The sequence below is a fragment of the Acidovorax sp. LjRoot118 genome, assembly GCF_964253575.1.
Lineage (GTDB): Bacteria > Pseudomonadota > Gammaproteobacteria > Burkholderiales > Burkholderiaceae_C > Acidovorax.
This window is the reverse complement of record NZ_CAXURB020000001.1, coordinates 2,206,808-2,260,818: the sequence shown is the minus strand read 5'-3', so window position 1 is coordinate 2,260,818 and position 54,011 is coordinate 2,206,808. Positions and strand designations below refer to the sequence as shown.

At 66.2% G+C, this 54,011-nt stretch carries 58 protein-coding genes and 1 pseudogene (2 of these 59 running past the window's edge); 28 read left to right on the top strand and 31 right to left on the bottom strand.

The features are described 5' to 3' along the window. Both ACSQ9E_RS10540 and ACSQ9E_RS10535 read right to left on the bottom strand, forming a co-directional pair. Positions 1-288 carry the 5' portion of a DNA polymerase III subunit chi gene (locus ACSQ9E_RS10540; protein ID WP_057267758.1) on the bottom strand. It extends 147 nt beyond the left edge of the window, so the window shows 288 of its 435 coding nt (coding positions 1-288); it begins with the start codon at positions 286-288; its stop codon lies beyond the left edge, outside the window. A 5-nt stretch (positions 289-293) separates the two neighbouring features. Then, complete coding sequence (locus ACSQ9E_RS10535; protein WP_428000549.1) at positions 294-1,799, bottom strand: leucyl aminopeptidase; 1,506 nt, start codon at positions 1,797-1,799, stop codon at positions 294-296. Between the two features lie 23 nt (positions 1,800-1,822). Here ACSQ9E_RS10535 and lptF point away from each other — a divergent pair, with 23 nt between their 5' ends. The 6 genes from lptF (at position 1,823) to ACSQ9E_RS10505 (ending at position 7,557) form a co-directional block, all read left to right on the top strand. Continuing rightward, complete coding sequence (gene lptF, locus ACSQ9E_RS10530) at positions 1,823-2,917, top strand: LPS export ABC transporter permease LptF (protein WP_057203166.1); 1,095 nt, start codon at positions 1,823-1,825, stop codon at positions 2,915-2,917. Further along, the gene (lptG, locus tag ACSQ9E_RS10525; protein WP_436217705.1) at positions 2,914-4,020 is read left to right on the top strand and encodes an LPS export ABC transporter permease LptG; all 1,107 of its coding nucleotides are present in this window, start codon (positions 2,914-2,916) and stop codon (positions 4,018-4,020) included. Before lptF ends, lptG begins: the two co-directional genes overlap by 4 nt. A gap of 8 nt (positions 4,021-4,028) precedes the next feature. Beyond that, positions 4,029-4,403 carry a sirohydrochlorin chelatase gene (locus tag ACSQ9E_RS10520; RefSeq protein ID WP_436178590.1) on the top strand — a complete coding sequence of 125 codons (375 nt, stop codon included), beginning with the start codon at positions 4,029-4,031 and terminating at the stop codon, positions 4,401-4,403. Between the two features lie 74 nt (positions 4,404-4,477). Further along, positions 4,478-5,419, top strand: coding sequence for a CysB family HTH-type transcriptional regulator (locus tag ACSQ9E_RS10515; protein ID WP_436217704.1), 942 nt, complete (start codon positions 4,478-4,480; stop codon positions 5,417-5,419). A 10-nt stretch (positions 5,420-5,429) separates the two neighbouring features. After that, positions 5,430-6,317, top strand: a complete 888-nt coding sequence (locus tag ACSQ9E_RS10510; RefSeq protein ID WP_436217703.1) for a methyltransferase domain-containing protein — start codon at positions 5,430-5,432, stop codon at positions 6,315-6,317. 67 nt (positions 6,318-6,384) lie between these two features. Beyond that, the gene (locus ACSQ9E_RS10505; protein ID WP_436217702.1) at positions 6,385-7,557 is read left to right on the top strand and encodes a pyridoxal phosphate-dependent aminotransferase; all 1,173 of its coding nucleotides are present in this window, start codon (positions 6,385-6,387) and stop codon (positions 7,555-7,557) included. A 13-nt stretch (positions 7,558-7,570) separates the two neighbouring features. On the opposite strand, the gene ACSQ9E_RS10500 is transcribed toward ACSQ9E_RS10505, so the two are convergent. The 10 genes from ACSQ9E_RS10500 to ACSQ9E_RS10455 form a co-directional block, all read right to left on the bottom strand. Further along, positions 7,571-8,491 carry an SDR family oxidoreductase gene (locus ACSQ9E_RS10500; RefSeq protein WP_436217701.1) on the bottom strand — a complete coding sequence of 307 codons (921 nt, stop codon included), beginning with the start codon at positions 8,489-8,491 and terminating at the stop codon, positions 7,571-7,573. 53 nt (positions 8,492-8,544) lie between these two features. Beyond that, a complete protein-coding gene (locus tag ACSQ9E_RS10495; protein WP_436217700.1) occupies positions 8,545-9,417 on the bottom strand; it encodes a helix-turn-helix domain-containing protein in 873 nt (290 codons plus the stop codon). A gap of 63 nt (positions 9,418-9,480) precedes the next feature. Next, positions 9,481-10,968, bottom strand: coding sequence for a ribonuclease G (gene rng, locus ACSQ9E_RS10490; RefSeq protein ID WP_305746039.1), 1,488 nt, complete (start codon positions 10,966-10,968; stop codon positions 9,481-9,483). 22 nt (positions 10,969-10,990) lie between these two features. Beyond that, entirely contained in the window at positions 10,991-11,605 is a 615-nt protein-coding gene (locus tag ACSQ9E_RS10485; RefSeq protein ID WP_057203174.1) for a Maf family protein, read from the bottom strand. Positions 11,606-11,696: 91 nt separating this feature from the next. Continuing rightward, entirely contained in the window at positions 11,697-12,164 is a 468-nt protein-coding gene (gene rlmH / locus ACSQ9E_RS10480) for a 23S rRNA (pseudouridine(1915)-N(3))-methyltransferase RlmH (RefSeq protein WP_057203175.1), read from the bottom strand. Between the two features lie 56 nt (positions 12,165-12,220). Continuing rightward, positions 12,221-13,066 (bottom strand): ribosome silencing factor, encoded by an 846-nt coding sequence (rsfS, locus tag ACSQ9E_RS10475; RefSeq protein ID WP_436217699.1) that lies wholly within the window; start codon positions 13,064-13,066, stop codon positions 12,221-12,223. A gap of 182 nt (positions 13,067-13,248) precedes the next feature. Continuing rightward, the gene (hemF, locus tag ACSQ9E_RS10470; protein WP_436217698.1) at positions 13,249-14,205 is read right to left on the bottom strand and encodes an oxygen-dependent coproporphyrinogen oxidase; all 957 of its coding nucleotides are present in this window, start codon (positions 14,203-14,205) and stop codon (positions 13,249-13,251) included. Beyond that, a complete protein-coding gene (gene purD / locus ACSQ9E_RS10465) occupies positions 14,205-15,485 on the bottom strand; it encodes a phosphoribosylamine--glycine ligase (protein WP_057267776.1) in 1,281 nt (426 codons plus the stop codon). Before purD ends, hemF begins: the two co-directional genes overlap by 1 nt. Before the next feature lie 80 nt (positions 15,486-15,565). Then, complete coding sequence (locus ACSQ9E_RS10460; protein WP_057203179.1) at positions 15,566-16,285, bottom strand: YebC/PmpR family DNA-binding transcriptional regulator; 720 nt, start codon at positions 16,283-16,285, stop codon at positions 15,566-15,568. 41 nt (positions 16,286-16,326) lie between these two features. Next, on the bottom strand, positions 16,327-19,104 hold the full coding sequence (locus ACSQ9E_RS10455) for a PDZ domain-containing protein (protein WP_436217697.1): 2,778 nt from the start codon (positions 19,102-19,104) through the stop codon (positions 16,327-16,329). A 68-nt stretch (positions 19,105-19,172) separates the two neighbouring features. Between ACSQ9E_RS10455 and ACSQ9E_RS10450 the strand changes: the two genes are divergently transcribed. From ACSQ9E_RS10450 to ACSQ9E_RS10435, 4 genes are all read left to right on the top strand, one after another. Then, positions 19,173-20,690: a helicase HerA-like C-terminal domain-containing protein gene (locus ACSQ9E_RS10450; RefSeq protein WP_428000538.1), complete on the top strand. Its 1,518-nt coding sequence runs from the start codon at positions 19,173-19,175 to the stop codon at positions 20,688-20,690. Between the two features lie 83 nt (positions 20,691-20,773). Then, positions 20,774-21,604: a glycine-rich domain-containing protein gene (locus tag ACSQ9E_RS10445; RefSeq protein ID WP_436217696.1), complete on the top strand. Its 831-nt coding sequence runs from the start codon at positions 20,774-20,776 to the stop codon at positions 21,602-21,604. A gap of 122 nt (positions 21,605-21,726) precedes the next feature. Then, complete coding sequence (locus tag ACSQ9E_RS10440) at positions 21,727-23,049, top strand: hemolysin family protein (RefSeq protein ID WP_057203183.1); 1,323 nt, start codon at positions 21,727-21,729, stop codon at positions 23,047-23,049. 110 nt (positions 23,050-23,159) lie between these two features. Then, positions 23,160-24,014, top strand: a complete 855-nt coding sequence (locus ACSQ9E_RS10435) for an enoyl-CoA hydratase-related protein (RefSeq protein WP_057203184.1) — start codon at positions 23,160-23,162, stop codon at positions 24,012-24,014. Between the two features lie 9 nt (positions 24,015-24,023). Here the strand turns inward: ACSQ9E_RS10435 and ACSQ9E_RS10430 are convergent, their stop codons facing one another. Next, a complete protein-coding gene (locus ACSQ9E_RS10430; RefSeq protein ID WP_179680490.1) occupies positions 24,024-24,794 on the bottom strand; it encodes an amino acid ABC transporter permease in 771 nt (256 codons plus the stop codon). Positions 24,795-24,897: 103 nt separating this feature from the next. Continuing rightward, the gene (locus ACSQ9E_RS10425) at positions 24,898-25,665 is read right to left on the bottom strand and encodes a basic amino acid ABC transporter substrate-binding protein (protein WP_436217695.1); all 768 of its coding nucleotides are present in this window, start codon (positions 25,663-25,665) and stop codon (positions 24,898-24,900) included. A 180-nt stretch (positions 25,666-25,845) separates the two neighbouring features. On the opposite strand from ACSQ9E_RS10425, the gene ACSQ9E_RS10420 reads away from it, so the two are divergent. The 8 genes from ACSQ9E_RS10420 (at position 25,846) to ACSQ9E_RS10385 (ending at position 33,911) form a co-directional block, all read left to right on the top strand. Further along, the gene (locus tag ACSQ9E_RS10420) at positions 25,846-26,820 is read left to right on the top strand and encodes a threo-3-hydroxy-L-aspartate ammonia-lyase (protein ID WP_436217694.1); all 975 of its coding nucleotides are present in this window, start codon (positions 25,846-25,848) and stop codon (positions 26,818-26,820) included. A gap of 31 nt (positions 26,821-26,851) precedes the next feature. Then, positions 26,852-27,490, top strand: a complete 639-nt coding sequence (upp, locus tag ACSQ9E_RS10415) for a uracil phosphoribosyltransferase (protein ID WP_436217693.1) — start codon at positions 26,852-26,854, stop codon at positions 27,488-27,490. A 359-nt stretch (positions 27,491-27,849) separates the two neighbouring features. Further along, positions 27,850-28,860, top strand: coding sequence for a BMP family protein (locus ACSQ9E_RS10410; RefSeq protein ID WP_436217692.1), 1,011 nt, complete (start codon positions 27,850-27,852; stop codon positions 28,858-28,860). A gap of 94 nt (positions 28,861-28,954) precedes the next feature. Continuing rightward, positions 28,955-29,905 carry a 5'-methylthioadenosine/S-adenosylhomocysteine nucleosidase gene (locus ACSQ9E_RS10405; RefSeq protein WP_436217691.1) on the top strand — a complete coding sequence of 317 codons (951 nt, stop codon included), beginning with the start codon at positions 28,955-28,957 and terminating at the stop codon, positions 29,903-29,905. A 14-nt stretch (positions 29,906-29,919) separates the two neighbouring features. Next, complete coding sequence (locus tag ACSQ9E_RS10400; RefSeq protein ID WP_436220208.1) at positions 29,920-31,470, top strand: ABC transporter ATP-binding protein; 1,551 nt, start codon at positions 29,920-29,922, stop codon at positions 31,468-31,470. 16 nt (positions 31,471-31,486) lie between these two features. After that, positions 31,487-32,548, top strand: a complete 1,062-nt coding sequence (locus tag ACSQ9E_RS10395) for an ABC transporter permease (RefSeq protein ID WP_179680497.1) — start codon at positions 31,487-31,489, stop codon at positions 32,546-32,548. Then, positions 32,545-33,468 carry an ABC transporter permease gene (locus tag ACSQ9E_RS10390; protein WP_436217690.1) on the top strand — a complete coding sequence of 308 codons (924 nt, stop codon included), beginning with the start codon at positions 32,545-32,547 and terminating at the stop codon, positions 33,466-33,468. The genes ACSQ9E_RS10395 and ACSQ9E_RS10390 overlap by 4 nt, the downstream gene beginning before the upstream one ends. A 2-nt stretch (positions 33,469-33,470) precedes the next feature. Then, a complete protein-coding gene (locus ACSQ9E_RS10385; RefSeq protein ID WP_436217689.1) occupies positions 33,471-33,911 on the top strand; it encodes a hypothetical protein in 441 nt (146 codons plus the stop codon). A gap of 2 nt (positions 33,912-33,913) precedes the next feature. On the opposite strand, the gene ACSQ9E_RS10380 is transcribed toward ACSQ9E_RS10385, so the two are convergent. Beyond that, positions 33,914-34,306 carry a VOC family protein gene (locus ACSQ9E_RS10380; RefSeq protein WP_436217688.1) on the bottom strand — a complete coding sequence of 131 codons (393 nt, stop codon included), beginning with the start codon at positions 34,304-34,306 and terminating at the stop codon, positions 33,914-33,916. A 171-nt stretch (positions 34,307-34,477) separates the two neighbouring features. Here ACSQ9E_RS10380 and ACSQ9E_RS10375 point away from each other — a divergent pair, with 171 nt between their 5' ends. Then, complete coding sequence (locus ACSQ9E_RS10375) at positions 34,478-35,752, top strand: amidohydrolase family protein (protein WP_436217687.1); 1,275 nt, start codon at positions 34,478-34,480, stop codon at positions 35,750-35,752. Here ACSQ9E_RS10375 and ACSQ9E_RS10370 read toward each other — a convergent pair whose 3' ends face one another. Further along, complete coding sequence (locus ACSQ9E_RS10370; protein WP_436217686.1) at positions 35,753-36,091, bottom strand: DMT family transporter; 339 nt, start codon at positions 36,089-36,091, stop codon at positions 35,753-35,755. It lies immediately after the preceding gene. Between the two features lie 194 nt (positions 36,092-36,285). Beyond that, positions 36,286-37,491: a GGDEF domain-containing protein gene (locus tag ACSQ9E_RS10365; RefSeq protein ID WP_436217685.1), complete on the bottom strand. Its 1,206-nt coding sequence runs from the start codon at positions 37,489-37,491 to the stop codon at positions 36,286-36,288. A 215-nt stretch (positions 37,492-37,706) separates the two neighbouring features. On the opposite strand from ACSQ9E_RS10365, the gene ACSQ9E_RS10360 reads away from it, so the two are divergent. The 3 genes from ACSQ9E_RS10360 to ACSQ9E_RS10350 all read left to right on the top strand — a co-directional run bounded on the left by ACSQ9E_RS10360 (position 37,707) and on the right by ACSQ9E_RS10350 (position 39,230). Then, positions 37,707-38,462: an AAA family ATPase gene (locus tag ACSQ9E_RS10360; protein ID WP_436217684.1), complete on the top strand. Its 756-nt coding sequence runs from the start codon at positions 37,707-37,709 to the stop codon at positions 38,460-38,462. A 122-nt stretch (positions 38,463-38,584) separates the two neighbouring features. After that, a complete protein-coding gene (locus ACSQ9E_RS10355; RefSeq protein ID WP_436217683.1) occupies positions 38,585-38,728 on the top strand; it encodes a hypothetical protein in 144 nt (47 codons plus the stop codon). A gap of 28 nt (positions 38,729-38,756) precedes the next feature. Then, positions 38,757-39,230, top strand: coding sequence for a hypothetical protein (locus tag ACSQ9E_RS10350; protein ID WP_436217682.1), 474 nt, complete (start codon positions 38,757-38,759; stop codon positions 39,228-39,230). Positions 39,231-39,269: 39 nt separating this feature from the next. Here the strand turns inward: ACSQ9E_RS10350 and ACSQ9E_RS10345 are convergent, their stop codons facing one another. Genes ACSQ9E_RS10345 through ACSQ9E_RS10325 form a run of 5 tightly spaced genes read right to left on the bottom strand, consistent with a single transcriptional unit; the run spans position 39,270 to position 42,932 of the window. Further along, on the bottom strand, positions 39,270-40,544 hold the full coding sequence (locus ACSQ9E_RS10345; protein ID WP_436217681.1) for a hypothetical protein: 1,275 nt from the start codon (positions 40,542-40,544) through the stop codon (positions 39,270-39,272). 8 nt (positions 40,545-40,552) lie between these two features. Continuing rightward, positions 40,553-41,308 carry a hypothetical protein gene (locus ACSQ9E_RS10340; RefSeq protein ID WP_436217680.1) on the bottom strand — a complete coding sequence of 252 codons (756 nt, stop codon included), beginning with the start codon at positions 41,306-41,308 and terminating at the stop codon, positions 40,553-40,555. A gap of 2 nt (positions 41,309-41,310) precedes the next feature. Then, positions 41,311-41,886, bottom strand: coding sequence for a hypothetical protein (locus ACSQ9E_RS10335; protein WP_436217679.1), 576 nt, complete (start codon positions 41,884-41,886; stop codon positions 41,311-41,313). Next, positions 41,883-42,167 carry a DnaJ domain-containing protein gene (locus ACSQ9E_RS10330; RefSeq protein WP_057203201.1) on the bottom strand — a complete coding sequence of 95 codons (285 nt, stop codon included), beginning with the start codon at positions 42,165-42,167 and terminating at the stop codon, positions 41,883-41,885. Before ACSQ9E_RS10330 ends, ACSQ9E_RS10335 begins: the two co-directional genes overlap by 4 nt. Before the next feature lie 51 nt (positions 42,168-42,218). After that, positions 42,219-42,932 carry a YebC/PmpR family DNA-binding transcriptional regulator gene (locus ACSQ9E_RS10325; protein ID WP_057203202.1) on the bottom strand — a complete coding sequence of 238 codons (714 nt, stop codon included), beginning with the start codon at positions 42,930-42,932 and terminating at the stop codon, positions 42,219-42,221. A 220-nt stretch (positions 42,933-43,152) separates the two neighbouring features. Here ACSQ9E_RS10325 and ACSQ9E_RS10320 point away from each other — a divergent pair, with 220 nt between their 5' ends. Further along, complete coding sequence (locus tag ACSQ9E_RS10320; RefSeq protein WP_436217678.1) at positions 43,153-44,382, top strand: nucleoside recognition domain-containing protein; 1,230 nt, start codon at positions 43,153-43,155, stop codon at positions 44,380-44,382. Here ACSQ9E_RS10320 and ACSQ9E_RS10315 read toward each other — a convergent pair. Beyond that, the gene (locus ACSQ9E_RS10315) at positions 44,379-45,344 is read right to left on the bottom strand and encodes an AraC family transcriptional regulator (protein ID WP_436217677.1); all 966 of its coding nucleotides are present in this window, start codon (positions 45,342-45,344) and stop codon (positions 44,379-44,381) included. The two genes, ACSQ9E_RS10320 and ACSQ9E_RS10315, sit on opposite strands and share 4 nt — an antisense overlap. 54 nt (positions 45,345-45,398) lie before the next feature. Between ACSQ9E_RS10315 and ACSQ9E_RS10310 the strand changes: the two genes are divergently transcribed. Then, entirely contained in the window at positions 45,399-46,361 is a 963-nt protein-coding gene (locus tag ACSQ9E_RS10310; RefSeq protein WP_436217676.1) for an NmrA family NAD(P)-binding protein, read from the top strand. A 58-nt stretch (positions 46,362-46,419) separates the two neighbouring features. Here the strand turns inward: ACSQ9E_RS10310 and ACSQ9E_RS10305 are convergent, their stop codons facing one another. Genes ACSQ9E_RS10305 through ACSQ9E_RS10295 form a run of 3 tightly spaced genes read right to left on the bottom strand, consistent with a single transcriptional unit; the run spans position 46,420 to position 48,578 of the window. After that, positions 46,420-47,358 carry a ZIP family metal transporter gene (locus ACSQ9E_RS10305; RefSeq protein ID WP_436217675.1) on the bottom strand — a complete coding sequence of 313 codons (939 nt, stop codon included), beginning with the start codon at positions 47,356-47,358 and terminating at the stop codon, positions 46,420-46,422. Positions 47,359-47,415: 57 nt separating this feature from the next. Continuing rightward, positions 47,416-48,039 carry a superoxide dismutase gene (locus tag ACSQ9E_RS10300; protein ID WP_436217674.1) on the bottom strand — a complete coding sequence of 208 codons (624 nt, stop codon included), beginning with the start codon at positions 48,037-48,039 and terminating at the stop codon, positions 47,416-47,418. A 38-nt stretch (positions 48,040-48,077) separates the two neighbouring features. Then, positions 48,078-48,578, bottom strand: a complete 501-nt coding sequence (locus ACSQ9E_RS10295; protein WP_436217673.1) for a hypothetical protein — start codon at positions 48,576-48,578, stop codon at positions 48,078-48,080. 181 nt (positions 48,579-48,759) lie between these two features. Here ACSQ9E_RS10295 and ACSQ9E_RS10290 point away from each other — a divergent pair, with 181 nt between their 5' ends. Beyond that, positions 48,760-48,918: a hypothetical protein gene (locus ACSQ9E_RS10290; protein ID WP_436217672.1), complete on the top strand. Its 159-nt coding sequence runs from the start codon at positions 48,760-48,762 to the stop codon at positions 48,916-48,918. Positions 48,919-49,085: 167 nt separating this feature from the next. Further along, positions 49,086-49,709: a hypothetical protein gene (locus ACSQ9E_RS10285; RefSeq protein WP_436217671.1), complete on the top strand. Its 624-nt coding sequence runs from the start codon at positions 49,086-49,088 to the stop codon at positions 49,707-49,709. A gap of 72 nt (positions 49,710-49,781) precedes the next feature. On the opposite strand, the pseudogene ACSQ9E_RS10280 reads toward ACSQ9E_RS10285, so the two are convergent. The 4 genes and pseudogenes from ACSQ9E_RS10280 to ACSQ9E_RS10265 form a co-directional block, all read right to left on the bottom strand. Further along, positions 49,782-49,895, bottom strand: a pseudogene (locus tag ACSQ9E_RS10280) (DNA methyltransferase); the annotation flags it as partial. Positions 49,896-50,077: 182 nt separating this feature from the next. Further along, complete coding sequence (locus ACSQ9E_RS10275; RefSeq protein ID WP_436217670.1) at positions 50,078-50,542, bottom strand: hypothetical protein; 465 nt, start codon at positions 50,540-50,542, stop codon at positions 50,078-50,080. 33 nt (positions 50,543-50,575) lie between these two features. Continuing rightward, the gene (locus ACSQ9E_RS10270; protein ID WP_436217669.1) at positions 50,576-51,445 is read right to left on the bottom strand and encodes a hypothetical protein; all 870 of its coding nucleotides are present in this window, start codon (positions 51,443-51,445) and stop codon (positions 50,576-50,578) included. 162 nt (positions 51,446-51,607) lie between these two features. Next, on the bottom strand, positions 51,608-52,252 hold the full coding sequence (locus tag ACSQ9E_RS10265; protein ID WP_436217668.1) for a hypothetical protein: 645 nt from the start codon (positions 52,250-52,252) through the stop codon (positions 51,608-51,610). Between the two features lie 191 nt (positions 52,253-52,443). Here ACSQ9E_RS10265 and ACSQ9E_RS10260 point away from each other — a divergent pair, with 191 nt between their 5' ends. Then, entirely contained in the window at positions 52,444-53,046 is a 603-nt protein-coding gene (locus ACSQ9E_RS10260; protein ID WP_436217667.1) for a hypothetical protein, read from the top strand. A 30-nt stretch (positions 53,047-53,076) separates the two neighbouring features. On the opposite strand, the gene ACSQ9E_RS10255 is transcribed toward ACSQ9E_RS10260, so the two are convergent. Continuing rightward, positions 53,077-53,712, bottom strand: a complete 636-nt coding sequence (locus ACSQ9E_RS10255; protein WP_436217666.1) for a TetR/AcrR family transcriptional regulator — start codon at positions 53,710-53,712, stop codon at positions 53,077-53,079. 112 nt (positions 53,713-53,824) lie between these two features. On the opposite strand from ACSQ9E_RS10255, the gene ACSQ9E_RS10250 reads away from it, so the two are divergent. After that, a protein-coding gene (locus ACSQ9E_RS10250; protein ID WP_436217665.1) for a VOC family protein crosses the window boundary here: on the top strand, positions 53,825-54,011 show its beginning. It continues 260 nt past the right edge of the window; 187 of the gene's 447 nt are visible here — the first part of the coding sequence; it begins with the start codon at positions 53,825-53,827; the stop codon falls past the right edge of the window.

The window sequence follows — 54,011 nt, the reverse complement described above, 5'->3', positions numbered from 1 at the left end:
GGGCACCTCGGCGCCCAGGTTCAGCAGCACCTCGTGGTGCGGTGCACCCTGCACGTCCGAGGTCAGCAGCACCGGCGAGGCCAGGCGCAGGTCCTCGTCAGCCGCGTCGGTGCAATGTGCGACGAAATCCTGCGGTGCCATGCTCCACATCTGCCGGTCCAGCGCCGCCAGCACATGGGCCGGGCCGGCGATGACCAGGCGCGCATCGCTGCGCAGCACCTTGCGCGCAAACCGGCAGGCGTACGCCACCTTGTCCGGCGCGTTGAAATGGAAGGCGACTTCTGTCATCTGGCTCAGGCAGCCTTGGCGCGGGTGGTTCGGGTCGCGCGCTTGGCGGCCGGCTTGGGGGCCGACGAGGCATCTGCCTCGCGGTCCAGCAGGTACTGCACCAGCAGGCCCACGGGGCGACCCGTGGAGCCCTTGGCCGCCCCGCCCTTCCAGGCGGTGCCGGCGATGTCCAGGTGCGCCCAGGGCATGTCGCCCACGAACTTCTGCAGGAACTTGGCGGCCGTGATGGCACCACCCGCGCGGCCGGCCACGTTGCCCATGTCGGCAAAGTTGCTCTTGAGGCCATCGGCATAGTCATCGTCCAGCGGCATGCGCCAGCACGGGTCCTGGGCGGCATCGCCGGCCACCTGCAGGGCCTGGGCCAGGTCCTCGTTGTTGCTGAACAGGCCGCTGCGCACGCCGCCCAGGGCAATCACGCAAGCGCCGGTGAGGGTGGCGATGTCCACCACGGCCGCAGGCTTGAAGCGCGTGGCATAGGTCAGCGCATCGCACAGCACCAGGCGCCCTTCGGCGTCGGTGTTGAGCACCTCGATGGTCTGGCCGCTCATGCTGGTCACCACGTCGCCCGGCTTCACGGCCCGGCCATCGGGCATGTTCTCGCAGGCGGGGATCAGGCCCACCACGTTGATGGTGGGCTGCAGCTCGCCCAGGGCACGGAACACGCCCAGCACGCTGGCGGCGCCGCACATGTCGAATTTCATCTCGTCCATCTCGGCCGCCGGCTTGATGGAGATGCCGCCGGTGTCGAAGGTGATGCCCTTGCCCACCAGCACCACGGGCGCCTGGTCCTTGGCCGCACCGCTGTAGCGCAGTTCGATGAAGCGCAGCGGCTCTTCCGACCCCTTGGCCACCGCCATGAAGGAGCCCATGCCCAGGCGCTCGACTTCGGCCGGGCCGTGCACCTTGCACTGGATGCGCGGCTGCTTGGCCAGCGTCTTGGCGGCATTTGCCAGCAAGGTGGGCGTGGCATGGTTGGCGGGCCGATTGCCCCATTCGCGGGCAAACTCCACCCCTTCCACCAGGGCGATGCCCTGGTAGAAGGCCACCCGCACCTCGGAGGGGTCGGGCACACCCACAACCACGCGGTTCAGGCTGCGCGCCTCGGCCTTGGGCTTGGTGGTGGTGTAGACATAGCTCGCGTCGGCCACGGCCTGCACCGCCGCGCACACCGCATCGGCTTGGGCGCTGCCGGCAAAGCACAGCACCACGCGCTTGGTTTGGGGCGCCTTGAGCGCCGAGGCCACCGCGCCGAGCGCCTGGCGCACGGCACGGGCCGCGCCATCGCCCACACCCAGCAGCAGCACGCGGCGCGCCGCCACGGCGGGCACCTGGTACAGCGCCAGGCTCTTGCCGGGCTTGGCGGAAAAGTCGCCTTGCTTGAGCGCCAGGGCCGCCAGCGTGGACAGGGCGTCGCGCCCCGGTTTGAAGCCCTCCGGGACCAACACGACCAGCAGGTCGCATTTCTCGGAAGCAGCTGCCGGCAATTCAAGGGTCTTCAGATCAAAGTTCATAATCGGTGTTTTCCTTATAGCCAATGTTATTCGATTCATCCATCCGCAAGGAGCTGGCGCGCAGCTTCGGGGCCACGCTGGTGGTGCTGGTCACCGTGGTGATGACCATGATGCTGATCCGCACCCTCGGCCAGGCCTCACGCGGCAGCGTGAGCCCCTCCGACGTGATGCTGGTCATGGGCTTCACGGTGCTGGGCCAGCTGTCCACCATTCTGACCCTGAGCCTGTTCGTCGCCGTGGTCAGCACGCTCTCGCGCATGTACCGCGACAGCGAGATGGTGATCTGGTTCGCCAGCGGCCGCGGGCTCATCAGCCTGCTGCGCCCGCTGCTGCGCTTTGCCTGGCCCTCGATGCTGGTGATCGCCGTGCTCTCGCTGCTGGTGTGGCCCTGGGCCAATACGCAGATCCAGGAGCTCAAGACCCGCTACGAGCAGCGCAGCGACATCGACCGCATCGCCCCCGGTGAGTTCCAGGAGTCGGCCAACGGCAGCCGGGTGTTCTTCATCGACAAGGACAGCCCCGACAACATGGTGGGCAACAACATCTTCATTGCCACCAACGTGGGCAAGAAGGAGACCGTCACCTCCGCGCGCAGTGCCCGGCTGGAGACGCAGGGCGGCGAGCGCATGGCCGTGCTCAGCCAGGGGCAGCGCCTGGAGACCGCGCACGACAAGCCGGGCCTGAAAATCAGCGAGTTCGAGGAATACACCACCCGCATCGGCTCGGCCCCCGCCGGCTCTGCCGAAGAGCTCTCGGTCAAGACCCGCGCCACCCATGAGCTGCTGATGCAGCCCCTGCCGGCCTACCGGGCCGAGCTGGGCTGGCGCATCGGCCTGGCCTTGGCGGCGCTGAACTTCGTGGTACTGGGCCTGGCCGTGGCCACCGTCAACCCACGCGCGGGGCGCAGCACCAGCCTGGTGTTCGCGCTCTTCGCCTTCATCGTCTACTACAACCTCATGACCCTGGGTACCAGCTGGGTCGGTGCCGGGCGCCTGGGCCTTGCCAGCTTCATGCTCATGCTGCACGGCGGCATCCTGGCTTTTTCGCTGCTGCTGCTGACCGCGCGCCACAACAATTGGAGCCTGCGCCGCCTTTGGCAGCGCCGGAGCCCCGCATGAAAACCATCCGCCGCCTGATCCACCGCGAGGCCTTCTTCGCCGTCGCCTATGTCACCATCGGCTTCCTGTCCCTGTTCTTCTTCTTCGACCTGGTCGATGAGCTGCGCTGGGTGGGCCGCACGGGGCCCCAGGGCTACCAACTCTCGCACGCCATGCTGTTCGTGGTGCTCAGCATCCCCAGCCACCTGTACGAGCTGCTTCCCATCACGGTGCTCATCGGCACCATCTTCGTGATGGCACGCCTGGCGCAGAGCTCCGAATTCACCATCATGCGCACCAGCGGCATGGGCCCCTGGCGGGCCATGCGCACCCTGCTCACGCTGGGCGGCTTTTTCGTGGTGCTGACCTTCGCCGTGGGCGACTACATCGCGCCCCTGAGCGACAAGGCTGCGCAGCTGATCAAGGTGCGCCACTTGGGCCGCCTCACCTCGGGCGCCACCGGCGCCTGGCTGAAGGAGCGCCAGGACGACCACTCCTACGCCGTCAACGTGCGCGCCCTCACGCCCGACGGCGGCATGCTCGACATCCGCATCTTCGAGTTCGACGCCAAGGGGCTGCTGGCCTCGCAGACGCGCGCGGCATCGGGGCGTTTTGGCGACGGCGGCGGCTGGGAGCTGACCGACGTGCAGCGCAGCAGTTTTTTGCAGCGCGGCGAAGACCAGGCCCGCGTGGACCGGCTGAGCGTGCCCGCACTGCAGTGGCCCACGCGCATCAGCGCCGACATGGTGGCCGCCTCGCTGCTCAAGCCCGACCGCATGGCCACGGTGGACCTTTTCCAGTACATCCGCCACCTGGACAGCAACGGCCAGTCGGCCCAGCGCTACGAGATCGAGTTCTGGCGCAAGGTGTTCTACCCCCTCTCCTGCCTGGTGATGGTGGTGCTGGCCCTGCCCTTTGCCTACCTGCACTTCCGCTCGGGCGGCATCGCCGGCTATGTGTTCGGCGGCGTCATGGCCGGCATCAGCTTCTTTTTGCTCAACAACGTGTTCGGCTATGCCGGCAACCTGCAGAACTGGTCGCCCTGGCTCACGGCGGCAGCGCCGGGGCTGATCTACTCTTTACTGTCCCTGGGTGCCTTCAGCTGGCTGGTACTCAGACGCTAGCCACACCCATGCCCGACCACGCCATCGTCCTTTTCGCCCACGGCTCACGCGACCCCCTGTGGCGCTCACCCATGGAAGCCGTTGCTGCGCGCATCGCCGCGCAGCAACCCGGCCGGCCCGTCGCCTGCGCCTACCTGGAGCTGTGCGCCCCCGCCCTGCCCGACGCTGTCGCGTCGCTGGTGGCACAAGGCGCCCGCCAGGTCACCGTGGTGCCCATGTTCCTGGGCACCGGCAAGCATGCGCGCGAGGATTTGCCCGTGCTGCTGGAGCAGCTGCGTGCCAGCCACAGCGGCGTGCAGTTCAACGTGCAGGCCGCCATCGGCGAAGACCCGCGCATGACGGCTCTCATGGCCGAGATCGCCTGCGAATTGCCTGCCAGCTGAGTTTTTGCCAACCGTCTCCGGTATCTCTTAGATGCTTGCAGCATAATGATGCAACTCTTTAGGCGATATCAGATATGAATCTGCACCAATTCCGCTTTGTCCAGGAGGCCGCGCGGCGCGGCCTGAACCTGACCGAAGCCGCCAAGGCCCTGCACACCTCGCAACCGGGCGTCTCCAAGGCCATCATCGAGCTGGAGGAAGAGCTGGGCGTGGACATCTTCGCGCGCCACGGCAAGCGCCTCAAGCGCATCACCGAGCCCGGCCAGCATGTGCTCAAGAGCATCGAGGTCATCATGCGCGAGGTGGGCAACCTGAAGCGCATTGGCGAGCAGTTCAGCGCCCAGGACAACGGCACGCTGAGCATTGCCACCACCCACACCCAGGCCCGCTATGTGCTGCCCGTGCCCGTGGCGCGCCTGCGCGAGGCCTATCCCAAGGTCAACATCAGCCTGCACCAGGCCACGCCCGACCAGGTGGCACGCATGGTGATCGACGAGGTGGCCGAGATCGGCATGGCCACCGAATCGCTGGCCGACTACCCCGAACTCGTGACGCTGCCCTGCTACGAATGGGAGCATGTGCTGGTGCTGCCCCCCGGCCACCCGCTGGCGCAGAAGGACCGCATCGGCCTCGATGACATCGCCCACGAGCCGCTGATCACCTACCACCCCTCGTTCACCGGGCGCGGCAAGATCGACCACGCCTTTGCCGCGCGCCGCCTGCAGCCGCGCATCGCGCTCGAAGCCATCGACTCCGACGTGATCAAGACCTATGTGCGCCTGGGCCTGGGGATCGGCATCGTGGCCGAAATGGCGATGCGCGACGACCCCGTGGGCGACCTGGTGGTGCGCCCCGTGGGCCACCTGTTTGGCCAGAGCGTGGCGCGTGTGGCCTTCAAGCGTGGGGCCTACCTGCGCAATTTCGTGTACAAATTCGCGGAATTGCTGAGCGACCGCCTGAGCCGCGAGCTGATTGCCCGCGCCATGAGCGGCCACGTCAACGACTATGAACTCTGATAACCGGACCATGAATTCTTCTTCGACAACCGCAGCCCCTTGCGTTTGCTGCGGCCAGACCCTGCGCGCCGGACTGGAGGAATGGCACTGGGTATGCGCGCTGTGCGGCTACGAATTCGCACAGTTTGCGCCCGCGATCAATGAAGCCGAATCCCACAAGAAGCTCGATGAAGCCCAGCGCGACACCGCACTCAAGAGCCTGCGCGAGGCCAATTTCAACCAATTGCTGGACCGCATCGGCCGACATACCGCCCCCGCTGGCACGCGCCTGCTGGACGTGGGCGCAGCCCATGGGTGGTTTGTGAAAGCTGCGGCATCCCGGGGCTTTACCGCCCTGGGACTGGAGCCGGACCACGCCGTGTGCGAGCAGGCGCAGCGCAACGGGGCACTGGTGCGCGAGGGCTTCTTTCCCGATGTGCTGGCTGCGCACGAGCAGTTTGACGTCATCGTCTTCAACGATGTGTTCGAACATATCCCGCATTCCGATGGGCTGCTATCGCAGTGCATTGCACGGCTGGCCCCCGGGGGGTTGCTGGTGCTGAACCTGCCCTCCAGCCGCGGAGTGTTCTACCGCGCCAGCAAGCTGCTGCACCGGTTCGGCGCGGGCGCATTTTTTGACCGGCTCTGGCAAAAAGGCATGCCGTCGCCCCATCTGCACTACTTCCATGCACGCAACCTCACCCAGTTGAGTGCGCGGCACGGCCTCACCCTGATCGACTCGGCCCATCTGGCCAGCGTGCACCTCGATGGCCTGTATGCGCGCATCACCTACTTCAAATCGGGCGTGCGCTGGCTGGCACCGCTTATCTGGCTGGCCATCGTGGCGGCGTACCCACTGGTGCGCTGGGGCGCCCCGAGCGACATTGACGTGGTGATATTCCGCCGCAACGGCGGCTAGGTCGCCAGCCATCGGCGCACCCGCATACCCCTTTCCTTTCCTTTCCTTCTCTCCTCCTCCCCGTCCCATGACCCTCGCGACCGACACCGCACGCACCCCCGTCCTTGCCAGCAAGCTGCCCCAGGTGGGCACCACCATCTTCACCGTGATGTCGGCCCTGGCGGCCGAACACAATGCGGTGAACCTGGGCCAGGGCTTTCCGGACTTTGCCTGCGACCCGGCATTGGTCGATGCGGTCACCGCCGCCATGCAGGCCGGCCACAACCAGTACCCGCCCATGACCGGCGTGCCCGCGCTGCGCGAGGCGGTCTCGGCCAAGATCGAGGCACTGCATGGCCGTCGCTATGACCCGGCCAGCGAGATCACCATCACCGCCGGTGCCACGCAGGCCATCATCACCACCATCCTGGCCATCGTGCACCCGGGCGACGAGGTCATCGTGCTCGACCCCTGCTACGACAGCTACGTGCCCAACATCGAGCTGGCCGGCGGCCGCGCGGTGCGCGTGCCGCTCACGCCCGGCACCTTCCGCCCTGACTTCGGCAAGATCAGCGCCGCCATCACGCCGCGCACGCGCGCCATCCTGATCAACACCCCGCACAACCCCAGCGCCACCGTCTGGAGTGCCGAGGACATGCGGGCGCTGCAGGACCTGCTGGCCCCCACCGACATCCTGCTGATCAGCGACGAGGTTTACGAGCACATGGTGTTCGACGGCGGCCAGCACCAGAGCGCTGCGCGCTTCGCGGGCCTGGCGGCGCGCGCCTTCATCGTCTCGAGCTTCGGCAAGACCTTCCACGTCACGGGCTGGAAGGTGGGCACCGTGGCGGCGCCCGCCGCGCTGACGGCCGAGTTCCGCAAGGTGCACCAGTTCAACGTGTTCACGGTGAACACCCCCGTGCAGTACGGCCTGGCTTCGTACCTCAAGGACCCCGCCCCCTACCTGCAGCTGCCCGCCTTCTACCAGGCCAAGCGCGACCTGTTCCGCGAAGGCCTGGCTGGCTCGCGCCTGAAGCTCTTGCCCAGCACCGGCAGCTATTTCCAGTGCGTGGACATCTCGGCCGTGAGCGACCTGAACGAATCGGACTTCTGCCAGTGGCTCACGCGCGAGATCGGCGTTGCCGCCATTCCGCTATCGGCCTTCTACGGCGACGGCTTCGACCAGCGCGTAGTGCGTTTCTGCTTCGCCAAGAAGGACGACACCCTGCGCGCCGCGCTGGAGCGGCTGCGCAAGCTGTGACCGGCGAGCCGCGTCAGCGGTAGCCGGCCACGTCCACCGGCTCGCCAGCCCGCTCCTCGGCCAGCATATGGCCCCAAGCATCGGGCTGGCTGCCGTCCAGGTCCGTGAAGCCATAGACCCGCGCCAGCTGCCCGCTGGAGAGGGATTGCCCATTCCAGCGCGCCACCTGCGGGTCCTGCGCCAGCGCCACCACGGCCCGGCCCACGTAGGCCGGGCTTTCGGCCACCGCGAAGCAGGGCACGCGCGCCACCGCATCGCGCCAGTGGGCCTCGGTGACACCAAAGGCCTCCAGCATCGCCTCGGAGCGCATCCAGCCGGGCGACAGCGACACGCCGGTGGCGCCATGGGGCCCGAGTTCGTGCCCCAGCGCAAAACCCATGCGCAGCACGGCAGCCTTGGCGATGTCGTAGAAGAACGAGTTGCGGTAGCGCATGCCGTTGTACTCGGCCGTGCCGTCGTTGACCTCTACCACCAGACCACCCGGCGCCTTGAGCAGCAAGGGGATGGCAAAGTGGCTGGTGATGGCATGCGTGTCTACCGCCAGGCGCAGCGTGCGCAGGCCGTAGTCCAAGTCGGACTCCCACACGGTCTTGTTCCATTCGATGTGGGTGGCGCCGAAAATGTCGTTCACCAGCAGGTGCAGCGCGCCCTGCTCGCGTTCGATGCGGGCCACCAATGCACGCACTTCGTCCTGCACCAGGTGGTCCACCCGCACGGCGATGCCCTTGCCGCCAGCCTGGTCCACAAGGGCCACGGTTTCCTCGATGGTCTCGGGCCGGTCCATCTCCGAACGCTGCGCGCCCGATGAGCGGCCAGTCACATAGACGGTGGCTCCGGCCGCGCCGAGCTGCACGGCGATGCCTCGGCCGGCGCCCCGGGTGGCTCCGGCCACGAGGGCCACTTTTCCCTTCAGGGATGCTGGCGCTTGATTCATGCGGTCAATCCTTGGTTCTCTTGATGGACCACCACGGTACAGAGGCCCGGCGCTCAGGTCTTGGAAGAAAGCGAAGCGCCGCGCTGCAGAAACTCGTTGGGCGACAGTCCACAAAGCGCCCGGAACTCGTTGGCCAGGTGCGCCTGGTCGTAGAAGCCGCCATCGGCGGCCAGCGCGGCCCAAGGCGGCGCCACTGGAGCTCCGCGCAGCACGCGCAGGCAGGCGTGCAGGCGAGCAAGCCGGCTCCAGGCCTTGGGCGACATGCCCACCTCGGCTCGGAAGATTTGCTGCAGGCGCCGCTCGCCCATCCCGAAGGCCTGGGCCACGTCTCGGGGGCGCAGGCGGCCTGCAGATTCGGCCATCAGCATGGCGGCCTGTGCCGCACAAGGGTTGGCAGGCCGAGTGCTCCGCACCAGGCGCTGCTCCAGAGCGGCCCGCAGCAGGGCAATGCGCGCCTGGTCGTCGCGCTGCCCGGCCATGCGCTCGCGCAGCTCGGCAAAGGCCCCGCCCCACAAGGCATCCAGCGGCACCGCCCTGCCCTGCAGTTCCCCGGCTGGCACCCCGAGCAAGGCCGATGCGGCGCCAGGGCGCAGCGCCACCGACACACTGTGCATGCTGCTGCGGCGCCAGCGCAGCAGCACGGGCGCGGTGGCGGCGCCCAGGGCGACGCTGCCCTGGCGCTCACCCGCCAGGCCGGCCAGCGTGCTATCGCCCAGGTGAATCACCAGGCGCACGGCCCCGTCGGGCAGCACACGCTCGGCCACCTCGGCGTCGCCAACAAAGGTCTCGCGGTACAGCAGGATCTGGGAGACATGGGCACCCAGTTGCTTGCCCACTTGAAAGGCGCTCAGCGTGTCGGCGGGCACCGTGGTTTCGGGCCCGTGCGAGGGGTCACCATCGAGGCGGAGAAAGAGGCGCTCGGTCATGGGATGCTGCAGATGGCTCCATCCTAATCCACTGCCTGTACCGGCAGGCGCCCGCGCGTTCCGCTACAGCAGCACGATGTCGTACTGCTCCTGCCCCATCGCGCTTTCGGACTGCAGCGAGATCGGCTTGCCGATGAAGTCCGACAGGCCCGCCAGATGCTGGCTTTCCTCGTCGAGGAACAGCTCCACCACGCGCGCCGAGGCGACCACACGGAACTCGCGTGGGTTGAACTGGCGCGCTTCGCGCAGGATCTCGCGCAGGATGTCGTAGCACACGCTGCGCGCGGTCTTCACGCTGCCCTTGCCCTGGCAGGCCTCGCAGGGCTCGCACAGCATGTGGGCCAGGGATTCGCGGGTGCGCTTGCGCGTCATCTCCACCAGGCCCAGCTGCGAGAAGCCGCCGGCCATGGTCTTGACGCGGTCGCGCCCGAGCTGCTTCTTGAACTCGGAGAGCACCGCCTCTTGGTGGCCGCCCTGCACCATGTCGATAAAGTCCACGATGATGATGCCGCCCAGATTGCGCAGGCGCAGCTGGCGGGCGATGGCCTGGGCGGCCTCCAGGTTGGTCTTGAAGATGGTGTCGTCGAAGTTGCGCGCACCCACATAGCCGCCGGTGTTCACGTCGATGGTGGTGAGCGCCTCGGTCTGGTCGACGATGAGGTAGCCACCCGATTTGAGGTCCACGCGCCGGCCCAGGGCCTTGGCCACCTCTTCGTCGATGGAGTACAGGTCGAAGATGGGCCGCTCGCCCTTGTAGTGCTGCAGCTTGGGCGCTGCGGCGGGCATGAACTCCTGCCCGAAGGCACGCAGGCGCTGGTACTGCTCGAGCGAGTCGAGGCGGATGGTCTGCGTGTGGTCGCCCACCAGGTCGCGCAGCACGCGCTGCAGCAGGTCCAGGTCCTGGTGCAGCAGCGACATGGGCGGAAGCCGGAGCGATGCATCCTTGATGCGCGCCCAGGTCTTGCGCAGGTAGGCGATGTCCTCGGCCAGCTCGGCATCGGTCGAATCCTCGCCATTGGTGCGCAGGATGAAGCCGCCGCCACCACCCGTGGCCTTGTCGCCCACCATGGCCTGCAGGCGGGCCCGCAAGGCGTCGCGCTCGGCCGAGGGGATCTTCTGCGACACGCCGACATGGTCGTCCTGCGGCAAAAAGACCAGCAGGCGCCCGGCGATGCTAATCTGTGTGGACAGGCGCGCGCCCTTGGTTCCAATGGGGTCCTTGATGACCTGCACCATGAGCGACTGGCCCTCGAACACCTGCTTTTCGATGGGCACCTGCGGCTCGCCCTTGCGCGCGAACGCGGGCGGCTCGCCATCGGGCTGGCGCTGCCAGACATCGGCCACGTGCAGAAAGGCGGCGCGCTCCAGGCCGATGTCGATGAAGGCCGACTGCATGCCCGGCAGCACGCGCGAGACTTTGCCCAGGTAGACATTGCCCACCAGGCCGCGTTCCAGCGTGCGTTCGATGTGCAGCTCCTGCACCGCGCCGTGCTCCACGATGGCGACGCGTGTCTCCTGCGGCGACCAGTTGATGAGGATGTCTTGTTGCATGGTCGGTCAGCGTTTCTTGTTTTCAGACCGGAAATCCGGCGGCGCGCAGCAATTGCGCAGTCTCGTACATGGGCAGGCCCATGATGCCCGAATAGCTGCCGCTCAGTTGGGGAATGAAGGCCGCCGCGCGGCCCTGCACGCCATAGGCACCGGCCTTGCCCAGGGGTTCGCCGGTGTTCACGTAGTCATCGACCTGCTGCGGCGTGAGCGCCGCGAAGGTGACGCGCGAGACCGACAGCGCCGCCACGCGCCGCGTGCCCATCTGCAGCGCCACGGCCGTGAGCACGCGGTGCGTGCGCCCCGCCAGCTCGGTCAGCATGCGCCCGGCATGCGCGGCATCGTCGGGCTTGCCGTAGATGGCGCGGCCCAGTGCCACCGTGGTGTCGGAACACAGTATGGGCGCCTCCGGCAGGCCCCGGCGCGCGCGGCGCGCCATGGCAGCATCGAGCTTGAGGCCGGTGACGCGCTGCACGTAGGCGGTGGGCACCTCGCCAGGGTGGACTTCCTCGATGGCCTCGGCATCCTCGCCCATGTCGCCGTCCACATTGGGCACCAGCAGTTCATGGCGCACGCCCAACTGGTCGAGCAGCTGGCGGCGGCGGGGGCTTTGGGAGGCGAGGTAGATGAAGTCCGGCATGGTGGATGAAGGATAACCAAGAACGTGCAGTAGAACCGCGAATTCCTATCATCCCTTGCTACGCAATCGGTAGCAAATCACGCCCGGGACATCATTCCCGGTGGTAGGGGTGGCCTGCGTTCACGGACCAGGCTCGATACAGCTGCTCGATGAGCAGCACGCGCACCATGGCATGCGGCAGGGTCAGGTCGGACAGGCGGATGCGCTCGTGCGCCGCCTGGCGAAAGGCCGGGTCGAGCCCGTCGGGCCCGCCGATGACCAGGGCCACGTCGTCCCCGCCCAGTTGCCAGCCCTTGAGCCGCTCGGCCAGGGCCTTGGTGGTGAGGTTGGTGCCGCGCTCGTCGAGCGCGACCACGCGGGTGCCCCGGGGAATGGCGGCCTCGATGCGCTCACGCTCGGCGGCATACAGCGTCTCGATGGTCTTGGAGCCGCGCGGCTCGGTCTTCACCGCCTTGAGCTCGACCTTGATCTCGAACGGGAAGCGCTTGGCATAGTCTTCGTAGGCGGTCTGTGCCCAGTCGGGCACGCGCTGGCCCACGGCCACGATCAGCAGTTTCATGGCAATTCAGGCGCCAAGAGAGTGCGGGAGACAGGCCGAAGCCCCCCTCCATCGCCTCACTTGCGGCCGGGCGCCCTCTTGGCTGGGGCCTTGGCCGCTGGCCGTGCACCACCGCGCGACGCGGGCTTGGCCGCCTCGGCATTGGCCTTGCTGCGCGGCACCGATGGCTTGACCACGATGGTCTTGATCGGTGCCTTGGTGGCGGCGGGCTTCTTGGCTGCTGGACTGGTCTTTGCCGCGCTCTTGGCTGGTGCGGCCTTGGCGGCGGTGCCAGACTTCGCGGGGGCGCGGCTCGGTGCCTTTGCGGGCGCCTTGGCTGCCGGCTTGGCCGCAGCCGGTGCGGGCCTGGCCGCCGACTTGGCGCCGGGGCGCGCTGCCGACTTGGCAGGCGCTGCAGCCTTCTTGGCCGCAGGGCCGGCCGAAGTACCGCTCTTGGCGGCCGACTTGGCATCAGACTTGGCGGCCTTCTGGGCCGACTTCTTCTCGGCCAGCTCGGTGGCTGCCGACGATGCCGGCTTGGCCGCGCCCAGCTTCAGGCGCACAGGTATTTCGCCCCACAGCTCTTCCAGGCGGTAGTACTGGCGGATGGCGGGCTGCATGATGTGCGCCACGGCGGCGCCGCAGTCCACGATGATCCATTCGCCGTTGTCTTCGCCTTCGATGCGCGGCTTGGAAAAGCCGGCTTCCTTCACCGCGTCGCGCACGCTGGCGGCCAGCGCCTTGGTCTGGCGATTGGAGGTACCCGATGCCACGATGACCCGTTCAAACAGCGGCGAGAGATGCTCGGTGTTGAAGACCTGGATGTCTTGCGCCTTGACGTCTTCCAGGCCATCGACGATGGCGCGCTGGAGTTTGGTGACGTCTTTCTTGGCGGCGGTTTCCGATTTGGTGGATGTGGTCATCAGGCGGTGATTTATGAGGAATGGAATCAATATAGCGCGCAACGGGGCGTGCAGCCAGTGGGCTGGGCCTTGGGTGTTGCGCGGTGGCGCTCAGGCGATAAAGGGCGTTGGAGCCCTTCGCTGCTGGCGCCAAAAGCGCGTGCAGCTATTGAAATTATAGCTTTTTGCAGACAACGGCCGTTTCAGGGCGTATCCGCAAGCCATTCGCGCCGCACCAGGAAGCGCTCTGCCAGCGCCGCTTCGGCCGAATCGGCGCCCTCCTGGCGCTGGTACGACCACGACACCAACGGCGGCATGGACAGCAGGATGGACTCGGTGCGACCGCCCGATTGCAGGCCGAAATGCGTGCCCCGGTCCCACACCAGGTTGAACTCCACATAACGGCCCCGGCGGTACAGCTGAAATTCACGCTCGCGCTCGCCGTGGGGCATGCCCTGGCGCTTCTCGACGATGGGCAGGTAGGCGGACAGGAAGGCATCGCCCACCGATTGCGTCATGGCCAGGCTCTGCTCGAAGCCCAGCTCGGAGAAGTCGTCGAAGAACACGCCGCCCACGCCGCGCTGCTCACTGCGGTGCTTGAGAAAGAAGTACTCGTCGCACCACTGCTTGAAGCGCGGGTACTTGTCATCGCCAAAGGGCGCCAGCGCATCGCGGCAGGTGCGGTGAAAGTGCACCGCATCGTCCTCGAAGCCGTAGTACGGCGTGAGGTCCATGCCGCCGCCGAACCAGCAGGTCGGCGCCTGTCCGGGGTGGCCCGCAGCGATCATGCGCACGTTCATGTGCACCGTGGGCACATAGGGGTTGCGCGGGTGGAACACCAACGACACGCCCATGGCCTCGAACGGCGCACCCGCCAACTCGGGCCGGTGCTGCGTGGCCGATGGCGGCAAGAGCGGCCCGCGCACATGCGAGAAGCCGCAGCCTGCGCGCTCGAACACGCGCCCGCCTTCGAGGATGCGCGTCACGCCATCGCCCTGCAGCGCCTCGCCGGGCGCCTTGTGCCAGGCATCGGCCAGAAAGCGGGCCCCGCCCTCGCCCTCCACGGCCTCCAGGGCTTCGGTGATGCGCAGCTGCAGCCCCTGCAGGTAGCTGCGCACGCGCTCCACCGTGGCAGCGGTGTTCAGGGAGTCAACCGACATCAGCCTTTGAGGGCGCGAAAGCCGATGTCACGGCGGTATTGCGCGCCGTCGAACTGAATGTTGCGCGCCACATCGTAGGCGCGCTGCTGTGCCTGCTTGACGCTGTCGGCCAGCACCGTCACGCACAGCACGCGGCCGCCCGTGACGCTGACCACGCCGTCCTTCAGGGCCGTGCCCGCATGGAAGGCCACGGCGTCGTCCGCATCGGCCGGCAGGCCGGTGATGGTGTCGCCCTTGCGCGGGTTCTCGGGGTAGCCGTGGGCGGCCATCACCACGCCCAGCGCGGTGCGGCGGTCCCACTGCAACTCGATCTGGTCGAGCTTTCCGTCCACGCCGGCACCCAGCACGTCGGCCAGGTCGCTTTTCAGGCGCATCAGAATGGGCTGGGTCTCGGGGTCGCCCATGCGGCAGTTGAATTCGAGCGTCTTGGGATGGCCCTTGGCGTCGATCATCAGCCCGGCATAGAGGAAGCCGGTGTAGGGAATGCCATCCTTTTCCATGCCACGGATGGTGGGCAGGATGATTTCGCGCATGGCGCGGGCGTGCACGTCGGCCGTGACCACGGGTGCGGGCGAATACGCACCCATGCCGCCGGTGTTCGGGCCTTCGTCGCCGTCCTTCAGGCGCTTGTGGTCCTGGCTGGTAGCCAGGGCCAGCACGTTCTTGCCGTCGCACAGAACGATGAAGGAGGCTTCCTCGCCTTCGAGGAAGGCTTCGATCACCACGCGGGCGCCCCCCTCGTTGTGGGTCACGCCGTACTTGTTGTCCACCAGCATGAAGTCCACGGCATCGTGCGCCTCTTTCAGCGTCATGGCCACGACCACGCCCTTGCCGGCCGCCAGGCCGTCGGCCTTGATGACGATGGGCGCCCCCAGGCGGTCCACGAAGGCATGGGCCGCCACCGGGTCGGTGAAGGTGTCGTAGTCTGCCGTGGGAATGCCGTGGCGGCGCATGAAGGCCTTGGAGAAGGCCTTGGAGCTTTCGAGCTGTGCGGCCGCCTGCGTGGGGCCGAACACGCGCAGACCATGCGCACGGAATTCGTCGACCACGCCAGCGGCCAGCGGCGCCTCGGGGCCCACCACGCTAAGGCTGATCTTCTCGGCCTGAGCCCAGATGCGCAGCTCGCGCACGTCGGTGATGGCCACGTTCTCCAGCTTGGAGTTCAGGGCCGTGCCGCCGTTGCCGGGTGCCACAAACACCTTGGTGACCTTGGGAGACTGGCTGAGCTTCCAGGCCATTGCGTGTTCACGGCCGCCGCCACCAATTACAAGAACCTTCATACCAGCCTATTAGAACCTGTCTGCAACCGGCCAAACGGCTGTTACAGGGACAGTGTTGTGAATTCAATCGTGGCAGCGTTTCAGAGCGCAGCGTTGTGGTAGATCTCCTGGGCATCGTCCAGGTCTTCCAGGATGTCGAGCAATTTTTGCATCCGCACGGCGTCTTCGCCCTCCAGCTCGATGGTGTTTTCAGCGCGCATGGTGACCTCGGACACCTCGGGCGTCAGGCCTGCGGCCTCCAGGGCGTTCTTCACGGCCTCGAAGTCGGCCGGCGCGGTCAGCACCTCGATGGCGCCGTCCCCATCGGTCAGCACATCCTCGGCGCCGGCGTCGAGCGCCACTTCCATGACCTTGTCCTCATCGGTACCCGGCGCAAAGATCAGTTGGCCGCAGTGCTTGAACTGGAACACCACCGAACCCTCGGTGCCCATGCTGCCGCCGTGCTTGCTGAAGGCGTGGCGCACCTCGGCCACCGTGCGCACGCGGTTATCGGTCATGGTGTCGATCATGATGGCCACGCCACCGATGCCATAGCCCTCGTAGCGGATTTCCTCGTAGGTCAGGCCTTCGGCGTTGCCGGTGGCCTTGTCGATGTTGTACTTGATGCGGTCGGCCGGCATGTTGGCCGCCTTGGCCTTGTCCACCGCCAGGCGCAGGCGGGGGTTGGCAGACAGATCCCCGCCGCCCGAACGGGCCGCCACGGTGATTTCGCGAATGATGCGGGTCCAGATCTTGCCGCGTTTTTCATCCTGCCGCCCCTTACGGTGCTGGATATTCGCCCATTTACTGTGTCCTGCCACGGGAAGTCCTTTTTGTATTGATGGAGTCTGTTGGGATGATTTTACTTTTCGGCAATGGCCATCGGCGGCTTGCCGGGAAGGGTTTGTCGAAACAGACGGTGGGTCGACCGCCTGCCATCCTCCCGCACGACCGTCAGGGCGACCCTGGAGCCAGCTTTTCCCTTCAGGCGCAGGGGAACCTGGCGCCACGGCACTCCACGGGTGGAGATGCCATCCACCGCAACGATCCTGTCGCCGGGGCGGATACCGGACAGGTCCGCGGGATAGCCTGCGATGACCTCCTGGACCACGGCATGCCCGCTTGGTAGCTGCGGCGCCAGTTGCAACCCCACCCCCGCGCCGGAGCCCACCGGGAGGCACCGAAGCGACGCGTCCGAACGCCGGGGACCATCTGGCAACGACAGGCCAAGGGGAGCCCACGCAGCGCCGGGGGCTGCAGCCTGCGCAGCCGGTTCCTCGGGCCTTGCCATCACGCAGTCCCCCAGGCTCCGGTAGTCAGCCCGTCCCGGGAACCGGCGCAAAGCCGCCGCTTCATCGGGCGAGAGATCCCAAAGTTCATAGGTACGCAAGCGCAAACCCGCTCGGTGAAACTGATCCAGGTGCGGGTCCAGCCAGGCAGGATCCCATGCGGTGCATTTCCCGAGCGCAGCCCTCATCGGGCTTTCACCGGTATCGAAGTGGGTACGGGCCAAGGGCAATCCTGCCTTTGCGGCTGCAGCCACCAGGGCTCCGTCACAACTGAGCACCACCGAAGCCAGAACTGCCTGCCGGCCCTCGCTGGTGAGCTGGGGCCCCGCCTTGCCGGCCCAGATCGCCTTCACCCAGTCGGGCCGGTTCAGCGAACCCAGCAACGCATGAACGAGGATCTCGGCGTTCTTCGGATCGATGATGCTGCGATCATGCCGCAGCACATCGGGCACCCAGTCTCCGGTTCGGTATTCCTCTTTCAGCCCCCAATACAGTACCCCCCCAGCGCCCACATCGCCATATCGCCCTCGGTAGGCAACAAGAATCTGGCGGCGCAGCGAAGATGCCTGGGTGGGAAGCTCTCGCATCAGCCGCACGACGTCGCTGCCAGCACGGTAGCGCCCGGCATCCACGGACGCCACCCGCTGGGCCAGGGGCATCTGACCCAGAGCGGCCAGATCCAGTACCAGTTGCGCACTTTCTCCAGGCGGCACCCGTGACAGATGCAAATCGATCCAGGCCTCCAGGGGCCGCCCTGCCAATATGGAGGAACAAGGCTTGGGACCCGTCCCTTCCCAGACATTGCGGCAGCGATGCTGCGCCTGGTCACCCAACAATGTGTCCTGCTCCTCCCCCAGCTTCGCGGTCAGCCGCCAGCCAGATCGGAGCAGTTCCTCCAGGACACGGCCGAATTGCCCATGTTCCACGGCCCGCCATACGATTTTGGCATTGGCATGCTCTTGGGAAGGCACGGCCGCACCCAGCCCGCGCAGCGCCCAGTACATCGTGTCCCCTCGCCTGGGCCTGTCCACATGCGCTCCGAGCATGAGCGCCCATTCCACCGCAGACAGCCCTGCAGGCCCGCGCTCGTTCAGATCAGCGCCAGCCGCCGCAAGTTGCCGAACGGCTGCCAGGTCGTCGGCAATGACCGCCTGGTTGATCCGGGTCTCACGCGGGTATTCCAGCAACGGAAACACTGCGATGGACCCGTGGTCCATGTACTCCACGGAACGCGGAATGCTTACCCCTCCGTCTGAAGCTGCCCACGTCGCGCCGTGGTCGTGCGAGCGGAAGACACGGCCCGATGCCCAGGCCATGAGCAATATTCTCGAATCGCGCGGATGCGGCGCAATCACGCTCGGAGACCAGTTGGAGGGAAGGCCGGCCCCGCCGATGCGCGACCAGGTCGCACCGAAGTCGAAGCTGTGCAACTGGATACTGGACGGAACCGACGAGAAGCCGCCTATCGCGCAGCTAGCGACCAGGTAGGCAGCGTCGGCAGGTGACTGAACGGGCCTGCAGTGTCTACCCATGGCATCCGGGTGGGGGCCTTGCTCCCAAGGCAGTTGACTCCTGGATTCGCCCGTTGGGGAAGGAGGCCCCGGCCGCCAGATGCCCTCTGCAGACCTCAGCCACCAGCCCTGGCGGGATGCAACGGCCACGCGGTCTCCCGACAGGGCCTCCATGGCCCACAGCTCCTGGCCATCGGGAAATCCTGTCGACTGCCAGTCCTTGCCATCCTCCGATCGCCAGACCTGCGTTGATGAATGCACATAGAACGCCTCCTGCGTGGCAGCCAGGTTCACCCTTGACCGCGCAAGCCCCAGATCGGGGCCGGCTTCCCACGATGCCCCCGCGTTCTGCGTAGTCCAGAGCTTGCCCATTCCATAGACAAGCCACACACCAGGCCGAGACGGGTGCATGAGCAACTGATGAGAAAACGGCCCCGCGACATCCCGCGTCTTCTGCACAACATGCTTGTGCGACCAGGTCCCGCCGCCATCGAGGGACTCCAGATAGTCGCCAGCCCCCGAAGACTGGCCACTCCACACGGCAACGACCCGTCGAGGATCATGCGGATCGGACACGACCTGCCCGTAGCCGAGGGGCGTCTTCAACCCCACCCAAGAGGCCCCACCATCGGTCGACTTGAAGATTCCATCCCCTGCCGCAAAGACGATCTGGGGGTTGGACACCACATAGGTGATGCTGTCCAGGCGCGGCCCCTGGTGCCCAGTCTGGCCTGCTGCGGCCACACCGGCGGCAAGGCAGACGCTCGCGACGAGCATGCCCGCCCATTTTTGCCGCACGGCATGAAAAAGCCGTCCCCATCTCCGCTTGCAGATCGCCATCAAGCAACTCTCCCTCTTTTGTCCTCTATGCTATCGAATCAGTACACACAACGATGCGGGAACCGACCATGGCCGAACCACTCCTGATTGCCAAGCACGGCACCACCGAATGCCACCTGCTCCCGAGCCTGGCCAACCGCCACGGGCTGATCACCGGGGCCACGGGCACCGGCAAGACGGTGACGCTGCAGACGCTGGCCGAGAATTTCTCGCGCATTGGCGTGCCGGTGTTCATGGCCGACGTCAAGGGCGACCTCACCGGGGCCAGCCAGCCCGGCAAGATCGGCGAGAAGCTGGCCGCCACGCTCAAGGAGCGGGGGCTGGACCTGCCCGCCCCCCTGGCCTGCCCCACCACGCTGTGGGACGTGTTCGGCGAGCAGGGCCACCCGGTGCGCGCCACGGTGTCGGACATGGGGCCGCTGCTGCTGGGGCGCATGCTCAACCTCAATGAGACGCAATTGGGTGTGCTCAACCTGGTGTTCAAGATCGCCGACGACAACGGCATGCTGCTGCTGGACCTCAAGGACCTGCGCGCCATGCTGCAGTATGTGGGCGACAACGGCAAGGAATTCACGACCGAGTACGGCAACGTGAGCGCGGCCAGCGTGGGCGCCATCCAGCGCGGGCTGCTGCAGATCGAGCAGCAGGGCGGCACACAGTTCTTCGGCGAGCCCATGCTCAACATCCAGGACTTCATGCAGACGGTGGATGGCCAGGGAGTGGTCAACATCCTGGCGGCCGACAAGCTCATGAATTCGCCGCGCCTGTACGCCACCTTCCTTTTGTGGATGCTGTCCGAGCTGTTCGAGCAGTTGCCCGAAATCGGCGACCCGGACCAGCCCAAGCTGGTGTTCTTCTTCGACGAGGCCCACCTCTTGTTCAACGAGGCTCCCAAGGTGCTGGTGGAGCGCATCGAACTGGTGGTGCGCCTGGTGCGCTCCAAGGGCGTGGGCGTGTACTTCGTGACGCAGAACCCCCTCGATATCCCCGACACGGTGCTGGCCCAGTTGGGCAACCGCGTGCAGCATGCGCTGCGCGCTTTCACCCCACGCGACCAGAAGGCCGTGAAGGCCACGGCCACCACCATGCGGCAAAAGCCGGGCCTGGATATCGAGACCGCCATCACCGAGTTGGCCGTAGGCGAAGCGCTGATCAGTTTTCTCGACGCCAAGGGCCGCCCCAGCGTGACCGAGCGCGTCTTTGTGCTGCCCCCGGGCAGCCAGCTGGGCCCCATCACGCCGCAGCAGCGCCAGGCGCTGATGGCCAGCTCGCTCGTGGCCGGCGTGTACGAGAAGGTGGTGGACCGCGAGTCTGCCTATGAAAAGCTCAAGGGCCGCACTGCAGACGCAACGGCACAGGCGACGCCCGCAGGCAAGGGCTCGGTGGCAGCGCCTGCAGAAGAAGGCGGCGGCCTTCTGGGCGGGCTGAACGACGTGCTGTTCGGATCCACCGGCCCGCGCGGTGGCAAGCGCGACGGCTTGGCGCAGACCATGGCCAAGTCGGCCGTGCGCACCATGGGCACCTCGCTGGGCAAGGAAATCCTGCGTGGCGTGCTGGGCAGCGTCTTCGGTGGAAGGAAGCGGTGAGCGCACTCTAAAAATAGTCACATCAGCCCCTCGAAAAAGAGGTAAAACCCCGGAAAACAGACACATAACAAAGGGGGAAACCGATGGGCAAGATCGACAGGCTGCTGGTGCGCTACGGCGGCAACGTGGTGCAACTGGCCATCGCGTTATGGGCACTGGCCCTAGTGGCCGCCTTTGCAGGCTTGCTGCGGCCCAACTGGCGCTGGGCCATCTACCTGGTGTGCACGGTGGCGGTCACCGCCATCGTCGTGCAGTGGACACGCACGGTGCGCGAGCGCTACATCCGCGAGGCGCGCCTGCCCGCGTATCTGAAGCGCAAGCTGCGCGAAACCTACCCGCACCTCTCCCAGAAGGACTGCGAACTCGTGGAGCGCGGGCTGCGCCAGTTCTTCATGGCCTGCATGCGCAGCCGCAAGCAATTCGTGGCCATGCCGTCCAAGGCAGTGGATGCGCTCTGGCACGATTTCATTCTGCACACACAGGCCTACAAGACCTGGTGCCACAACGCGCTGGGCTTCTTTTTGCACCACACCCCTGCCGAGGCCCTGGGCGCCAAGGCCAGGAACAACGATGGCCTGCGCCGCGCCTGGTTCTGGGCCTGCAAGGACGAAGCCATCAACCCCAAGGCCCCCAGCCGGCTGCCGCTGCTGTTTGCGCTGGACGCCAAGATGGCGATTGCCGGCGGCTTCACCTACCTGCCCGACTGCAGCAACATTTTGGCCAAGAACGCCGCAGGCGGCGATGGCAGCGGCACCTACTGCGGCACCAGCTTTGCCGATGGCAGCCACAGCGGCAGCTCGGATGATTTCGGTGGGGCCGACAGTTCCAGCAGCAGCAGCGACAGCTCCAGCGACGGCGGGAGCGATGGGGGCAGTTGCGGCGGTGGTGGCTGCGGCGGTGGTGGGGGCGACTAAGAATGCCATGACGGAAAACTGACGGCGCCTGCCGGCCGGATAACCGTTGCCGACCACGGCAATAACCACACCCCTACAATGGACAGCTTCTGAACTTCAAGGGGGCCGTGTGTCCCCTGTCTATGGAAATCGCAATACTGTTCGCCCTCATCCTTTTGAATGGGCTGTTCGCCATGTCAGAGATCGCTCTGGTCACTGCACGCAAGGCCCGGCTGCAAAAGATGATTGATGAGGGCGATAGCGGCGCAGCCGCCGCCGTGAAACTGGGCGAAGACCCCACCCGCTTCCTCTCCACCATCCAGATCGGCATCACGTCGATCGGCGTGCTCAACGGTATCGTGGGCGAGGCCGCCCTGGCGGCCCCGCTGGCAGCCTGGCTGGCATCGCTGGGTGTACCCCCTCCCTACGGCGGCTACGCCGCCACCGGCCTGGTGGTGGTGCTGATCACCTACTTCTCCATCGTCGTGGGCGAACTGGTGCCCAAGCGCATCGGCCAGTCGCACCCCGAAACCTTTGCGCGCCTGGTCTCGCGGCCCATCAACTTCCTGGCGCTGGCGACCAAGCCCTTCGTCATCCTGCTGTCCACCTCCACGCGCACGCTGCTGCGCCTGCTCGGCGTGAAGGAAACCAGCGGCAGCCCGGTGACCGAGGAAGAGATCCACGCCATGCTGGTGGAGGGCACGACGGCCGGCGTGATCGAATCGCACGAGCACACCATGGTGCGCAACGTGTTCCGCCTGGACGACCGCCAGATCGGCTCGCTCATGGTGCCGCGCGGCGACGTGGTGTGCCTGGACCTGGACCTCAGCTTCGAGGAGAACCTGAAACTCATCGAGGAGTCGGACCACGCCCGCTTCCCGGTGGTGCGTGGCGGCATGGACAACATCCGCGGCGTGCTCAATGCGCGCCAGTGGCTCTCGCGCACCATCCGCGACAAGGCGCACAGTCTCTCCGACCAGCCGCTGCAGACGGCACTGTACGTGCCCGAGACCATCACCGGCATGGAGCTCCTGGACAACTTCCGCCTGTCGGACGTGCACATGGCCTTCGTGATCGACGAGTACGGCGAGGTGCAGGGCATCGTCACGCTGCAAGACCTGATCGAGGCCATTACCGGCGAGTTCCAGCCGCGCGACCCCGAGACCTCGTGGGCGCTGCAGCGCGAGGATGGCAGCTGGCTGCTGGACGGCCACATCCCCGTGCCCGAGCTCAAGGACCGGCTGAACCTGGACGCCGTGCCCGAGGAAGAGCGCGGCCGCTACCACACCCTGAGCGGCATGATCATGCTGCTGACCGGCCGCCTGCCCAAGGTGACCGACACCGTGGAGTGGGAAGGCTGGAAGCTCGAAGTGGTGGACATGGACGGCAAGACCATCGACAAGATCCTGGCCAGCCGCCTGCCCGTGCCCGAACTGGCCAACGCCACGGAAACCACGGACGGCTGAGCCCCCGCCCCCGCCTGCCCCATCTGCCACGGGGCGGGCTCGGGCAAAACCCGCGCAGAGTCACCCACGCGACGATGGCGGCGCGGGCGTGCGGCCTACAGTGTTCGCCCATGAACACTGCCGCTCCCACCCTCACCTGCTTTTCCCTGACCACCACCGGCCATGTGGCCCACCTGGTGATGAACCGGCCCGAGGCCATGAACACCATGCACCCGACGTTCTGGCGCGAGCTGGACGCGGTGCTGGTGCACCTGCACCAGGCCGGCGAGGCGCGCGCGCTGGTCATCAGCAGCACCGGCAGGCATTTCAGCGCGGGCATGGCGCTCGAGACCTTCGGCGGCGCCATCACCATGGACGACCAGAGCCCCGAAGGCCGCGCCGCCATCTTCGACCTGCTGACCGACATGCAGCACACCTTCACCCGCCTGGAAAACCTGCGCATCCCGGTGATCATGGCCATCCACGGCGGCTGCATCGGCGGCGCGGTGGACATGGTGACGGCGGCCTGCATCCGCTACGCCACGGCCGACGCGTTCTTCTGCATCCAGGAGATCAACATCGGCATGGTGGCCGACGTGGGCACCCTGCAGCGCCTGCCCAAGCTGGTGCCCATGGGCGTGGTCAAGGAACTGGCCTACACCGGCCGGCGCATGCCCGCACAGAAGGCACTGGGCTACGGCCTGGTCAACGAGGTCTTCGACACACAGGAGGCCATGCTGGCGGCCGCGCTGCAGTGCGCCCAGGAGATCGCCAGCAAGCCGCCCGTGGCCATCTGGGGCACCAAGCAGGCCGTGAACTATGCGCGCGACCACTCGGTGGAAGACAGCCTGCGCCAGATGGGCTGGCTGCAGGGCGCCATCTGGAGCAACCGGCATGTGCAGGAATCGGTCGCGGCCATGAAGCAAAAGCGTGCGGGCGACTTCCCTGCCCTCACCCCGCTGCAGCGGTTTTCAGAGCTGGGGTAGGGCTCTGCCTCAGCTGCGCTCGCTGCGCGCCATGTGGTGCTCCAGCCGGCGCAGCAAGGTGGTCAGCGCCAGCGTCATGCACCAGTAGGCCAGCGAGATGGCCAGGTACGGCTCCCAGTAGCGCGCATAGGCGCCGGCCACGGTGCGCGCGGCGTAGGCCATCTCGGCCAGCCCGATGGCCGACACCAGCGAGGTGTCCTTGAGCAGCGCGATCATGTTGTTGCCCAGCGGCGGCAGCATGCGCCGAAAGGCCTGGGGCAGCACCACGTAGCGCAGCACCTGCATGGGGGTCAGGCCCAGCGAGCGCCCCGCATCGGACTGGCCGCGCGAGATCGACTGGATGCCCGCGCGGAACACCTCCGAGATGTAGGCCGCCGAGTTGAGCGTGAGCGCCGCGATGCCCGAGATCAGCGCGCCATGCTCCTGCTTGAGCGTGCGCGCCAGGTCGCCATCCACCAGCAGGCCCGACACCGGGTGGATGAACAGCGGCATCACCGCGAAGTGCATGAGCAAAATCTGCACGAACAGCGGCGTGCCGCGGAAAAAGCTCACGTACACGGTTGACGGCCAGCGCAACAGAAAGCGGCACACCCAGTTCCACGGCGCATGGCGCGCCTGCGCCAGCCGCGCCAGGGCGAGCACCAGGCCCCAGCTGCCGCCCAGCAGCACGCAGACCACTGTCATGCACAGGGTCATCCACGCGCCCTTGAAGAACAGCTCGCGGTATTCCACCAGGATGTCTGGCCGGAACCAGCCAAACCACAATTCGGGTTGCTCCATGCTTCTCTCCTTCTACCCAGGGCGCACAGCGCGGCAACCCTTCGTCAGAAAACAAAAAAGCGGCCGCATGGCGGCCGCTGCAAGTGACTCAATCGAAACCGGCTCAGCGGCCCTTGTATTCTTTTGCGAACCACTTCTTGTAGATCTCGCCGTAGCTGCCATCGGCGCGCACGGCGGCCAGGCCGGCGTTGAGCTTTTCCTGCAAGGCCTTGTCGCCCTTCTTGACGACGATGCCGAAACCTTCTTCAGGGAAGGAAGGGTCTTCCACCGTCCTGAGCGCCGCATTCTGGCTCACGCGGTAGGCGATCACCCCGTTGTCGCCGATGGCCGCATCCACCCCGCCGCCGGCCAGCTCGGAGATGATGAGCGGCGTGCTCTCGAAGCGGCGGATGTTGGCATTCGTCTTGCCGAACTCGCGCGAGGCCACATCGTCGGCGGTGGAGGCATTGACCACCGCGATCTTCTTGCCGGCCAGGTCCTTGAGCGAGGCCACGGTGCTGCCCTTGGCCACGGCGATCAGTTGGTGCGCCGCGAAGTACGGGGCCGAGAAGTCGTAGCTCTGGCGGCGCTTGTCGTTGATGGTCACGCCGGAGATCACCAGGTCCACGTCGCCATTGTTGAGCGCCGCGAAGATGCCGCTCCAGGGCGTGTTCACGACCTTGATCTTGAAGTTCTGCTGCTTGGCGATGGCATTGATGATGTCGATGTCGAAGCCGACGATCTGCTTGTCCTTGTTCTCGAATGCGAACGGCGCGTAGGTCGCGCTGGAGGCCACGGTGAGCTCGCGGGCCTGCGCGTGGGCGGCCAGGGAAACACCGAACGAGGCGGCCAGGCCGAGGCCCAGGGTGGCAATGCGTCGAGAAATGGACATGGTGGGCCTTGGGAAAGTCGCGAAAATGGGCAGTATATCCACGCCCCGCGCGTGCCGGCATCAATATTCATAGCGGCCCACGCACTGTTCCTGGGCCTTGCGCGGGCCCCGTGGACAAAAGTCAGGCAGTTTTATGATGGGTGGAATGTCAGAGCCCTTTCCGACCCGAAAGATTCCACCATGAGCAACGCCAGCCTCCCCCCGCCCACCTACGCGGATGTTGTTTCTGCCGCACAGCGGCTCGCTGGCGTGGCCCACCGCACGCATGTGCTGCGCTCCAACATGGCCGACGCACTGCTGGGCACCCAAGTGTTCTTCAAGTGCGAAAACCAGCAGCGCACGGGTTCGTTCAAGTTCCGCGGGGCCTACAACACCCTCTCGCAGTTCAGCGACGAACAGCGCGAGCGCGGCGTGCTGGCCTTCTCTGCCGGCAACCATGCGCAGGCCATCGCCCTGTCGGCCCGGCTGCTGGACATGCCAGCCCTGATCGTGATGCCCGAGGACGCGCCCACGACCAAGATGGCCGCCACGCGCGAGTACGGTGCCCAAGTCGTCACCTACGATCGCTACACCGAGGACCGCGAGGCCATCAGCCAGAGGCTGGCCCAGGAGCGCGGCATGACACTGGTGCCGCCCTTCGATCACCCGCACGTGATCGCCGGCGAGGGCACGGCCGCCAAGGAATTCCTGGAGGAGGTGCCCGACCTGGACTACCTTTTCGTCTGCGTGGGCGGCGGCGGCCTGCTCGCCGGCAGCCTGCTGGCTGCCGAGGCCCTGGCGCCGAACTGCCGGGTGGTGGGCGTGGAGCCCGAAGCCGGCAATGACGGCCAGCAATCGCTGCGCAGCGGACAGCTGGTGCAGATCCCCACACCGCACACGATTGCGGACGGCGCACAGGCCCGATCGCTCGGGCAGATCCCCTTCCCCATCATCCAGCGCCTGGCGGACGACATCGTCACCGCCACCGACGAACAACTGGTCGAGGCCATGCGCTTCTTTGCCGAGCGCATGAAGCTGGTGGTGGAACCCACGGGCGCCCTGGCCTTTGCCGGTGCACGGCATGGCAGCGTGGACGTGCATGGCGCACGCGTGGGCATCATCATCAGCGGCGGGAATGTGGACATGGCGCGCTATGCGCGCTTTCTGGCAGACTAGGCCCGATCAAAAAACAATCGAGCACTACGCCATGAGCACCAGCAGCAACGTCACTGTCATCACCCACCCCCTCGTCCAGCACAAGCTCACGCTGATGCGCCGCAAGGATGCCAGCACCAACAGCTTTCGCCGCCTGCTGGGCGAGCTGAGCACGCTGATGGCCTACGAGGTCACACGCGACATGCCGCTGCAGGACATCGAGATCGAAACCCCGCTGGAGACCATGATCGGCCAGGTGATCGACGGCAAGAAGCTGGTGCTGGTCTCCATCCTGCGCGCGGGCAATGGTTTCCTGGACGGCATGCTCACCGTGGTGCCCGGCGCCCGCGTGGGCCACATCGGCCTGTACCGCGACCCGGCCACGCTGCAGCCGGTGGAGTACTACTTCAAGATGCCTTCCGAGATGGACGAGCGCGACATCATCGTGGTCGACCCCATGCTGGCCACCGGCAACTCGGCCGCCGCCTGCGTCGACCGGCTCAAGAAGCTCAACCCGCGCTCCATCAAGTTCGTGTGCCTGCTGGCCGCACCCGAAGGTGTGGCCACGCTGCAGAAGGCGCACCCCGACGTGCCGATCTTTACCGCCGCCATCGACCGCGAGCTCAACGACCATGGCTACATCCTGCCGGGCCTGGGCGATGCGGGCGACCGCATCTTCGGCACCAAGTAGGAGCAGCGAACAAAACTCTTCTGGCGTTGTTGCTGCGCCTTGTCGTACTAGCGTACTGCCTGCGGCTCAGCACCTAGCCAGAACCGCTTCGCTGAGCTTTGTTCGCCGCTCGCGCCACCGGAAGAATCTGCAAAGCCGCTGCGGGGATGCGATCCCTGCAGCGGCATTTTTTGCCCCATGCCGGTGCGAATTCTTACCATCTGGTGACTTTCTTCTGGCAGACTCCCTGGCGACGCCTGCGGCTGCATCACCGCAGGGCATCTGTTGGCACGCGACGCCAGCCGTCCATTGGCGTGCTAATTGCTTGAGACAACCCCAGATCCGATCGCCCATCCTCCATCCGAAGAAGGAATCACCCCATGACCTCACGCCGCATCTTCACCGGCCACCTGTTCTCCACCTCCCTGGCGCTGTCGGCCATGATCGGGCTGGCGCCCGGCGCCGCGATGGCCCAGGCCAAGACCAAGGTGGCGGCGATCTACACGGTGCCCTACGAGCAGCAATGGGTGAGCCGCATCCACAAGGCGCTCAAGGCGGCCGAGGCGCGCGGCGAGATCGAATACAAGTCCAGCGAGAACGTGACCAACGCCGACTACGAGCGCGTGATGCGCGAGTACGCCACCGGCGGCAACCAGCTCATCGTGGGCGAGGCCTTCGCCGTGGAAGCCGCCGCCCGCAAGGTGGCCAAGGACTTCCCCAAGACCTCCTTCCTGCTCGGCTCCTCGGGCAAGCCCCAGGCGCCCAACTTCAGCGTGTTCGACAACTACATCCAGGAGCCGGCCTACCTGTCGGGCATGGTGGCTGGCGGCATGACCAAGAGCAACAAGATCGGCATGGTGGGCGGCTTCCCCATCCCCGAGGTGAACCGGCTGATGCACGCCTTCATGGCCGGCGCCAAGGAAGTGAACCCCAAGGTGGAGTTCACCATCAGCTTCATCAACAGTTGGTTCGACCCACCAAAGGCAAAGGAAGCCACCTTCGCCATGATCGACAAGGGCGCCGACGTGCTCTACGCCGAGCGCTTCGGCGTGAGCGATGCCGCCAAGGAAAAGGGCAAGCTGGCCATCGGCAACGTGATCAACACGCAGGACAAGTACCCCGACACGGTGGTCGCGTCGGCCCTGTGGCACATGGAGCCCAGCATCGACCGCGCGCTCAAGCTGGTCAAGGAAGGCAAGTTCACGCCCGAGGACTACGGCCCGTACTCGATGATGAAGCACAAGGGCTCGGAGCTCGCGCCCCTGGGCACCTTCGAGAAGAAGGTGCCGGCCGACATCGTGGCCAAGGTCAAGGCCAAGGAAGCCGACATTCTGGCCGGCAAGTTCACCGTGAAGGTGGACGACAGCCAGCCCAAGTCCACGGCCAAGTAAGCTGCAGGCAGCGCCCCGGCGCACCGACCAGGGCCACCTACTTCACTGCGGTGGCCCTTTTCACTGGCATCGTCCATCGCTTACCCTGTTGCCCATGACTTTCATTGCACTGCTCTCCCGCCGCATCGCCCAACTGTTCGGCGCACTGGCCCTGGCCGGCGCCCTGGCAGGCTGCGCGTCCAGCCCCGCCCCGCAGGGTATCCGCCTAGACGCCACACCCCGCGTCGCGGTCATCTCGGCCTTTGCCCCCGAGCTCACGGTGCTGCTGCCCCAGGTGCAGCAACCGGTAAAGCACAGCGTCAACGGCGTGGAGTTCACCACAGGCACGCTGCAGGGCAAGCCCGTGGTGGTGTTCCTCTCGGGCATCAGCATGACCAATGCGGCCATGAACACGCAACTGGTGCTGGACCGTTTCAACGTCAGCCACATCGTCTTTTCGGGCATCGCCGGCGGCGTGAACCCGGGCCTGCACATCGGCGACGTGACCGTGCCCGCGCGCTGGGGCCAGTACATGGAATGGCTCATGGCGCGCGAAGACCAGCCCGGCCAATACACGGCCCCCGGCTGGATGCAGGCCGAGCTCACCCTGCCCGCCTTCGGCATGATGCACCCGCGCCCGGTGGAGGTGCGCTCGGCTGCCAACCCAAAGGTCACGCAGAAATTCTGGTTCGAGGCCGACCCGCGCATGCTGGCCGTGGCCAATGGCCTGGCCGCCGTGCCGCTGGAACACTGCCACGCCAGCCACTGCCTGAAAGAGCGCCCGCGCATGGTGGTGGGCGGCAACGGCGTGTCGGGCCAGGCCTTCGTGGACAACAAGGCCTTCCGCGAATATGCGTTCAAGACCTTCGAGGCGAATGTGCTCGACATGGAGACCGCCGCCACCGCCATGGTGGCGCACAGCAACGGCGTGCCCTACATCGCCTTTCGCTCGCTGAGCGACCTGGCGGGCGGCGGCGATGGCGCCAACGAGATGGACACCTTCATGCACCTCGCGGCGGCCAACTCGGCCAAGGTGCTGCAGGCCTTCCTGGCCGCCTGGAAGTAGCCCGATCCATGTCCATGGAGCCTGCTGAAACCGTTCTTCGCCTCACCGGCATCACCAAGCGCTTCGGCAAGCTGGTGGCCAATGATGGCATCGGCCTCACGCTGGTGCGCGGCGAAGTGCTGGCCCTGCTGGGCGAGAACGGCGCGGGCAAGTCCACGCTGATGTCCATTCTGTTCGGCCACTATGTGGCCGACGAGGGCAGCATCGAAGTCTTCGGCCAACCCCTGCCCCCAGGCCAGCCGCGCGCCGCCCTGGCCGCCGGCATCGGCATGGTGCACCAGCACTTCACCCTGGCCGACAACCTCACCGTGCTGGACAACGTGCTGCTGGGCAGCGAGCCGCTGTGGCAACCCTTCTCGCGCCGCGGCGCCGCGCGCGAAAAACTGCTCGCCGTGTCCGCCCGCTTCGGCCTGCCGGTGCAGCCGGATGCACGCGTGGGCAGCCTCTCGGTGGGCGAGCGCCAGCGGGTGGAGATCCTCAAGGCCCTGTACCGCGGCGCGCGCATCCTGATCCTGGACGAGCCCACCGCCGTGCTCACCCCGCAGGAGAGCGAGGCGCTGTTCCACACCCTGTCGCAGATGGTGGCGCAAGGCCTGTCCATCATCTTCATAAGCCACAAGCTGGCCGAGGTGCTGCGCGTCTCGCACCGCGTGGCCGTGCTGCGCCAGGGCAGGCTGGTGGCAGAGGCGCCCGCACAGGGCACCACCCAGGGCCAGCTCGCGCAGTGGATGGTGGGCCATGCCATCGAGGCCAGCGAACGCCGGCCCGCCAAAAGCGTGGGCGCACCGGTGTGCACACTGGCCGATGTGTCCACGGTCTCCACCGGCCGCGACCGGCTGCGGGGCGTGTCGCTTACCCTGAATGCCGGCGAGATCGTCGCCATCGCCGGGGTCTCAGGCAATGGCCAAGTGGCGCTGGCCGATGTGCTGTGCGGCGTGCGCGCCACCAGCGCCGGCCAGGTCACGCTGCTGGGTGCACCGCTGCAGGCCCGCCCCGCCTGGGTGGTGGACCAGGGCGTGGCCCGCATCCCCGAGGACCGCCACGGCGTGGGCGTGGTGGGCGACCTGCCGGTGTGGGAGAACGCCGTGTCCGAACGACTGCGCAGCCACTGGTTTGCCCACCCCTGGTTCAAGGCCTTCTGGGTCAAGCGCAGTGCCGCGCGGCAGCACGCCCAGCGCGTGGCCGAAACCTTCGACGTGCGCGGCGGCGGGCCCGATACCCCGGCGCGCTCGCTCTCGGGTGGCAACATGCAAAAGCTCATCCTGGGCCGCGCCCTGCTGCCGCCGTATGACGCCCGCCAGACCGCGCCGGTCCCGCGCCTCATCGTGGCGCACCAGCCCACCTGGGGCCTGGACATCGGCGCCGTCACCTTCGTGCAGCAGCAGCTCATCAACGCGCGCGACGGGGGTGCCGCCGTGCTGCTGATCTCGGACGACCTGGACGAAGTGCTGGCGCTGGGCGACCGCGTGGCCGTAATGCACGAGGGGCATTTGAGCGAGGCCCGGCCTGCCGATGCATGGACGCGCGAGGCCATCGGGCTGGCCATGGCCGGCTCTGCCCCCTGACCCTTTCCATCTGCCCATGAGACTCGAAAAACGCAACCACATCTCTCCAGCCGCCTACGTGGCCGCGCCGGTGGGCGCCGTGGTGTTCACCCTGCTCATCAGCGGCCTGCTGGTGCTGTGGGCCGGTGCGCCCGTGGGCCGCACCTACGGGCTGCTGGTGCAAGGCGCCTTCGGCTCGGTCTTTGCGCTGACCGAGACGCTGACGCGCGCCACGCCGCTCATCCTGACCGGGTTGGCGGCCGCCGTGGCCTTCCGTGCGCGGCTGTTCAACATCGGGGCCGAGGGGCAGCTGTACGCAGGGGCGCTGGCCGCCGTGGCCGTGGGCGGCCTGCATGGTGGCACGGGGCTGGAGTGGTCGCCTTGGCTCCTGTTCCCGCTGATGATGCTGGCGGCGGCCCTGGCAGGCGCCCTGCTGCTGCTGGGCCCGGCGTTGATGAAGTCGCGCCTGGGCGTGGACGAGGTGGTGACCACGCTGCTGCTCAATTTCATCGCCCTGCTGCTGGTCTCGGCCCTGCTCGATGGGCCCATGAAGGACCCGCTCTCCATGGGCTGGCCGCAGAGCGTGGCGCTGCAGGGCGACCTGGAACTGTCCAAGCTGGTGCCGCAGACGCGCCTGCACACGGGGCTGCTGTGGGCCATCGGGCTTGCGGTCATTCTCTGGGCGATCCTGCGGCGCACCGTGCCGGGCTTCGACATCCGCGCTGCGGGCGCCAATGCGCGGGCGGCGGCCTTTGCCGGCGTGCCCATCACCCGCACCGTCGTACTGGTCGCCCTGCTGTCGGGCGGCCTGGCCGGGCTGGCCGGCGCCATCGAGGTGGCAGGCCGCACCGGCTATGTCACGCTCGACATGTCGCCCGGCTATGGCTACAGCGGCATCGTGATCGCCATGCTGGCCGGTCTGCATCCGCTGGGTGTGATTGCCGCCGGGGTGTTCGTGGCCGGCGTGCTGGTGGGGGCCGACAGCATGAGCCGCGCGGTGGGCGTGCCCACCTACATTGCCGACGTGATCGTGGCCACCTCGCTGATCGCCGTCCTGGTCGCGACACTGCTCACGCAATACCGGGTGAAGTGGAAATGACCGAGCTGCTCGACATCCTGGCCAACCCGGCCTTCTGGATCGCCACCCTGCGCGTGGCCACGCCACTCATATTGGGCACGCTCGGTGTGCTGCTGTGCGAGCGTGCCGGCGTGCTCAACCTGGGCATCGAGGGCATCATGGTCGCAGGCGCCTTCACCGGCTGGCTCACGGTGTATGCCGGCTATGGCCTGTGGACAGGGGTGCTGGTGGCGGCGCTCACGGGCGCGGTGTTCGGGCTGCTGCATGCCTGGCTCACGGTGGGGCTGGCGCTGTCGCAGCATGTCTCGGGCCTGGGCATCACGCTGCTGGCCACGGCGCTGAGCTACTACGGCTACCGCGTGAGTTTTCCCAAGGTGAATACGCCACCCACCATTGAGCCTTTCGCCCCCATGGAATGGCTGGGTATACCCATCCTGTCTGCGCAGACGCCGCTCACACTGCTGGCGCTGGCCCTGGTGCCGCTGCTGGCCTGGGTGCTCATGCGCACGCCGCTGGGCCTGGCCGTGCGCATGGTGGGCGAGAACCCGCAGGCGGCCGAAGGCCAGGGCCTGTCGGTCGCGGCCACGCGCACGGGCGCCATCGTGGCGGGCTCGGCCCTGATGGGGGTTGCGGGCTCGTTCCTCACGCTGTCGGCGTTCAACGCCTTCTTCTTCAACATGGTCAACGGGCGCGGCTGGATCTGCGTGGCACTGGTGGTGTTCGCCTCGTGGCGGCCCGGCAAGGCGCTGCTGGGCGCCCTGCTGTTCGCCTTTTTCGATGCATTGCAGTTGCGCCTGCAGCAGGCCGGCGATGCCTGGTTGCCCTACCAGTTCTACCTGATGCTGCCCTACCTGCTGTCCATCCTGGCGCTGGTGCTGGTGGCCCGCAAGGCGGCGTATCCGCAGGCGCTGATGAAGCCCTATCGCAAGGGTGAGCGGTGAGCATGGCCCTGTGGCTGGCAGCCCTGGCGCTGGCCTGCAGCGGACCGGTGCATGCCCTGGGGATGGATGTACCCTACGAGCGCTTTGCCACGGCCGACGCGGTGGACTGGGTGCAGGTCTGCGGCCAATGGCCCACACGCAAGAACGAAGGTGTCTACCGCATCGTGCATGGCTCGCAGCACGCGCAGTCCTTCCTCTACCTGCAGTGGATGCAGCGCAGCGACGATGGCAGCCTGCAGCCGGTGCACACCCAGGGCATCGGCGAGATCAGCAACGACCATGCGGAAATCACCCTGACCCGCCTCGCCTGCCGCGCCACGCGCAGCGGCATCCGCATCACGGCGCAGGCAAGCTCGGGGCACGAAGATGCCCTGCGCAGCATCACCATCGAGGCCGGCCACCGGCCCGGGGTGTACCGCTACATGGCGAGCCCCAGGCGCTGACATCAATCCCCTGGCGGCCCCATGGGCGTGCACAACTCCACCAGCGTCTCGTTGATGTCGGCCACATAGGCCACCGTCTGGCCCCAGGGCATCTGCTCGGGGGCCTGCACCAAGCGGGCCCCGGCTGCCACGGCACGCTCCACCGCTGCAGCCACGTCTGCAGTGGTGAAGGCGATCTCGAAGCTCGGCGCGCTGGCCGATGCGCGCTGCGGGTTCTTGCCCAGCTCGGCCATGAGCTTGAGCGATGAGAACGCCAGCGCCGTGGCGCCGGTCTCCAGTTCGCCGAAGTCGCCCGCCTCATGGAGGAAACGGCGCGTGAAGCCAAAGGCCGCCTCGTAGAAGGCGATGGTCCTGGGTACGTCTTCGACGTAGAGAATGGTGTAGCCGAACTGCATGGAAGGTCTCCGCAAACCTGGAAAAAATCGGGAATCAGCACCCGCCCGGGGGCCGGTCTGGCGAAGCCGCAGTGCCACACCCGGAAAAGGAAAAGCGCTGTGGCGCCGATCCACGACACAATAGCAGCCAAGCACTGCACCCCGACGAACAACGCCTTTTTCCCTACCGCCATGCTCGACCTGCTGATCCACAACGCCACCCTGCCCGACGGCCGTACCCACATGTCCGTGGCCGTGCAGGACGGCCGCATCACCGAAGTGACCGAGGGCCTCACAGCCCCCGCGCACGAAACGGTAGACGCCGGCGGCCTGCTGCTCAGCCCGCCGTTCGTGGATGCGCATTTCCACATGGATTCCACGCTGAGTTACGGCCAGCCGCGCGTGAACCAGAGCGGCACCCTGCTCGAAGGCATTGCGCTGTGGGGCGAGCTGAAACCCCAGCTCACGCACGAGGCCATCGTGCAGCGCGCGCTGCAGTACTGCGACTGGGCCGTGGCCCAGGGGCTGCTGGCCATCCGCTCGCATGTGGACACCAGCGACCCGAGCCTTCTGCCGGTGCGTGCGCTGCTCGACGTGAAACAACGCGTGGCGCCCTACCTCAACCTGCAGCTGGTGGCCTTTCCGCAGGATGGCGTGCTTCGCTCCGCAGGCGGGCTCGACAATCTGAAACGCGCGCTCGACCTGGGCGTGGACGTGGTGGGCGGCATCCCGCACTTCGAGCGCACCATGGCCCAGGGGGCCGAGAGCGTGAAGATTCTGTGCGAACTGGCCGCCAGCCTGGGCAAGCGGGTGGACATGCACTGCGACGAGTCGGACGACCCGCTCTCGCGCCACGTGGAGACCCTGGCGCATGAGACCCATCGCCTGGGCCTGCACGGCCGCGTGGCGGGCTCGCACCTGACCTCCATGCACAGCATGGACAACTACTACGTGAGCAAGCTCATTCCGCTGATGGCCGAGGCGCAGCTGGGCGTGGTGGCCAACCCGCTGATCAACATCACCCTGCAGGGCCGCCACGACACCTACCCCAAGCGCCGCGGCATGACGCGCGTGCCCGAGCTGATGGCCGCCGGCCTCACCGTGGCCTTTGGGCACGACTGCGTGATGGACCCCTGGTACGGCGGCGGCAGCGCCGACATGCTCGAAGCCGCCCACATGGGCCTGCACGTGGCCCAGATGACCAGCCAGGCCGCCATGCGCCAGTGCTTCGAGGCGGTGACCACCAACCCGGCAAAACTGCTGGGCCTGGAAGGCTATGGGCTTGCCGCTGGCTGCCATGCCGACTTCGTGCTGCTGCATGCGCGCAACCCGGTCGAGGCCATCCGCCTGCGGTCTGCCCGCCTTGCGGTGTATCGGCGCGGCCAGAAGATCGCCAGCAGCCCCGCGCCCGTGGCCCGCCTGGCACTGCCCGGCAGGCCGGGCAGCGTGGGGTTTCTGGCGGAGTGATCAGCGCACGGGGCCTGCCAGGCTGAGCGTGACCACCCCGGCCACCACCAGCACCAGCCCGGCGAACCGCATGCCCGAGAGCGGCTCACCAAACAGCGCAACCCCCAGCAGCGCTGTCAACGCCAGTCCGCTGCCTGCCCACACCGCATAGGTGGTACCCATGCCGATGTGCTTCATGGCCAGTGACATCCACCATACCGCCAGCACATAGCAGACCCCGGCAACCACCGCAGGCGCCACGCGGGACAAGCCATCCGATTGCCTGAGCGCCACGGTACCAGCCACTTCAGAGGTGACACTGGCCGCCAGCAACAGCCAGGCCAGGGGTTTTGCTTCCAACAGATACGCCAACGCCATAGGCACTCCATATGCCCGCCAGCCGCTTGTACCGAGCGGAGCGAACAGACAGACGACAGGAAAGCGGTACCCGAATGGAATGAGAAGAACGGACGGCGGGGAGTCTACACGGCTTCGCGCCGGTGCCTGTGACACGGGGGCCGTGGCCGGTACACCCCCCGCGGTGCCACCGATGCTCAGAGAGCAGGCACGGCATTGGCGGCCGCCACCGCCCTCTCGGGCGCTTGCACCACCTCCACCCGGTTGCGCCCGCGCTTCTTGGCCAGGTACATGGCCTCGTCGGCACGCTGCAGTGCTGCATCAGGCGTGTCTCCCGGTGTGCACAGGGTGACTCCGATGCTGACCGTCAGTGCAATCGGGCCCCGGACTGTGGGCATCGGCTGTGCGGCCACCATGGCGCACAGGCGCTCGGCCACGGTGCGGGCGCCCTCGTAGCCGGCGTTGGGCAGCACGATGGCGAACTCTTCTCCTCCCAGTCGGCCCAGCACGTCTTCACGGCGCAGGCAGCGGTTGGCCAGCAGCACGAAGTGGCGCAGCACCTCGTCGCCGCATTGGTGGCCCCAGGTGTCGTTGACCTTCTTGAAGTGGTCCAGGTCGATCACCAGCACGGGCAGACCGCCCCCGCCCGTGCGCTGGGCATTGCTCATGGCCTTGTCCAGCAGGGTCAGAAAGGCCCGGCGGTTGAACACATTGGTCAACGGGTCCACCTCGGCCAGGTGCCGCAGTTCGCTGGTGATGAATTCATTGGCCAGCATCAGCGTGCCAAAGGCCAGCAGCAGCAGCGCCACCAGGGACTCCAGCACCACGAACTGCGAGATCTGGGCCACCAGGGCTGCATTCGGCAGCCCCTCCACGGTGCCCGCACCCAGCGTGAACAGCAAGGGCCGCAGCAGCAGGAACAGGCCATGCGCTCCCGCCGCCACAGCAAACATGTAGCGAGCGGGCACCAGCCCTATGCCTCCCTGGGCCAGCGTGCGGGCCGTCAGCAGAAAGAACACGCCGGCCCCCAGCCCCGCAAAGACGAAGCGCATGCCCAGGTGGGGCCGCACGAGCGTGAAATAGACCGATAGCAGCACCAGCGCTCCGATCGTCGCCGCCGCATACGCATGCGACACCGGCCGCCGCCCCATGTACGCGCGGGCGCCCAACAGGCACAGGTAGGCCGCCAGCGAAACCGATGCCTGCGAGAACGCCACCGACACCACCTCGGGTAGTTGCCCGCGCGCCAGCAGGCTCGTGCTGAACACGAAGGCACACAGAAAGGACAGCATCCACAGCTTCAGGCCCGGGATATTCCTGTTGAAGTGCCACATCGCAAACAGCACGGCGGTGACCAGTGCGGACAGGATGGCAGCGAGGATGACGAGTGTGGGGCTGTGCACTGAGGGTTAAAGGCTGGCGGGTGGCGGGCGCGCGCGTGGGGCGAGGAACAACGATCAGTGCTGAAATGCCGATGGGCTCCAATGTTACTCTTGCCCCATGACCAGCGGCTGACTGTGTTGCTGCGGGTTTTGCTGAAAACAAACACATGTTCCAGCCCGCTTCCAGCGAAATGGCTGCGCACCACGCCCCGCCCTGCTGCCACGCAGCCTTCACCATGATCTCATCCCAGTACGTCAGCCGCATCAGCCTGCGCCGCGACAAGGTCGAATCGTTCGATCAGTACCCCTTCTCGCTGCCCGTCGTGCGCCACCTGGAGCAGATCGACCTGCACCCGCACGTCAGTTTCTTCGTGGGCGAGAACGGCTCGGGCAAATCGACGCTGCTCGAAGCCATCGCGGTCTCCCTGGGGTTCAACGCCGAGGGCGGGTCGAAGAACTTCAGCTTCGGCACCCGGCGCTCGCATTCCGAACTGCACGAGTACCTGCGCATCGCCAAAGGTCTGCGCAGGCCGCGCGATGGCTACTTTCTGCGGGCCGAGAGCTTCTTCAACGTGGCGACCGAGATCGAGGAGATGGACAAGATACCTTGCCCGGCCCCGCCCATCATCAACTCCTATGGCGGACGCTCCCTGCACGAGCAGTCGCACGGTGAATCCTTCATGGCGCTGATGATGGAACGTTTCCGGGGCCAGGGCCTGTACATCCTGGACGAGCCCGAGGCCGCGCTGTCACCCCAGCGGCAACTGGCCACCCTGGTGCGCATGCGCGACTTGGTGGAGGAGAAATCGCAGTTCATCATCGCCACGCACTCGCCCATCCCTAGAACCTGTTCAAGGCCTTTTTGGCAACCGCGCAAGTCCCTTTTCGGGATGGGATGCAAGGCGCGGTGCGCAGTTGATAGCTCGGCTATCAACAAGCGCCGCAACGCCGCAGACCGCCCGAAAAGGCACTTGCCCGGAGGGTTGGGGTGAAATCGGGCGATTGGACGCCCCGGTTGCTTGCATGGGCGCGAGCCCATGCGGCGCAACCGAAGCATCCACTCATCCCGATTGCACTCCAACGCGGTTGCCAAAAAGGCCTTGAACAGGTTCTTGTGGCCTATCCCGATGCGACCATCTTCGACTGCAGCAAGGATGGGATCAAGGAGATCGCCTACCAGGACACCGAGCATTTCCGGGTGACCCGCGATTTCCTCATGGACCCGCAGCGCATGCTGGACCAATTGTTCGCGCAGTAGCAACCCAACCCATCGGGAGAACCCCGCCATGGCAATCGGCAACAGCATCCCGCCTGCACTGCAGCGCCTCGCTCCCTTCGTGGGCACCTGGCACACCACCGGCACCGTGGTCGCGACCTCGGCGGCCTACACGGCCACGGACATCTACGAGTGGCTGCCGGGCGGGCACTTCCTGATGCACCGCTGGGATGCACAGATGCCCGATGGCCGGTCGCAAGGCATCGAGATCATCGGTCCCGATGCGCCGGACGGCGCGGATGGCTCGGACGGCGCGGCAAGGGGGCACTACACCATGCACTCGTTCGACAGCACAGGCAAGGCGGACACCATGCGCGCCATCGTGGACGGCAAGCAGGTGGCCTTCGACGGCAGCGGAGTCCGCTTTCGCGGCGCATTCAACGGCAACGGAACTGAAATGGCCGGGACATGGTCGCTGCGCGCAGAAGGCAGCAGTCAGGACTGGGAACCGTGGATGACGGTGGTGCTCCGGCGCAGCAATTGATCCGGCCACACCGGACCTGCACCATTCGCTGACAACCGGTCAGCCCGCCACCACGTTGCACTCCCGGCGCAGCAGCGCCAGGGCATCGTGCATCTGGTAGTCCATGTCGCTCAGCAGCGTGGCCTGCGACTCCTGCACGAAGCTGTTCCACAGGTCCACATAGTCGGCATGGCGTGCGCCAGGCGCATTGGCGCGGATGAAATCCGCGGCCAGCGCGGGCTGCCAGCCGCTTTTGCGCAGCTTGCGCACCAGGCTGGCGGCGGTTTTTTCGGTCAGCACCGTCTTCTTGGGCGTGGCAGTGGCCAGGCACAGGAACAGGGTGAGCAGGCTGGGCTCGTCCTCGTTGCCCTGCACCGTCTTCGTCCAGGTCTTGCTGGCGGGCTGGGGCGCATCGCCCTCCTCGTCCAGGTCGGCCAGGTTGCGGTGGTAGTCGTCCACTTCGGCCAGCGGGTCGTCGAGCAGAAAGTAGCGTGCGCGGAAACCGCTGGTGGGCCGCAGCAGGTTGCGCAGCGGCGTGGCGTCGTCCAGCAGCTTGGGCAGGTCGGCCAGCACACTGGCGCGCTGGGCCTGCACCACGTCCTTCAGGTCCGCAGGCAGGCCGGGCGGCAGCGACAGCCTGACCTGGTCGGCCATGGTCTTCTTCTTGCGATGGGCCGTGGCGATCTTCTCGAACACCACGGCGTTAGGCCAGTCGCCCACCTTGGGGGCCAGGGCCTGCAGCAGCAGGCCGGCGCGGACCACGGCCTCGGCGTCGGCGCCCGACTCTTCGAGCGCATCGTCGTCCAGGTCGTACTGCTCGGCCATCCACCGGGCGGCGCTGATGGCCGCTGCGATCTGGCTGCGGCGCGCCAGCTCGGCGCGGTAGTCGGCATGGCTGCGCAGGGACCACACGGCCAGCAGCGGCGTTTCGGCATCGGCATAGCCGCCCATGCCGAAGTTGCTGCTCTCGGGCATGGCGATCAGGCGCTTGAGCATGTCCGAGCCGCCCTTGGAGCGCGACAGGAAGGAGTTGTCGCGCAGCGATACCGCCGCCTTCTGCAGGTCGCCATCCGTAGTGTCCAGGAGGAACAGGCTGATCATGTTGACCATGCGGTCGCGGGCCTTCTCCAGCTCGGGCCTGAGGAACTCGCTGCCGAAGTAGCGCGCGATCTGCACCATGCCCTTGGGGGCGTCGGTGTTCATCGCCGCTAACTTCGCCGCGTCGATGATGCCGTGCGCCACGCCGTGGGCCAGGGCCTTTTCAAAGAAAGGGCGCGCGTCGTGCAGTTGCAGCGCGTTGGCCGCCGGCGCAGAAGACATTTCGTGCTCGGACATGAAGAAAGTCAGATAGCCGACTCTTCGTCGGATGCGCGCGCAGCAGGCGTCGCCTTGCCGCGGTCGGTCTCGCTGGTTTCGAACTTGCCGTCGTCCTCTTCGGCCGCCTCGTCGCCCTCCTCCAGGCCCAGGTCGAAGGCACGGGCCTTGGCGCGCAGCACCAGCAGGGTTTCGATGAACAGGTCGCGGCACTCGTAGCGCAGCAGCCAGGCCATCTGCATCCAGTCGCGGTCGGCCACTTCGTCCTGGTCGATGCGCGGCTGCACATAGCCCGAGGCCAGCAATTCGTCGTCGGTCAGCGTCGGGCCGAAGTCCTCCACCGCATCGAAGGTGCCGGTGCGGGCAAAGGCCTCGATGCGGCTCCACTTTTCGGCAAAGTAGTTGGCCAGGGCTTCGCTGCCGCCCTCCAGGTCGCCGATGGCGGTGAGGAAGGCCACCGGGTCGGCATCGTCGCGGAACACCACGGCGTTGACCATGTTGCGCAGGTGCGTGTGGGTGAGGTCCTTGTACTGCTTTTCGAGCACCATGGCGCGCGCAAACTGCTCGGGCGTGACCAGCAGGTTGACCACCGAAGCCTTGGAATCGTCGTACTCGCGCATCACGGCCAGGATGTCCTTGGGCGCGAGCTGGTCCAGCACCACCATCAGGGCTTTGTCGCCATCGGTGTCGGCCAGCTCGGCCAGCGCCGATTCGGCGCCCACGATGTCGCCTGCGGCGATGAGGCTGGTGGTCTTGGTGATCAGGGCCAGGTGGTTGTTGCTCATGGTCAGTCCTTGCGGTCAAAGCCTACGTCGGACAGCCAGTTGTCGCTGGCCTCGTCGCGGGAGCGGGCGTTGTGCGGGTCGGCGGCGTCGTCGGCGCTCAGGTTGTCGTAATCGTCGTCGTGCTCGGCGGCATCTTCATCGTCGCCCTCTTCCTCGGCGTCGGCATGCTGGGCCGCAGGCGCCAGGCGCGAATGCACCTGCAGGTACTCCAGGCCCGCTGCCACGGCCATGAAGCGCTCGCCACCGGGCTCGGCCAACACCGTCTTGGCCAGGCTGGCGGCCCAGGGTTCGAGCAGCACGGCGCCATCGGCCAGGGTGCCCCAGGCCGGCAGGTCGTCAGCGCCCCGGCCGATCAGGCTCTCCAGCGCGGCAGGCCGCGCAAAGCGAAAGCCCTGGTGGAAGACCACGGCCACCATCTCGGGTGCCAGCTCCATCATCTGCACGAGAAAGGCGATTTCGCTGCGCTTTTGCGTGAGCCGCTTGCGCAGCACGTCCTTGCCTTCGGAATCCTGGGTCAGGTCATCGAGCTCGGCCTGGTAGGCCGAACGCAGGTCATAAAAATAGGGAGAGAGTTTCACGAAGGAAGAATGCCTTGGGTATAGGTGTGCCAGATTTCCTGGGCGGTCTGCAGCGGGTCGTCCAGCAGGTTGCGGCGGCGGTTGTCGTCGTAGGCCTGGCGGGCTTCGTCGTCGGACAGCACGTCGTAGGCCTTCTGCACCAACTGGAAGCGCTGCGCAGCATCGGGCGCCGGGTTGCGGTCCGGGTGGTAGAAGGCCGCCTTCTGGCGGTAGGCCTTCTTGATGTCGGCGAGCGAGGCGTTGGCCGCCAGCCCGAGGGCAGCGTAGTGGTCTGCGGTCATGGATTTGAAGGGTTGCTGCGGCCAGGCGCTGGCCCCGCAGCCAACCGCCTTTTAACCGCCCAGGCTCACGTAAACGTTCTGCACGTCGTCGTTGGAGTCGATGGCCGCCAGAAAGGTTTCCACTTCTTCCAGCTGTTCTGCCGTGAGGTTGGCGGGGTTCACCGGGTTCTTGGGCTTGTAGCCCAGCTTGGCCGACAGCACCGTGAAGCCCTGGGCCGGCAGCGCGCGGCTCACCAGGTCCAGGTCGGTCGGGTCGGTCCAGAAGGTGGTGGTGCCTTCTTCGTCGCCGGCTTCAAAGTCCTGCGCACCGGCCTCGATGGCGGCCAGTTCGGGGTCGGCACCGGCGCTGGCGGGCTCGGCTTCGATCATGCCCACGTGGTTGAAGTCCCAGGCCACCGAGCCGGAGGTACCCAGTTGGCCCTTGCGGAACAGCACGCGCATCTCGGGCGCGGTGCGGTTGACGTTGTCGGTCAGGCACTCGACCATCACCGCCACCTGGTGGGGGGCAAAGCCCTCATAGATCACGTGTTCGTAGTTGACCGCGTCGGCGCCCGTGCCCGACCCCTTCTTGATGGCGCGCTCCAGCGTTTCCTTGGGCATGGAGACCTTGCGGGCTTGCTCGACCACGAGGCGCAGGCGTGCATTGCCGGCCGGGTCGGCACCGCCGCGCGCAGCGACCATGATTTCCTTGACCAGCTTGCCAAACAGCTTGCCCTTGGCATCAGCGACCTGTGCCTTGCCTTTTGCTTTCCACTGCGCGCCCATGTTGGATCTCTTCCTAGGTGTTGTATTGGTTGTCGGCGCGCCAGTGCGCCCAAATGGAGGTCAAGGGCTGGGATCGGGGGCCGCAGGGCGTTGTAAAAAAGCCGCAGGGCACAACCCAGCCGAACCCTGTAGGGTACCACTGTCACACCATCGGCCCGCAGGTATTTGTGCATGCCCCTGCCGGGGTAATCTCGGAGCCTGCAATCTTCGTGGAGACCGGATGCTCAACACCCTGTGGCTGGGTTTTTTCGTCGTCGCCGCCGTGGCGGCCTTTGCCCAGTGGCTGGTGGGCGGCAATGCGCAGATCTTCGGCGCCATGGTCGAGGCGCTGTTCGCCATGGCCAAGCTGTCGGTCGAGGTGATGGTGCTGCTGTTCGGCACGCTCACGCTGTGGCTGGGCTTTCTGCGCATTGCCGAAAAGGCCGGCATCGTCGACGCCCTCGCCCGCTGGCTGGCACCGCTGTTCGCCAAGCTCATGCCCGAGGTGCCGCGCGGCCACCCGTCGCTGGGGCTGATCACGCTGAACTTTGCCGCCAACGCGCTGGGGCTGGACAACGCGGCCACGCCCATGGGCCTGAAAGCCATGCGCTCGCTGCAAGAGCTCAACCCCCGGCCCGATACCGCCACCAACGCGCAGATTCTGTTCCTGGTGCTCAATGCGTCCTCGCTCACCTTGCTGCCGGTCACCATCTTCATGTACCGCATGCAGCAAGGCGCGCCAGACCCGACGCTGGTGTTTCTGCCCATCCTGCTGGCCACGTCGGTCTCCACCCTGGTCGGGCTCGTGACCGTAGCCATCGTGCAGCGGCTGCCGCTGTGGCACCCCGTGGTGCTGGCCTACCTGCTGCCCGTGGCGCTGGTGCTGGGGGGCTTCATGGCCTTGCTGACCACGCTGAGCGCGGCGGCGCTGGCCAGCCTGTCATCGCTGCTGGGCAACCTCACGCTGTTCTCGCTGGTGGTGATGTTCGTGGTGCTGGGCGCCTGGCGCAAGGTGGCGGTGTACGAGGCCTTCATCGAGGGTGCACGCGAGGGCTTCGACGTGGCCAAGGGCCTGCTGCCCTACCTGGTGGCCATGCTCTGCGCGGTGGGCGTGTTCCGCGCCTCGGGCGCGCTGGGCTATGTGCTCGACGCGATCCGCTGGTGCGTGGAGGCGGTCGGCGCCGACACGCGCTTTGTGGACGCCCTGCCCACCGCCCTGGTCAAGCCCTTCTCGGGCAGCGCCGCACGCGCCATGCTCATCGAGACCATGAAGACCCAGGGCGTGGACAGCTTTGCCGCGCGTGCAGCCGCCATCATCCAGGGCAGCACCGAGACCACCTTCTATGTGCTGGCGGTGTACTTCGGCGCGGTGGGCATACAGCGCGCGCGGCATGCGGTGGCGTGTGCGCTGCTGGCGGAGCTGGCTGGCGTGATCGCTGCGATTGCTGCCTGCTACTGGTTCTTCGGCTAAAGAGCCATTGCCTCCACCCGCCGCTCGCTCCCCGGCGACCGCCCTGACCAGCGCTTGTACGCCCGGCTGAACGCCGCCTCCGACTGGTAGCCCAGGCTGTCGGCCAGTTCGGCCAGTCGCACCTGGCCCTCCTGCAGGCGCGACTGGGCCAGCGCCATGCGCCACAGGGTGAGGTACTGCATCACCGGCATGCCCACCGATGCCGCAAAGCGCGCAGCAAAGGCAGAGCGCGACATGGCCACGGCGCTGGCCAGCGAGGCCAGCGTCCAGGGCGTGCCGGGCTGTTCGTGCATGAGTACCAGGGCCGGGCCGAGCTGTGCGTCCTGCAGGGCGCCCAGCCAGCCGGTGCGCGCGCCCGGGTCGTTCTGCAGCCAGGTGCGGATGGCCTGCAGCACCAGCACATCGGCCAGGCGCGTGGCCACGGCCTCGCCGCCGGGTTTGAGGTGCTGCACCTCGTCCTGCAGCAGCGCCAGGATGGGCGAAAGCCAGTTCGATGGCCCGAGCGCCTGCCCGCTCAGCACGATCTGGCGCGGCAGCGCATGCACCAGGCGGCGCGCCAGCACGTCGTCGAAGCGCACGGCACCACAGACCAGGGAAACCGGGGCAGTGCCCTCCCCATGGCGCATGATTTCGAAGCGGCCACCGAGCTGCACGCGCGGCAGGTCGAAGAAGGCATCGGCCCGTGATGTGGCGGTGGACAGCAGGTCATGCCCCTCGCCGCGCGGCACCAGCGCGAAATCGCCCGCCCGCAGCAGCACGGGCTCGGCACCCGGCACACGCAGCCAGCATTCACCGGCCGTGATGGCATGGAACATCAGGCAGCCCGGGATCGGCGGCAGCGCGATGCCCAGTGGCGGGTGCAGGTAGGAGTAGCAGTAGATCACGCCCGTCATGCGCAACAGGTGCAGGGCCCGGCCCAGCGGGTCGGTGGCGGCAGAGGCGGCTTCAACCTGGATGTCCATGGCACATCCTAAGCCGGCCTGGACGAATAATCAATAAACACCGCCTTTTCATCATTGGCACGCCTGACCGTGGACGAGACACTGGACGCCTGTTTGTTCAACAACCCCTTGGAGTTCCACATGTCAGACATCGCCGTAATGGGTGCCACCGGCCACACGGGCAGCGTGATTGCCCGCAATCTCCTTGCGCTGGGCCACCGCGTGCGCGCCATGGGCCGCTCGGCCGAGCGGCTCGACGCCTTGCGCCAGCAGTGTGCGCAGGTGATCGTGGGCGACTGCGCCGACCCGACCTACCTCACCCGCGCCTTCGAAGGCGCCGACGCCGTGTACGCCATGATGCCCTTCGACCCCGCGGCCCCTGGCTTCATGGAACTGCAGCGCACCCAGGGCCAGGCCATCGTGGCGGCGCTGCAGGCCGCGCGCGTACCGCATGTGGTGGCCTTGAGCAGCCTGGGGGCCGAGCAACCCACGGGCACCGGCGTGTTGACCAGCCTGCACGAGCAGGAGCAGCGCCTAGCCAGCCTGCAGCACAGCCATGTGCTGGCGTTGCGCCCGGCGATGTTCTTCGAGGGCCTGTTCAACCTGCTGCCCGGCGTGAAGTACGGCGGCAGCCTGGCCGATGCTTTCGTGCCCGGCCTGGCCATCCCCATGATCGCCACGCGCGACATTGCCGACGCCGCCACCTGGGCCCTGGACCAACGCAACTGGACCGGCCACAGCGTGCGCGAGCTGCTGGGCCCCGGGGACCTGAGCCACGACCAGCTTGCAGCCTTTCTGGGCGGGGTGATCGGCCAGCCGGCGCTGGCCTACCAGCAGTTGCCGTATGACGACGCCGCCCAAGGCATGGCCGCAGCCGGCATTGCGCCGGACCTGGCCCGATTGCTCACGGAGATGGCGCGCGGCCTTAACGAGGGGCGCGTGCGCTCGCTGGAGGGGCGCAGCGCGCGCAATACCACAGCCACCCCGCTGCAATCCCTGGCCCCGGCGCTCAAGGAAGCGTACGAGGCCCTGCCCTGAAAAGCGCAAAGGCCACGGCAACTTGCTTGCCGTGGCCAGTGGGATGGCTTGCCCGAAATCAGCCCAGGGCGGTATCCAGCACCATCATGATCACAAAGCCCAGCATCAGCCCACCGGTCGCCCAGGCCTCGTGGCCCTTGCGGTGCGATTCGGGGATGATCTCGTGGCTGATCACGAACAGCATGGCGCCGGCAGCAAAGCCCAGGCCCCAGGGCAGCAGGCTCACCGAGTAGCTGACCACGGCGGCTCCGACCACCGCACCGATGGGCTCCACCAGACCCGAAGCCATGCCCAGCCCCACGGCCAGCCAGCGCTTGTAGCCGGCGGCCAGCAGCGCCACGGCCACCACCAGGCCCTCGGGCACGTCCTGGATGGCGATACCCGTGGTCAGCGCGCTGGCACGCATTGCGTCACCACTCGCATACCCCACGCCGATGGCCAGGCCCTCGGGCAGGTTGTGCAGGGCAATGGCAAACACAAAAAGCCAGGTACGCCGCAGCGTGCGCGAGGTCTGGCCCTCCACGCCCTTGATGAAGTGCTCGTGCGGCAGCAGGCGCTCCATCAGCAGCAGCACCAGCGCACCCAGCAGGATGGCGGCACCCATGGTGCCACCCGCCTCCCAGGCCCCTGCCCCGGCGGCGCGCGAGGCATTGATGCCTGGGATGATGAGCGAGAACGAGCAGGCCGCGAGCATCACCCCGGCGCCAAAGCCGAACATGGTGTCCTGCGTGCGCTCGGAAATGCGCTGCGACAGCATCACCGGCAAGGTGCCCAGGGCCGTGGCCAGGGCGGCAGCGCTGCCGCCCAGCAGGGCCGACAGCACTACCGGCTGGCCCGCAATCCACTGCCAGATCTGCCAGGTGCCGACCACGCCGCCGGTCACCACGATGGCCAGCCCCAGCCATTGGCGCCAGTGCAAAGGCTGCTGGCGGGCAGCCGCGGTCAGGCCGGCCGGCAGCGCGGCATGGTCGGGGGATGGCGGGGGAACAACGGGCATGGTGTCGGCTCCGGAAGGCATCTTTTCAGGGTGCGAGGCGCAGCAGTGCCGGTCGGCTCAGCCGCGCGCCAGGGCGTAGCGGCGTGCCACCTCGGCCCAGTCCACTACGTTATAGAACGCCGCGATGTATTCGGGTCGGCGATTTTGGTACTGCAGGTAGTAGGCGTGTTCCCACACGTCCAGGCCCAAGATGGGGGTATTGCCCGACAGCAGGCCGGCCATCAGCGGGCTGTCCTGGTTGCCCGAGCTCTCCACCACCAGTTGGCCGGCGCTGGTCACCGACAGCCAGGCCCAGCCGCTGCCAAAGCGCGTGAGTGCCGCCTTGGTGAAGGCGTCCTTGAACGCGTCGAAGCCGCCCAGCTCGGTGGCAATGGCCGCCGCCAGTTCGCCCTGCGGCTGGCCGCCGCCGGTGGGGGACATCACGGTCCAGAACAGGCTGTGGTTGGCATGGCCGCCCCCGTTGTTGCGCACAGGGCCCTGCAGGTTCTCCGGCAGTTGCACCAGGCCCGCCACCAGCTCGTCGATCGGCAGGCCGGCGTGGGGCGTGCCTTCCAGCGCTGCGTTCAGGTTGTTGATGTAGGTCTGGTGGTGCTTGGTGTGGTGGATCTCCATCGTGCGGGCATCGATATGGGGTTCCAGCGCATCGTAGGCATAGGGCAAGGCGGGCAGCGAATAGGGCATGGGTTCCTTTCAGGGGTGGGGAAGAAGAAGAAAAAAACTCAGTGGGCCGCGCCCTGCAGCACGCCCGAAGCAGCGGCCAGCACGGCGGTGATGTCGGGGTGCGCGCCATGCGCCTGCACATGGCGCACCAAGGCGGCGTGGGTTTCACGGCTGTGGCGCCACGCGGCCTGCTGCAACGCAGTGCCCCGGCTGCCATCGGCCATCAGGCCCAGCAGCGTGGCGTGCACGCTGCACAGCAGTTGCGTGCATTCCTCCAGTGCGCCGGCCTCGACCTGCAGGTCGGCCAGGTTCAGGTGCGAGACCACCAGGGCGGCAATGCAGTCGTCCTCGCGGCCGACCGGGGGCGCCTGTGCAATGCGCAAGGCAATGACCAACGCCTGCTGCTGGTAAGCCAGCGCCATCACGGGCTGGTCCATGCGCAGGGCCGCGTTGGCACGCTGCAGTGCGCGCTCCCAATGGGCCAGCGTGGCGGGCTCGGGCTCCAGGGTGTCCCGGGTGGAAGTGGCGATGAAAGGGCTGGATGCGTGACGCAGGTCCATGGCAATGCTCCTGGTGGGAGCCTTTTGCGTTGGACGGGTGTAGCGTACTCAGGCAAATGTAATGATATTTATTCTCATTTGTATTGTCCAGTGAGGGGTTTCTGGGGAAGCCTACCGCTCAGAACGGGTCAATTGCGCGCTGCCGCCTTGAGACCAATTTAGGCTTGCTTTAGCAGGCGCCTTGCAGATCAACCACATGTGCGGCACCGAGTTCCGGGGGCGCAATCTCTACGGCATGGTCACCCGGCGCGAGGCCTATGCCTGCGCCAGCCGGGGCCAGATCGAAACGGACCTGACGCAACGCATCGAAACCATCCTGCGCGCGCGAAACATCTCCTGAAACGGCGCGCGAAAAGTTGTCATAAGTCGCTGCGATAAATCAGACAAAGAGTCGTTACAACCTGTGAAATGGAATTGCATCCGCGCGTAGGTTGCGAGGGGCTCCAACCACCAAAACAGTACTGCAGGTTACATTTCGGTGGCTCTGACTCCCACGCTTTGAACGAAATGAAAACCACGCTCCTACGTTTCTGCGCCCTGCTCATTTCCGCAACTGCCGCGTCTGCAAGCTTCGCTGCGGGCCCTGTGGGTGTCGGCTACATCAAACTTGGACTTACTAAAGAAGCTGTTGAAAAGGGCGTGGACGACGGCAACATCAAGCTTCTAGAGCCCCTGAGGGCATCTCGGCAAACCGGCTCCTACAGGCCTGGTCCAGGCGAGCAATGGTTCACCGGTAGGGCTGAGCTGGCTTCAAAGACGCGGCTAAATCTCAGTTTGAAATTCCAAGACGACGTGCTGGAATACATCAGCGTGGATCTCTCAACCACGGCGATACGAAACATGTTGAAGGGCGACATCGAGGAGAAGTACGGTCCCGGCAACGTGATTGACTCCCGTGAGGAGAAGCAGTGCCTTTACCGTAATGGCTCAAACTTCAAGGTTAAGAGTGGCGAGGTCAACACCGATTGGATTGAGAAGCGCGAGCCAGACGAAACCATCCGCACGCGGTACAGTGAATTCGCCATCAAAGACTGCCCTTCCGACCTGAGGGCAGGTTCTATAGAGATTCCTCCCATGTTCTTTCTAAAGATTGAGCGGATGAAGAAGGACAAGCCCGCTGGGCTCTTTTGAACATCCGCTTCAATGCAGTCGGACCGCGACGTTACAACCTGCCGGTGGGTGTGACGCGCCCTAAAGAGTTCGTTAAAAAAGTCCCGCCGGTTCGGCCCGGCGGTCCCAACTGTAGATGACCAACTCGCCCCGCTCCACCCGGTTGGCGCCGCCGCCCACGGTGTAGTCGATGCGCAGTTCCTCCAGTGATCACTCCATCAGGTAGACCGCGACATGCGGCGTTTGCGATGGAGTGACTGTGCCGGTGGGGGCACAAATCAATAAGGCCGAAAAATGTCGGCCTGAAATGTGGAAGGGGCGGCTTTAGGTTATCACCAATCGTTTTGACATGCGCCTCAAATCGAACTGAGTAAGTACGAATTCCTAAATCACTTCCCCTGCAGATGCTGAAATCCGAGGTAAGGCATGAATAACTCTTCGAGTCTTCCATGCTGCGCAACAATCCACTTCTTCAATTCAAGTTGCTCCTTCAGCAGCCGTGTCCGCTCTTCTCCCACAGCCCCTTGAAGTTGTGATTGTAGGCTGCTCAGCTCCACCAGTTTGGCCCACAACTCCTTGTCAAAATAGCTTATAACCTCTCCGCCCAATAGCCATTGAGCACTTGCTGTTCCGCGCAGAAATTCTCCTTCATCGGCCTGCGAGTGATGGCCGTGCATCATCACCAGTCCAATTGACTTTGTTGCGGCGATGTAAATCGCTTCGCGCCTGTCGAACAACTCTAGCCTGAGTTTGTCGCCCGCAGTTTTCCATTGCTGGTATGCAATCCATAGGCCGAAACCGGCGACTATCGGAGTCATTAGTGCCGTGGCATATGCAGTCCAATGTGGGTCCAAGATGCTTCTCCAGAAAATTTGATACGGCTATGCTCAACTGCCTTCTGTCGGCCATCCAACTGGGTCGGCCTGCTTAGGTCTAAGTTGACTGGGTTGCGGTAGCCCAGAAGCCAGTCTGTGCTCGGTCCATTGCTCAATGAGGCCTGGGAACTCGCGCAGATAACCTCTAAGCCCACGCACAGCGCTAGTACTTGGCGCTTCCTCCAGCCAGTTCATCAATTCGTTTCTGTCCACTTCAATGAGTGGATTCAATGCCCCTCGATTCCAGATCCCGAAGCGCACAACGATCATTGCGGGCTTCATGTCAATATCTGATCCCGCAAACTCTGCTTTGTTGGTGACAAGCGAAAAGAAAGTCGGCACTGCCAATTCCGGTGCGGCTAGCACTCTGCGAAACTTCTCACGCCAATAAAGCTCTTCCTCGCGCTGAATAGTTTTGTACGCGGGGGTTTTGATTGCCAATGCCAAATCGTCAGCGGCCAGCAGGTGCCTAGCACAAACGAGCCACCCTCGTCGACGCAGTTCTCGCTCAGGGGAGACCCCTTCTTCGGATAGCGCCCTATACGCCCACTCGTAAGACTTCCGGATCTGCTCTAGGTAGTCAACGTCATGAGTGCGCTGCTGCTCTTGCCTGAAGGCTCTGCTACTGGCATCGGTGCTGTAAGCAATGGCCGCCAATGCTACCGCTGCGAACAATGCATTGATGCCCCCGAAGATATCCCCCACCTGTCCGAGCGCCTCACATGCACCGGCTTCCGGGCATATCCAGCGCTTGAACAGCGAGACCCCTAATACCCCCCATAAAAACCAAAGCAGACAGACGAAGACGACCAACCCAAGAGTGCCTAAAAATTGCCTTGTGATCGTCGAGCGATGCTTAGTCAACCATTTCTTCAAATTCACGCTTCCTCCCTCTATTTCTGAATACGAGAGGAAGCCTACAACACAAACACCCCTTGAAAGCCCCGTTAAATCGCCCGGCGCGGCCCTCGTCGGGAAATTTAGCTAGGGTTCCCGCTTGGACCGGGTTTAAAGCGTTCTACCGCCCGGCCCCGCCGGGCGTTCTCATTCCTGCCGCCGACCGGCCCGCTTGGCGTCCTGATCGAGCTGGGCTTTGCGCCTGTCGAGCTGCAGCTCCAGCTCGCTGAATGGTTTGGCCCCGGGGGTGGCCACCGCCCAGCTCTTGAGGTACGGCAGCGCAACGCACCCGCAGTTGACCACCTGCTCCACCGCCGCCTTGAGATCGTGGGGGCACTGCATCTTGTCGATACCGCCGCCCGGGTTGGGGACCAGGAAGGGCTTGTCCGCATCCACCACCTGGCCGTCCATCAGGTCATGCGACCAGCGGCTGTGTACCTTGCCGCTGCGGCGCCATTGCTTGCCCAGACCAGGCACCAGTGGCGCGGCCTGCACCAGGCGCTCCTGCGACGCCACGGCAAAGGCCCGGCCTACCTCCGTGACCGCGATGGTGCTGGCCCGCCTCGGCGTGTCATTGCCCAGGAGCCGCTGCACGGCCTTGATCGCGGCAAAGGGCGTCACGCTGCCGATGTTGACCAGGCCGAGCTGCTGCCCGATCTTGCTGATCGCCTCGGCCGCCACGTTGTTGAGCCGCTCATGCCCGAAGGTCCGCATGGCCGCCAGCACCCGGTTATCGAGTGCAGCCAAGCGCATCTCCACGCCCAGGCCGGCCGCATTGAGCGGCTTGTCCACGAAGTTCTCGCCCTACTGCCAGGCATCCGCAGCGCCAAGTCGACCGCCGCCCCGGCCTGCTGGCCCACGGCGGTCAGGACGGCGAAAGATGCCCACTCATTAACAAGTAGTAGCACATAAGCACCGAGAGTCCCACCGATTTCAGCGGCCACAGAACCATTTCAACAGGAGAGAGGGAAACGATGATGTTCATGACCAAGATCCTGGCCATCTGCGCCGTCGCGGTGCTCGCAACCGGCTGCGCGTTCTCGCCGGTGGACAGGCCGGTCGCGGCCAAGCACACCCCGCAGGCAAAGGTCTGGCAGGTCAAGAGAAAGGACGTGCCCGCCGTGCTCGATGCCGCCAAGACGGCCTTCGAGTCCGCTGGCTATGCCACTGCATCGATCACGCCAGAGCTGGGCGAGCTCAAGAGCAAGCCCAGGGCGCTTTCCGTTCCCGAGTTCTGCGATTGCGGCACCTGGAACGGCTCGGTCGTCGGGGGCATGGCCCAGTCGGAACTGTTCGCCACCTACCGGATGCAGCCCAATGAGGAAGGCACGTTGCAGGTCAATCACCTGTGTGCCACCGCGTTTCGCGGGCGCAACCTCTACGGCATGGTGACCCGTCGCGAGGCCTATGCCTGCGCCAGCCGGGGCCAGATAGAAACGGACCTGAACCAGCGCATCGAAACCATTCTGCGTGCGCGGAGCCGGCGGGTAGCCTGGTGGCGGGTACGGCCGGTTGCCTGCCGGGCCAAAAAACGCAGCATCTACTCGAGCCCAACCATGCAGCTGGCGATCGGTTGGCGGGCCTGAAGAGCCTGGCCGGCCTGCAGACAGGCATAGTCAGGCGCCTTTCTCCCTCTTTTCAGCCAACGGCAGTACGTTGGCACACACCCGCTGCAGGGCGGCGATGACCGCATCGCGTGCGCCGGGATGCCCGTCGGCCGGGTGGCGTGCGAGCCATCTGGCCAATTCGTTGATGGCGCCGTTCAGGGCAGAGGCGCAGGCATCCACTTCCAAAGGGGCCAGACCCAGCGGCGCCAGGATCTGGGCGACCACGGCGTGCAGCTGCTGGTAGCCATGGCGCCCGTCAAGCTCTGCCCAGGCCTGCGCGCCCAGCACCGAGGGGCCGTCGATCAGCAGCACCTGGCGCGGGCCGGGGTGGGAGACGGCATCGATCCAGGCCAGCGCACCCGCGAATAGCTGGTCCGGTGGGGCAGCCTGGCCATCGGCCGCCCCGTCAATGGCGGCGCTGAGCTCGGCATGCACGGCCTCGCAGACGGCCAAGAACAAGTCCCTCTTGTCGCGAAAGTGGTGGTACAGCGCGCCGCGTGTGAGACCCGTGGCCACCAACAGCGCCTCGGTGGAGGTGGCGGCATAGCCGTCCTGCTCGAACAGCGTGCGCGCCGCCGCGATGAGCCGGGTGCGTGATTGGGCGCCCTGCTCCAGTCGCCGGTTGCCCGCAGCGGGGGTGGACATGGATTTTCCTGTTGACATACAGACTGTACGTATCTATATTTAATTGAACATACAGACAGTATGTACCTGATTGATCTCTGCGGTCCATCCCATCCGCGCCACAGGAGCCCCCATGCCCACCCTCTCCCCTGCCACCCTTTCGCAACTGACCTCGGCCTATCCCCTGGTCACCACCGCCACCGTCCACGCCTCGCGCGACTTCTTCGTGCAGCACCTGGGCTTCGAGGTGGTGTTCGAGGCCTCGTGGTTCGTGCTGCTGTCGCGCGGCAGCACCGAGGGCTGCGCGACATCGATCGCCT

What these genes read in the sequence shown, in the direction of transcription:
- ACSQ9E_RS10345 (WP_436217681.1), bottom strand. Translation starts at nt 40,544, where the DNA reads ATGTCCGAGCACGAAATGTCTTCTGCGCCGGCGGCCAACGCGCTGCAA.
- ACSQ9E_RS10500 (WP_436217701.1), bottom strand. Translation starts at nt 8,491, where the DNA reads ATGAATCAAGCGCCAGCATCCCTGAAGGGAAAAGTGGCCCTCGTGGCC.
- ACSQ9E_RS10485 (WP_057203174.1), bottom strand. Translation starts at nt 11,605, where the DNA reads ATGCCGGACTTCATCTACCTCGCCTCCCAAAGCCCCCGCCGCCGCCAG.
- ACSQ9E_RS10260 (WP_436217667.1), top strand. Translation starts at nt 52,444, where the DNA reads ATGACCAAGATCCTGGCCATCTGCGCCGTCGCGGTGCTCGCAACCGGC.
- ACSQ9E_RS10420 (WP_436217694.1), top strand. Translation starts at nt 25,846, where the DNA reads ATGAGCAACGCCAGCCTCCCCCCGCCCACCTACGCGGATGTTGTTTCT.
- ACSQ9E_RS10395 (WP_179680497.1), top strand. Translation starts at nt 31,487, where the DNA reads ATGAGACTCGAAAAACGCAACCACATCTCTCCAGCCGCCTACGTGGCC.
- ACSQ9E_RS10305 (WP_436217675.1), bottom strand. Translation starts at nt 47,358, where the DNA reads ATGCCCGTTGTTCCCCCGCCATCCCCCGACCATGCCGCGCTGCCGGCC.
- ACSQ9E_RS10255 (WP_436217666.1), bottom strand. Translation starts at nt 53,712, where the DNA reads ATGTCCACCCCCGCTGCGGGCAACCGGCGACTGGAGCAGGGCGCCCAA.
- ACSQ9E_RS10330 (WP_057203201.1), bottom strand. Translation starts at nt 42,167, where the DNA reads ATGACCGCAGACCACTACGCTGCCCTCGGGCTGGCGGCCAACGCCTCG.
- ACSQ9E_RS10495 (WP_436217700.1), bottom strand. Translation starts at nt 9,417, where the DNA reads ATGACCGAGCGCCTCTTTCTCCGCCTCGATGGTGACCCCTCGCACGGG.
- ACSQ9E_RS10425 (WP_436217695.1), bottom strand. Translation starts at nt 25,665, where the DNA reads ATGTCCATTTCTCGACGCATTGCCACCCTGGGCCTCGGCCTGGCCGCC.
- ACSQ9E_RS10320 (WP_436217678.1), top strand. Translation starts at nt 43,153, where the DNA reads ATGCTCAACACCCTGTGGCTGGGTTTTTTCGTCGTCGCCGCCGTGGCG.
- ACSQ9E_RS10400 (WP_436220208.1), top strand. Translation starts at nt 29,920, where the DNA reads ATGGAGCCTGCTGAAACCGTTCTTCGCCTCACCGGCATCACCAAGCGC.
- rlmH (WP_057203175.1), bottom strand. Translation starts at nt 12,164, where the DNA reads ATGAAACTGCTGATCGTGGCCGTGGGCCAGCGCGTGCCCGACTGGGCA.
- ACSQ9E_RS10535 (WP_428000549.1), bottom strand. Translation starts at nt 1,799, where the DNA reads ATGAACTTTGATCTGAAGACCCTTGAATTGCCGGCAGCTGCTTCCGAG.
- ACSQ9E_RS10410 (WP_436217692.1), top strand. Translation starts at nt 27,850, where the DNA reads ATGACCTCACGCCGCATCTTCACCGGCCACCTGTTCTCCACCTCCCTG.
- ACSQ9E_RS10350 (WP_436217682.1), top strand. Translation starts at nt 38,757, where the DNA reads ATGGCAATCGGCAACAGCATCCCGCCTGCACTGCAGCGCCTCGCTCCC.
- lptF (WP_057203166.1), top strand. Translation starts at nt 1,823, where the DNA reads ATGTTATTCGATTCATCCATCCGCAAGGAGCTGGCGCGCAGCTTCGGG.
- ACSQ9E_RS10360 (WP_436217684.1), top strand. Translation starts at nt 37,707, where the DNA reads ATGATCTCATCCCAGTACGTCAGCCGCATCAGCCTGCGCCGCGACAAG.
- ACSQ9E_RS10455 (WP_436217697.1), bottom strand. Translation starts at nt 19,104, where the DNA reads ATGGCGATCTGCAAGCGGAGATGGGGACGGCTTTTTCATGCCGTGCGG.
- ACSQ9E_RS10430 (WP_179680490.1), bottom strand. Translation starts at nt 24,794, where the DNA reads ATGGAGCAACCCGAATTGTGGTTTGGCTGGTTCCGGCCAGACATCCTG.
- ACSQ9E_RS10450 (WP_428000538.1), top strand. Translation starts at nt 19,173, where the DNA reads ATGGCCGAACCACTCCTGATTGCCAAGCACGGCACCACCGAATGCCAC.
- ACSQ9E_RS10445 (WP_436217696.1), top strand. Translation starts at nt 20,774, where the DNA reads ATGGGCAAGATCGACAGGCTGCTGGTGCGCTACGGCGGCAACGTGGTG.
- ACSQ9E_RS10405 (WP_436217691.1), top strand. Translation starts at nt 28,955, where the DNA reads ATGACTTTCATTGCACTGCTCTCCCGCCGCATCGCCCAACTGTTCGGC.
- ACSQ9E_RS10505 (WP_436217702.1), top strand. Translation starts at nt 6,385, where the DNA reads ATGACCCTCGCGACCGACACCGCACGCACCCCCGTCCTTGCCAGCAAG.
- ACSQ9E_RS10515 (WP_436217704.1), top strand. Translation starts at nt 4,478, where the DNA reads ATGAATCTGCACCAATTCCGCTTTGTCCAGGAGGCCGCGCGGCGCGGC.
- ACSQ9E_RS10340 (WP_436217680.1), bottom strand. Translation starts at nt 41,308, where the DNA reads ATGAGCAACAACCACCTGGCCCTGATCACCAAGACCACCAGCCTCATC.
- ACSQ9E_RS10325 (WP_057203202.1), bottom strand. Translation starts at nt 42,932, where the DNA reads ATGGGCGCGCAGTGGAAAGCAAAAGGCAAGGCACAGGTCGCTGATGCC.
- ACSQ9E_RS10520 (WP_436178590.1), top strand. Translation starts at nt 4,029, where the DNA reads ATGCCCGACCACGCCATCGTCCTTTTCGCCCACGGCTCACGCGACCCC.
- rsfS (WP_436217699.1), bottom strand. Translation starts at nt 13,066, where the DNA reads ATGACCACATCCACCAAATCGGAAACCGCCGCCAAGAAAGACGTCACC.
- ACSQ9E_RS10315 (WP_436217677.1), bottom strand. Translation starts at nt 45,344, where the DNA reads ATGGACATCCAGGTTGAAGCCGCCTCTGCCGCCACCGACCCGCTGGGC.
- ACSQ9E_RS10285 (WP_436217671.1), top strand. Translation starts at nt 49,086, where the DNA reads ATGAAAACCACGCTCCTACGTTTCTGCGCCCTGCTCATTTCCGCAACT.
- ACSQ9E_RS10380 (WP_436217688.1), bottom strand. Translation starts at nt 34,306, where the DNA reads ATGCAGTTCGGCTACACCATTCTCTACGTCGAAGACGTACCCAGGACC.
- ACSQ9E_RS10295 (WP_436217673.1), bottom strand. Translation starts at nt 48,578, where the DNA reads ATGGACCTGCGTCACGCATCCAGCCCTTTCATCGCCACTTCCACCCGG.
- lptG (WP_436217705.1), top strand. Translation starts at nt 2,914, where the DNA reads ATGAAAACCATCCGCCGCCTGATCCACCGCGAGGCCTTCTTCGCCGTC.
- ACSQ9E_RS10435 (WP_057203184.1), top strand. Translation starts at nt 23,160, where the DNA reads ATGAACACTGCCGCTCCCACCCTCACCTGCTTTTCCCTGACCACCACC.
- ACSQ9E_RS10375 (WP_436217687.1), top strand. Translation starts at nt 34,478, where the DNA reads ATGCTCGACCTGCTGATCCACAACGCCACCCTGCCCGACGGCCGTACC.
- rng (WP_305746039.1), bottom strand. Translation starts at nt 10,968, where the DNA reads ATGCAACAAGACATCCTCATCAACTGGTCGCCGCAGGAGACACGCGTC.
- hemF (WP_436217698.1), bottom strand. Translation starts at nt 14,205, where the DNA reads ATGTCGGTTGACTCCCTGAACACCGCTGCCACGGTGGAGCGCGTGCGC.
- ACSQ9E_RS10440 (WP_057203183.1), top strand. Translation starts at nt 21,727, where the DNA reads ATGGAAATCGCAATACTGTTCGCCCTCATCCTTTTGAATGGGCTGTTC.
- ACSQ9E_RS10390 (WP_436217690.1), top strand. Translation starts at nt 32,545, where the DNA reads ATGACCGAGCTGCTCGACATCCTGGCCAACCCGGCCTTCTGGATCGCC.
- upp (WP_436217693.1), top strand. Translation starts at nt 26,852, where the DNA reads ATGAGCACCAGCAGCAACGTCACTGTCATCACCCACCCCCTCGTCCAG.
- ACSQ9E_RS10300 (WP_436217674.1), bottom strand. Translation starts at nt 48,039, where the DNA reads ATGCCCTATTCGCTGCCCGCCTTGCCCTATGCCTACGATGCGCTGGAA.
- ACSQ9E_RS10510 (WP_436217703.1), top strand. Translation starts at nt 5,430, where the DNA reads ATGAATTCTTCTTCGACAACCGCAGCCCCTTGCGTTTGCTGCGGCCAG.
- ACSQ9E_RS10385 (WP_436217689.1), top strand. Translation starts at nt 33,471, where the DNA reads ATGGCCCTGTGGCTGGCAGCCCTGGCGCTGGCCTGCAGCGGACCGGTG.
- purD (WP_057267776.1), bottom strand. Translation starts at nt 15,485, where the DNA reads ATGAAGGTTCTTGTAATTGGTGGCGGCGGCCGTGAACACGCAATGGCC.